The following is a 57435-nucleotide window of genomic DNA, read 5'->3' on the forward strand; positions in this document are numbered from 1 at the left end:
AATTGATTCTCGACGCTTAGCTTTTAAAACACCTTGGTACCAAGGCTTATTTAAGTGCGTCAAAAATCTGGTCAAAACAAGTTTGTCAGTGATAATTTTATCTTGACTTATTACCACATGACTCAAAACAATCTAACCGTTCCTTAGTATACCAACTTCACGATCAAAACAACAGGTTTAGATCTGATGCAGCCAGACGAAAAAAGCGCCTTGCAATAACTGCAAGACGCTCTGGATAACAAGTCGTTCGGCTTACTTGAGACCGTACTTCTTGTTGAACTTGTCGACCGCACCATCGGCCTGAGTAAACTTTTGCTTACCAGTGTAGAATGGGTGTGAGTCAGAAGTAACTTCAACCCGGATCAGTGGGTATTCGTTGCCGTCTTCCCACTTAACCGTTTCCTTTGAGGTTGCGGTTGAGCCGGAAAGAAACTTGTAACCAGTAGAAGAATCTTCGAATACTACTGGATGGTAATCTGGATGAATTCCTTGTTTCATAATTTAATACGCTCCTTTTGCCATGAATCATTGCCTGAAACATAGATAATCAACCCTAACAGGATACCACGGATTGCCGATCCGCGCAACCAGCTTAGTCAATTTTTACCGATGAATCGTCCTCGATTGCCACGTTGGCGTGCAGACGGTTCAGCTTCCAAACAATTCGGTCGTAACCGCGCAGGATGTTGCCAGCATTATTGATCACAGTCGTCCCGTCGGCCATCATTCCGGCGATCATCAGGGCTGCCCCAGCACGGATTTCGCCGGCCTCAACATTGGCGCCGTGGAGGTGGTCAGTGTGCTTAACGATAATCGTGCCGTCGTGGGCCTCAATCGCCATTCCCATCTTTTGCAGCTGGGAGACGTGCTTAGTCCGCTTCGGGTAAATCGTATCGATAATCGTGCTGTCCCCCTCTGCCATTGACAGCAACGGCGTCAATGGCTGCTGCAGGTCGGTGGCAAAGCCAGGGAACGGCATTGTCTTGATCTTAACGCCCTTCAAATGAGTCGTCTTCGGAACAAAGATCTTATCACTATCGATTTGCAGATCAACACCCATTTCAATCATCTTACTGGTGAAGGATTCCAAGTGCTCCGGAATGACGTTGTGGATCATGATCCCATCACCAAGCGCCGCCGCTAGTGACAGATAGGTCCCGGTCTCAATGCGGTCGGCAATGATGGTATGCGTGTTCATGGACTGCAGGGTGTCGACTCCAGTGATCCGAATGGTCCCGGTCCCGGCGCCCCGCACTTTGGCACCCATGTTGTTCAAGAAGGTCGCCAGGTCAATGATTTCTGGTTCCCGGGCGGCGTTTTCGATGATCGTCGTCCCCTTTGCCCGGACGGCCGCCAAAACTGCGTTAATCGTCGCCCCAACGGAGACCATGTCCAAAAAGACCCGGGCACCGTGGAGACCATTCTTCGTGGCATCTAGGTGAACCGTGCCGTGTTCCTCGCTGACTTCGGCCCCCATCGCCTTGAAGGCCTTCAAGTGTTGATCAATCGGCCGAGGTCCAATGTTGTCACCCCCGGGGAAGGTCAAAGTCGCCCGGTGAAAGCGTCCCAGGAGGGCTCCCATGAAGTAGTAGGATGCCCGCAGACTTTTAATGGCCTTGCTCGGTAGTTCTGCTTCCACAATCTGAGTCGGATCAATCTCCAAGACGCCGTGGCTAAACTTGGACTGAACGTTCATTGACTTCAAGATAATCATCAAATTGTGAACATCCAAGATATCTGGCACGGTATCAAATGATACTGGCGTGTCAGCCAAAATTGCTGCTGGAATGAGGGCAACGGTACTGTTCTTAGCACCACCGATGGTAACTTCACCCGAAAGTCGGTTTCCTCCTTGAATGATCATTCGTTTCATGTTTACTTTTCCTCGCTTAAAAGTTTTTTAGTTTTTGATTTCATTAATTGTTAATTTTATTTTTTAAACTGTTTGTGAGCATTTTACTTATAAAAACAGTCAACTGTAATGATAATGAAATGTTTACTAAATTACAACCTTTTCTAAATAATCTTAAAAAAATAAAAAGCCAACGTTCACCAAAAAGCACTTTTCAGCGAACGGTAGCTTTTATTCATGGACAGGCGAAACAATTTCCCGGGGAATTTGTTTCAGCAATTACTGGTTGTCAACGGCCGCCTTGATAAAGGCCTTGAAGAGCCCTTCTGGGTGGTTCGGCCGCGACTTGAATTCTGGGTGGTACTGAGCAGCCACGAAGAACTTCTTGTCAGGCAGCTCCACGACTTCGACCAGGTTGCGGTCCGGGTTGATCCCGGAAACGACCAGACCGTGGTCCTCCATTTCTTGGCGGTACTTGTTGTTGAACTCGTAACGGTGACGGTGACGTTCACTAATCATGGACTGGTTGTCGTAGGCAGCGGCAGCAATCGTCCCCGCCTTCAGTTTGCAAGGGTAAGCACCCAGCCGTTGGGTTCCACCCATATTTTCAACGTCTTCCTGGTCGGCCATCAGGTCAATGATGTTGTGCTTGGTATTTGGATCAAATTCAGTCGAGTTGGCATCCTTGTAACCCAGAACGTCCCGGGCAAATTCGATGCAGGCCGTCTGCATCCCCAGGCAGATTCCCAGGTACGGCACGTCGTTTTCACGGGCGTACTTGATCGCCGTGATCATCCCTTCGATTCCCCGGCTACCGAAACCACCAGGAACCAGAATTCCGTCGTAGTCCTTCAGGGTGTCGGCAACGTTGTCTTCGTTAATGTGTTCGGCATTAAAGTGGTCGATCTTGACCTTGGCGTCAACCGGGTAGCCGGCATGACGCAGCGCTTCGTTAACTGAAATGTAAGCATCCTGCAGGTCGGTGTACTTCCCAACCATGGCGATCTTGACGGTCTTCGTCAGACCGTTTTCAATGTGGTCAACCATGTTAGTCCATTCCCGCATGTCGGCAACCGGCACATCAAGACCAAAGTGGTCAACAACCAGTTGGTCCATCCCCTGCTTTTGAAGGTTCAACGGAATCTCGTAGAGGGTGTTAACGTCGAGGGATTCGATGACCGCCTTTGGATCAACGTCACAGAAAAGGGCAATCTTGTTCCGCATTTCCTCGGTGATTGGCTTTTCAGTCCGCACTACCAGGATGTTTGGTTGGATCCCCAGTCCCCGCAGCTCACGAACGGAGTGCTGGGTTGGCTTGGTCTTCATTTCACCGGCTGCCCGCAGGTATGGAATCAGGGTGGTGTGGATGTAAAGAACGTTGTCAGATCCAACCTCTTCCTTCATCTGCCGAATGGCTTCCATGAATGGCTGGGATTCGATGTCCCCCACAGTCCCACCAATTTCGGTGATGACCACTTCGGCGTCCTGACTTTCACCAGCCCGCTTGATCTTATCCTTGATGGCGTTGGTGATGTGCGGGATCACCTGGACGGTCCGACCGAGATAGTCCCCGCGCCGTTCCTTTCTCAGCACTTCGGAGTAGATCTTCCCCGTGGTGACGTTTGAGTACTTGTTTAAGTCGTTATCAATAAACCGTTCGTAGTGACCAAGGTCCAGGTCGGTTTCCGTCCCGTCATCGGTAACGAAGACTTCCCCGTGCTGGTATGGGCTCATCGTTCCGGGGTCAACGTTAATGTACGGGTCGAATTTCTGAATGGCCACCTTCAGGCCACGGTTTTTCAGCAGACGGCCCAGCGAGGCGGCAACAATACCCTTTCCTAGTGATGAAACAACCCCACCGGTTACAAAAATGTATTTCGTCATTGAACTTTCTACTCCTTTGATTAATTTTGCTGGGTAACAATAAATAAAAAAGCTCCCCATTTCCGTTGAAACAGGGAGCTTCATTATCTACGAACTTATTGGCCTGTAATACAGGCGCCCAAGAAAGATAATACAGGGTCAACGATAAATAGTCAAGCAGCCCGCCCGAATTTATTCGTCGTCCTCGTCATCATCATCGTCTTCTTCGTCCTGCAATTCAGACAGTTGGCCTTCGATGCCGTCATCCAAGTCGTCATCGTCGTCCTCAAAATCATCGTTGTCTGCATCGTAGTCGTCATCATCGTCATTATTGTCGTCATCGTCGTCGAGATCCTCATCTTCGGGATCATCGTTGTCGTAGTCGATCACGTCATCGTCGTCGTTGGAGTCTGCCAAGAAGGCATTAACCTTGCGGCGCTTCTTCTTTGGCTGGTCCTCTTCATCCTCGTTTTCACCAACCGTGGCTTCATCGATGGATTCGTATGGGTACCATGCCCGCAGGCCCCAGGTATTGTCACCAAGGGAAATAAAACTGCCGTCGATGTTCAAATCAGTGTAGAACTGGGCAAGCCGCTCACGAATTTCCTCATCACTTTTACCCAAGTACTGTTGAATTTCATTGGTTAAGTCAACAAACGCCATTGCTTCTCCGTGATCAGCTAAAATAGCGTGTGCGACCTCAATCATTGAAAGTTCTGATTTGTCTTGGCCGTCAAAAACCTTTAAATCCAAATTGGTGCACATCCCTTCAAAAAGTCTAAATTACATCATACAATATCAAGCCGTAAATTGCAATTCCAATTGATAAGTGCCAATCAACTGATCACCCGCCCGTAATTGATAGGCTGCAACGAGCCGGCCGGCCGGCGCCAGCGGATCAACTTGTCGTTCCAATTGATTAGTCACTACCTGAAGCGTCAATGTCCCGTACTCCGTCTGGTAGCGGGTAATGGTCGGGCGTTCACGATCAAAGACCAGCCGGGTCTCAGTTGCCCCCTGCCGGTGAAGGTGGACCTCCTCTTCATCAAGGCGGAACTGAACCGGGGTCACCTGATCATTTTGGTGTTCCTGGTAGCGTAAGTAGTGTTTGCCGTTTAATTCGATGAATTCGCCGGTTTCTTGAAAATTGAACTGTTCCTGCTGGCCATCCTGGCTGATAACGGTCCGCAGACTAATTTTTACCGGTACTCGTTTTTTGATGAGAATCCCTCCCGTCATCGATAGTTCATTTCTTACCCTATTTATAATACAATTAGAAACGTACAATATTCAAAGAAAAGAAGTCAAAATCAATGGAAAATTTTAACCAACAACACGTCGAATACTTTGACCAGCCTTTGAAACCGGCCAACAACCTGACCTCCTTTGCCTATACGAATGCCCTCCTGCGCTCCAGTAAGGAGATGAGTGCACCGCTTTTGCACTTCTGGTCCCTGCAAGATTCCGTGATCTTGGGGCTCAAGGATCAGCGGCTGCCATACCTGGATCGGGCCTTACGTTTTCTGACCGACCGGGGCTATCACTACTTCATGCGCAACTCCGGGGGACTGGCCGTCGTCAGTGATGCAGGCGTCCTTAATTTCTCGCTCTTTTTCCCTTGGCATCTCGAAGACCACGAATTAAAGATCGACGAGGCCTACCAGCGAATGGAATTCGTCGTTAGCCAAGCTTTCCCAGAACTAACAATTGAAACCGGTGAGATTACCCACTCATATTGCCCAGGTACCTTCGATCTCAGTGTTAACGGCCAAAAGATCGGTGGAATCTCCCAGCGGCGCAATACCAACGGCGTGGTGGTCATGCTCTATTTGAGCGTCAATGGCGACCAACTGGCCCGGGGCGAACTGATTCGCGATTTCTACAGCCGCGGACTGCAGGGTGCCGAAAACAAGTGGCACTTCCCGGACATCTGGCCGACCTCAATGGTCAACATCGAAGAACTGCTGCACCAGCCCCTGAGCATTGAAGACACCAAGCAACGCCTGCTCAACGTCTTTGCCAACCATGGCCAAGATGACTTTACTCAGCTCACCTGGTCACCGAACTTCATTCGCCTGGTCCAGGACGAAATGGACACCATGACCCGGCTGCAGGAGCGTTTGCATAAGGAGGGATAAGGTGGAATATTTCAACGAAGAAAAGCTGCCCCGCGAAAAAGTCTTTCGCGACCCGATTCACGGACAGATCATCGTCGACAATCAAATCATCATGGATTTGATTAACACCCCTGAGTTTCAACGCCTGCGCCGCATCAAGCAGCTTGGTGCTACTTCTTTTACTTTCCACGGCGCCGAGCATTCTCGCTTCGGCCACTGTCTCGGGGTCTATGAAATTGCTCGGCAAATGTGCAATAATTTTCAGCGCAACTACCCGAGTCAATCCCCTGACGACGGGCTATGGGATGACCGGGAGCGACCCGTCGCCCTCTGTGCAGCCCTCTTGCACGACCTGGGGCACGGACCCTACTCGCATACTTTTGAGCACATCTTCCACACCGACCATGAACAGATCACCCGACAAATTATCACCAGCCCGGAGACCAACATCAACCACATCTTGCGGCGGGTTTCCCCGGACTTTCCTCACAAAGTCGCTAGTGTGATCGACCACACCTATCCGAATCAACAAGTGGTCCAAATGATTTCTAGTCAGGTTGATGCCGACCGGATGGACTATCTCCAGCGAGACTCCTACTACACCGGTACCAACTACGGCAAGTTTGACCTGGACCGCGTTCTCCACGTAATGCGGCCGGTCAAGGACGGGATTGCCTTCGAGATTTCGGGAATGCACGCTGTTGAGGACTACATCATCAGCCGGCTGCAGATGTACCTCCAGGTCTACTTCCACCCGGTTTCCCGGGCGATGGAGGTCATCCTCGACCACCTGCTGATGCGGGCCAAGTACATTTACGAACACCCCAGTGAATTCGAGCCCGAGTTCACACCCCACATGCTGATGCCATTTTTCAACAAGCACTTCACCCTGGCCGACTACCTGGCCCTCGACGACGGGGTGCTGACGACCTACTTCAACCACTGGACCCACTCCCGCGACGATATTTTAAACGACCTCGCCAGCCGTTTTCTTAATCGACGGCCTTTCAAATCGGCCGTCTACGATCAGGCGACGGTTGACCTTTTACCAAAACTGCGGGAGCTTATCCGGACGGCCGGTTTTGACGAGCGCTACTACACCGCGGTTAACGACAGCTTTAAGCTTCCCTACGATACCTATAATCCGAAGGCATCTAAACCGCAAACCCAGATTGAACTGGTACAGCCCAACGGCGACTTCATCGAGCTTTCCCAGGTTAGCACCCTGGTGGCCAGCGTTTCGGGACGCGAGGCCGGTGACCAGCGTTTCTTCTTCCCCAAGGAGATGCTCGCCAAGCACGAAAACATCGAAGTCTTCGAACCCATCTACGAACAATTTCAACAATACATTCAAAATAATCACATCATTAATCCTGAGGAGATCAAAAATAATGGCAATTAAACTCATCGCAATCGATATCGACGGCACCCTGATCAACGACCACCAACAGATCACCCCCAAGACCGTAGCGGCTCTTAAAAAGGCCAGTGCCAAGGGCGTCAAGGTGGTCCTCTGCACCGGTCGGCCAATGACCGGTGTCGAGGCCTACCTCGAACAGCTCGGCCTGGATAATCAGGACCAGGAGTACGTGATCAGCTTTAACGGTGCCCTGGCCCAATCCACCAGCGGCAACGTCCTGGTCAACTACTCGTTAAGCTTCGCGGACTATGCCGACTGGGTCAACTTCTGCCTCAAGGCCGGCGTCCATTCCCAAATCGAGACCCGGGACTACATCTACACCACCGATCAAAACATCAGTCACTACACCGTCTACGAGTCCGCCCTGGTCTCTATGGACGTTCGCTACCGGACGATGGATCAGATGGCCCGCGCCCGTGATCACTACGTTGTGGCTAAGGCCATGATGGTTGACAGCAAGGAAAAGATCGACCACGCTATCACTCTCATGCCGGCCGACTTCAAGACGCGTTTTTCTATTGTCCGCAGTGAGGACTTCTACCTAGAATTCATGCACAAAAACGCCAGCAAGGGCCAAACACTGGAGCAACTCGGTAAAGAACTGAATATCAAGCAGGATGAAATGATGGCCCTTGGTAACGCTCAAAACGACAACTCAATGATCGAGTATGCTGGACTTGGAGTCGCCATGGGCAATTCGGTTCCCGAAACCTTAAAGATCGCCAACGTCACCGTGGCCGACAATAATCACGACGGGGTTGCCGAAGCTGTCGAAAAATATGTCTTGAACGCTTAAAGAATAGCAAAGAGGCTGGGAATTAACCTAGCCTCTTTGCTGTTATATAGCTTATAAATGCTACAGCGCGGTAGCTGGCTGGATCCTGAACGTTGATAAATCAACGCCCAGGACGCCTAGCCAGCCTCGCGGGGGTGGGAAGACGAACTCGCAAGCGAGTTCTTTCCCACTCCCTTTTTACTATTCAAACCGGTAAGCACTATGCGGAAACTGTCGCATCAGTTCTGGCAGGCTTTGGCTCACCAGCTGGTGGCTGTGGAGGTCATAGAAATTATAATGCCGCCCTTTCAGGTCCATAATCATTCGGTAATGAGTATAGTTGTGGGCGTGTTCAGGTACCTGGGGAACCGTCACACTTTTCAAAAAGGCCAACAGTTCATCACTGGTCGCTTGCGAATGGTGCCAGCGCCAAAGAGCCGCCTGGATGAAACGCTGAACGGAATTGCCACCATGGGGAGCGGCTTGATCCGTGGTCCCGATGGCTTGAGTTAACGTTGCCACCGTTGCGGTTTCTGGGAGATGGAGAAAGCGGGCGAGGCGCTCTAGTTGGTCATCTAGTGCCGGGGTATTGGTAAAGACGGCCAGCGGGTTTGCCCGCACCTGGAGACGATCGCCAAGGGGCTCGATAATATAGGTGCCCGTCTGATCCATCAAGAGCCAGTGAAAGGGGTAGCGCTGCTGATCGTACCAACGAGCATCAATCACTGTAATTTGCTTTAATTCGGCGGCCACCTCTGCAACTGAACTATGCCGACCGAGGGCCCACATGATGAAGTCCTGTGGGGTCAGGCCCAGAGTGCCGGGACGAACCGTATCTGGATAGGTGGCAGCCACCGGAAAGAACAATTCAGCACAGGCCAGGCCCGCGTCATTTAGACCGTCACCAACTAGGTAGTGGTCGTTCACTACCCGCATCCCGCCCAGAATGGCGTGGCGGTTGCGGATTTCATCAGTCATCCCCGCTGCGCGCCAAGAATAGTCCTGTGGCACATAGGTCAAATGCCAGGGCGTCCGCGGTGGAAAATCCATCGTCCGACCGAATAATTGCTGAGCAGCGAGCGTTACTACCGTACACATTTTCATTTACCCCCATTCAAAAAGGGAGCGTGCTTGCCATCTGGCAATCCCCGCTCCCTTTTTTATTTGCGATCATTAATCACTGCAGCTTGCTAACGGCACCCGTCTGACTGTTGTACTGGTAGATACCGATCATGCTTGCCACCGTGTTGTCCTTGTTATTTTGCCGAACTTCAAACTGGTAGACACTGCCATTCTTAGCTACTGGGATAATCTCGTAGCCCTTGGCACCATCAAAGCCCATCTTGTTGGCAAAGTTATTCACAACACTGTCACTCGTCTCGCTGCTGACAGTGGCATTCGCAGCCGGTGCGCTAGTAGTACTGCTCTTGGCAGACGCACTACTGCTTGTTGCGCTCGTACTTGCGCTTGAGTTAGAATTTGAGCTTGTCGTCGTGGTGGAGCTACCCTTCTTGGCACTAGTAATCTTATCCTGCAGCGCCGCGTAGGCATTCTTCATTGCCGGACTGGTTGACTTGAGCTCCTTTAAGTTGCCAGCTGCACCATCGTAGTCACCGTTATTGTATACTTCTTGGGCATTCAAGTAATTCTTCAGGTCCGCTTTCAGATTCTTTGTCTGAGTGGAACCATTGTTAACCGTATTTAACCGGTCGTAGGCCCCCTGATAATCATGGTTGCGGATCATCTTGTTAGCCGACCGGTAAGCCTTGGTGGATTCACTCTCCGCCGTCCGGGGCGTCGATGAAGAACTGCTGCTCGTTGACTTGGTAGCCGCGCTTTGCTGGCTGCCACACGCTGCCAGCAAGACCGACATTGTCAGGGCAGCCGTCCCGACAATTACCTTTTTAAATTTCTTGCTCATAACACAGCCCCCTAATATCTCAACCTTAGATGTTTTAACACTTATATTATACCATTATTCAACCACAACAAATAAGCGGATCCGCATTCGGGACCCGCTCATCGTAATTATTTATTTATTTCCGCACTTTGGAAGACCTGCTTGAACAGCGGACTAACTGGCCGGTTTTCATTGATCCGCTTGATCGCGTCGGCAATCAATGGAGCCACTGAAACCTGTTTAATCTTATCAATTTGCTTTTCTTCAGGCAGCTTGATGGAGTCCGTGACAACGACTTCCTTCAGCGGCGACTTAGACAAGCGCTCGATGGCTGGGCCGGAGAGCACCGCATGGGTACATGAAGCGTAAACTTCCTTGGCACCCGCGTCGATCAGTGCCTGGGCACCCAACGTAATCGTACCGGCCGTGTCAATCATGTCATCGATCATGATACACTTCTTACCCTTAACATCACCGATGATGTTCATAATCTGGGCAACATTTGCCCGTGGCCGCCGCTTGTCGATGATGGCAATCGGTGACTTCAGGAATTCAGCCAAAGCACGGGCACGAGTAACCCCACCGTGATCTGGTGAAATGACAACGGCATTATCCGCAACTCCTTGCTTGATGAAGTATTCGGCCAACAGCGGAGCGCCCATCAGGTGATCCACCGGAATGTCGAAGAAACCCTGAATCTGAGCAGCGTGCAGGTCAAGAGCAATCACCCGGTCAACCCCGGAGTTCTGCAGCATATTAGCAACCAACTTGGCCGTGATCGGTTCACGGCTTCGTGCTTTCCGGTCCTGACGTGCGTAACCATAGTATGGCATTACCACGTTAATGGTTTTGGCACTGGCCCGCCGCAGGGCGTCAACCATAATCAACAGTTCCATCAAATTATCATTGACCGGCGCCGATGTCGACTGGATAACGTAAACGTTGTCCCCCCGCACACTCTCTTCAATGTTAATTTGGATTTCACCATCGCTAAAACGATCAACGGATAATTTTCCAAGCTCTACCCCGACGTGTTTGGCAATTTTTTCTGCCAGGGGTCGGTTGGAGTTCAGAGAAAAAATCTTGAGATTAGAATCAGAATAATGCTGTGTCATTAGATCCTCCGCAAATTATTAAATAGTCGTCATCACACGGCACAAATGCCATCTAGAGAATATGTTACTATCCTTTTCTATCATATAGACCAGTTGAACAAAAAGCAAGCAAAACTCGGTCTACCATGGCAACTTCTTGGCATAGTCCTTTTTGTTAACCTGCCGGGCCCGGGCAATTGCCATGTCGTATTGCTCAACGCTGTCGGTGATGGTGGAACCAGCCGCGATGAAAGCATCTTGGGCAATGTTGACTGGGGCAACCAGGTTGGAATTAGAGCCGATGAAGGCATGATCGCCAACATTGGTGTGGTGCTTATTGGTACCGTCGTAGTTGACGAAGACAACCCCACAGCCGACGTTGATGTTCTTACCCAGCGTGGCATTACCAATGTAAGTCAGGTGACCGACCTTGGTGTTGGCACCAATGTAGGCCTTCTTGACCTCACAGAAGTTCCCGATGTGGACATTTTCACCGATCTCAGCAGCTGGCCGCAGGTGACTGTTCGGGCCAATGTCGGAGCCGTTGTGCATTTCGGCATCTTCCAGCGTCGAGGACGTGATCTTAACCGCGTCGTGAATTGTGGAGTCAATGATCCGGGAACCGGCACTGATGTAGCAATCGTTGCCGATGACGGTGTGCCCCTTAATCACGACGTTGCCTTCCAAGACGGTGTCTTTCCCCAGTTGAACGTCGGCATCGATGTAGGTCGTCTCTGGATCAATCATGGAGACCCCTTCTTGCATCCAATGACGGTTAATCCGCGCTTGCATGAGCTTATTGGCCCGTGCCAAGGCGATCCGGTCGTTAACCCCCATTGACTCGTCAAAGTCAGCCATCTTGTAGGCAGTAACGATTTCGCCGGCATTCTTTAAAATCCCGATAACGTCGGTCAGGTAGTATTCCCCCTGGGCGTTATCGTTGTTGATCTTACTAAGCGCAGCAAAAAGCTTCTTGTTGTCGAAACAGTAAACCCCGGTGTTGATCTCGTGAATAGCCTGTTCCTTGACATTGGCGTCCTTTTGCTCTACGATCCGCTCGACGATGCCGACTTCGTTTCGAACGATCCGGCCGTAGCCAGTCGGGTCCGGTGCAATTGAAGTCAGAATGGTTGCTGCCGCGTGCCGCTGTTCGTGGTATTGGAACAGTTTTTCAAAGGTTTCCGCCGTAAAGAGTGGCGTATCCCCACTGACCACGATGGTTTCGCCATCCTCATTTGCCAGAAGATCCTTGGCCTGCATGACTGCATCCCCGGTCCCCAGCTGCTGCTTTTGCAGGACGTAGTGAGTCCGGTGACCCAGCTGCTCTTCAACCGTCTTGGCCCCGAAGCCAACGACCGTGATGATATTTTCAATCTTGGCGTTCTCCAGCTGGGTTAAGACGTGATCAACCATCGTCTTCCCGCAGACTTGGTGCAGCACCTTATAAAGCTTGGAGCGCATCCGCGTCCCCTTACCAGCAGCTAAAATAATTGCGTTACGTTTTGCCATTACTAAATCTCCATTCCTAATCAAATACCGTCGCCATGAAGTTTCCGGGACGGGCCGTGATGGACTTTTCTTCGCCATCCTCAGCATCTACTTTAATCAATGCCGTGCAGTTGTCAACCAGCCGCTTGCCATTGGTGGCGTTTCCCTCGGCCAGGACGGTCATCCCGACCAGGTTAGCCCCAAACTCCTTAATCAGGGAGTGCATCCCGTTCAGGGTGCCGCCGCCCTTCATGAAGTCATCAACTACGACCACATTGGCCCCAGCTGACAGGGTCCGGCGAGACAACTCCATCTTCTTGATCCGCTGAACGGATCCAGAGACGTAGTTCACACTGACAGTCGGACCCTCGGTGATGTGGGAACTGTTGCGAACAATTACAAAGGGCTTATTCATGTACATCGCCACACTCTGGGCAATCGGGATCCCCTTCGTTTCAACCGTCATGATGACGTCGACATCTTTGTCAACGTACTGGGTTGCAATCAGCCGGCCCACCTGGCGCAGGATGTCAGGGCGTCCAATCAAATCAGACAGGTAAACGTAGCCACCGGGCAAAAGACGGGTATCATCATTGACCTCCGCCACCAGGTTATCAATGGCCTGCTTGGCGTTTTCCTTGGAGTAAAACGGCGTCAGAATCGCACCGCCACTGGCACCAGGGATGGTCTCTAAGCTACCCTCGCCCCAGGTATGAAAGGTGTGCTTAACAATGCTGAGGTCTTCACTAATTGATGACTTGGCGGAACCAAAGCGCTCGCTGAAAAACTTCAGGGACACCAAGGTACGGGGATGTTCCATCAGGTAGCGGGTCATATCAACCAGCCGATTACTACGACGTACTTTCATTATTCTTCTCTGCCTTTCAAAAATGGATTGTTTCTCGTTAATTCTAACATAAAACGTTCGGGTTTTGCGTAACAAAATAAAAAAGACCGGCAATAAAATTTGGCCGGTCCCATCACAGCAATTCAGTTGGCTTCTACAAAGTAATTTTGGTAAAGCAGTCCGGCCACGTAGACTAACACCTCGATCACGGCAATAAAGAAGCTAACCGGCCAGTTGGTCAGATAGCCTAGTAACAGCCCTAACCAGGTCCCCAGTAAGGAGAAAAGAATCGCCAAGACGATCATTTTGAAGACGCCGTGGGTGAAGTACTTGGCGCTGGCAGCCGGCAGGGTTAGCAGGATGAAAATCAAAAGTGAGCCAACGATCTGGGCGGCCACGCTGACACTCAGGGCCAAGAGCAAGAGAAAGATCACCGAGATCACGGTTTCGTTGATTCCCTGCACCCGGGCACCAATCGCATCAAAGGAGGTAAACTTCAGCTGCCGATAGATCGCCAGGGTAATCAGCAAGACAACGATTGACAGAACAATCAGTTGAACCACCTCGCTCGTGCTAATGCCAACGACACTCCCGAAGAGGATGCTGGTAGCCGAGCTGGCGGTTTGACTGCTCAGTGACAAGAAGAGGATCCCCAGGCCGATGAAGAGGGCCGAAACAGCACTGATCACGGCTTCCCGGCGTGACTCCTTGACGCTCATCTGACCAACCAGGACCGAGCTCAGCATCGTGAAGAGGATCATTCCGTCCAGAGCCGGCCAGCCAGCGAAGACGGCGAAGGAGGCTCCGGCAAAGCCAATTTCGGACAAAGTATGGGTCAGAAACGGCAACTGACGGGCCACCACGAAGACCCCGATCACCCCACTGACGATCGCAATGAAGGTGCTGGCCACGAAGGCGTGACGCATGAAGGCTAAGGTTAGCATTATTCGGTTCCCTCCTCATCTTCTTGAACGGGCAGCTCATCAATTGAGCCTTCCTCATAGCCGTTGGGCATCATATGCAGGTAACGGGTCCCGTAATGGCGGGCCAGGTCCCAGTCGTGGGTGATGAACATCACGCTCAAGCCATTTTCCTGAAACTTAGTCACCAGGTCCAGGAGTTCGTACTTCATCTCGTTATCCAGGCTGGCCGTCGATTCATCCAGGATTAACAATTCCGGATCTTGAAGCAGGGCCTGCGCCAGGTAGGCCCGCTGCTTTTCCCCACCGGAGGCTAAACCCAGCGGCCGGTCGGCAATTGCGGTCAGGTCAGTCAGACGAATAATGCGATCAACCTTAGCCCGTTCCTTCTTGCTCAGCCAAGGAATCAGGCGCGGGGGGCAATTCAATGAGACAAAGTCACGCACCGACAGTGGATATTCCTCATCGAGATTCCGGAACTGGGGAACATAACCGATTTTGGTCTGTGCCGGAATGTTAATCGCACCACTGCGGGGCTTGAGCAAACCAAGCAGGGCCCGGATCAGGGTGGTCTTTCCCACCCCGTTTTCACCGACGACTACCAGGAAGTCACCCTCGTTGACCGTGAAGCTCAGATCGTTGATCACCTGGTGGTTGCCATAGGCGACGTTTAAGTCTTCGACTGAAACAACTGCCATGCTCATTCCCCCTCTCGTTGAATTTTGGCGAGCTGCCGGTACTGACGTAGCATCCATTTCCGATAGGTCAGGCCATTGGGCTTGGATTCCGTCACTTGCAGCACCGGAACGTTGTGCTGGTGAGCCAGCTTGACCAGGTTATCAATCACCTTATCACTCGTCTGTTTATTTTCCACGAAGAACGCAATTCGGTGATTGGTAATCGCCTGTTGAAGCTCACTAATGTCCTGTGGGGACGGATCGTTGCCGTCCTCGATTGCCTTTTCAAAGTGACGGTCGGTTACCCGGTAGCCCAGTGCCTGCAGGGCGTAGTCGAAGACCGGCTCGCTGACCGCCACGTTTTTATTGCTGCCAACCTGGCTCTTAACTTTGGCAATTTCTTGGTTCAGATCGGCTAGGGACCGTTGATAAGCCCGTGCCCGCCGCCGGTAGTAGGCACGGTGGGACGGATCAATTCGTCCGTATTCAGTTACCAGGCGACTAGCGAGCCTGCTCATCGTAGTCGGCGCATACCAGACGTGCTCGTTATCACCATTGTGCTTCCTGGCCACCTGACGACCGACGTTGACCGTGGTGTAGTCATGATCGCTGGTCGACTGCGCGAGCTTGGTCAGCCAGTGGTCATAGCCCAGGCCGTTCTCAATCACCACGTTGGCCCGCTCCATCTTTTGTGCCTGGGCCGTCCCCGGCTGGTAATCGTGCGGGTCGACCGAGGCACTGTTGATTAGTGAATCGACCTGACCGTACTTCCCGGCAACCTCACTGGCCACCTCACCGTAAAAATTCAGGCTGGTGATTACCCGGATGGGCTTTTGGTCTTGGCCAAGCGTTTTCCAAGGAACAAAAGAGAGTCCCAGAATTACCAGTAAAATAGCAACCAGACCGGTAACCCCGGCTTGATATCTCTTCATTAAAATTAACAACCCCTTTTCTCAAATAGTAATGATTACTATTTACAACATTATCCATCTTAGCGAAGATCGTCCCGGAGCACAAGCCCTTTTATTAAAAAAGGGAGCGGAATTGTACTCAGGTCAATTCCCAACTCCCCAATTTTTTATAGTAGCGTTACCACATGCACGTCGCGGCAAAAGCCACAGATACTATTTTGAATCCGCCGGGCCCGGGATTCGGTATGGCAGACGGCAAAGACGGTCGGTCCCGTTCCGCTCATCTGAGCCACATCCGCTCCCAGCTTAATCATCTTGTCCTTGAGACGCCGAATCTCCGGGTGGGTCCGCATCGTGACCGGTTCTAAGACGTTGCCCATGTACTGCACCGCCGTCGCCCAATCCCCCGCTTTGAGGCTCGCAATCAGCTGCTGGTTATTGAGATGGTGCAACTGTTCATAGTTGATCTGACGTAGAATTTGCGGGGTCGAAACACTAGTCTGCTGCTTAGCGATCACCGCCCAGTAGTGGGGCTGGGCCGGCAGCAACTCGATCTTTTCCCCGTGGCCCGTCACGTGGGCAAGCTTGCCATAAACGCAGTAGGGAACATCGGAATCAATCGACAGGGCCAGGGTGGCAAGCTCCTCCAGACTCAAGTCGAGTCGCCAAATGCGATTGAGGGCCCGCAGCACCGCGGCTGCATCCGAGGAGCCACCGCCCAAGCCGGCTGCCACGGGGATATGCTTCCTGATCCTGATCGTCACGCCTTCGCGTTGGTGGAACCGATTGCGCAAGATGTGAGCCGCCTGATAGGCCAGGTTGCGTTGATCATTGGGCAAAAAGCCACTGTCCGTGTAAACCTTGATTGTCCCCGGATGCAGGTGGGTTTCGACGGTGACGTAATCCGCTAAGTCGGCCGAAACCATCACCATGTCCCAGCGTGGCGAGCCATCGAAGTAACGCATTGGCGTATCGAGACTCAAGTTTAGCTTTGCGGGGGCCTTTTCCGTAACAAGCATGTGTACCGCTCTCCTTCCCGTGAAACATCTTACGTCGATTATACTAATCGGGTTAACATGCTGGCAAGTCCCTGCTGGTGGTGAAGAGAAACAAAGAATCCACACTGTCGCGCGACCAGGTGTGAATCCTTCAATTACTGGTTATTCAAATGTTAATGCAACATTGTGCGTCAAAAGGTCAGCATAGCTATACGAAACCCGCTGAACCTTCTCTTCATCGTCACTCAAGTGGACGATGAAAATCGCCGGATAGATCTTTGCCAGCGTGCCATGCAGAGTGTTAATCCGTTTGCGTCCCGCTTGGGCATCGATCCTCACCGGTTGGCCGATTCGTTCTCGCAGCCATTCTTTAATTTCATCAATTGTCTCTGGCACCCGCCCTCACCTCGCTGTTACTTCCAGTATACGAGGTTAATAAGCAGATTTCAAAACGGTGTCTATTAAATTAGAGCAATCCCACCGCATGGAGGGCATTGGCCAGCTCGATGAATTGGGTGAGGTCCAGCCGTTCCGGACGAACCTGCTTAGGAAGTTCCAGCTGAGCCAGAACTTTTTCCAATTGAGCCTTGGTCGCCGGATCCTTGCCGACGACTCCCTGGAGATTGTTCCACAGGCTCTTGCGCCGGTGGGCAAAACAGCCCCGAATAAAGCCAAAGAGCTTTTGCTTATCAAAGGGCTGCATCGCAAGCTTTTCCCGTCGAGGCGTTAGGACCACAATCGCGGAATCAACATTCGGTGCCGGCACAAAGACCCGCCGGGAAACGTCAAAGGCAATCCGGGCATCCATCTGGTACTCAATTGCCAGAGTCAAGGCCCCATATTGCTTGGTCCCCGGCTTGGCGGTCAAACGTTGGGCAACCTCCTTTTGCATCATGACACAGATGGCGTCCCAATCGACTGGGCTAGCGAGCAGGCCCATCAGGATCGGGCTGGTAATGTAGTACGGCAGGTTAGCCACAACTTTAATCGGCCGGGTCGGATCGGTGAATTGCTGCTGAATTAACTCCGGCAGATTGGCCTTGAGGACGTCCTGATTCAGCACCGTCACGTTGTCGTACGGGGCGAGCACTTCCTTCAGGACCGGAATCAGGTCGGCGTCAATTTCCAGCGCCACAACTTGGCCTGCTGCCTGGGCCAGTTGCTCGGTCAAAGCTCCGATCCCGGGACCAATCTCGATCACGTTGTCGTTCTTTGTGATCCGGGCCGCCTCAACGATGTTCTTCAAAACGTTGAGGTCGGTCAAGAAGTTCTGGCCGAAGCTCTTCTTGGTGCGAATCCCGTACTTTTCCATGATCGCCCGGGTCCGGGTACGACTGCCAATTTCTGGTGACTGACTCATTCGTTTTCCTCCTGCTTGATCTGTGTCATTGCCTCTTCAAACTGGGCCGGGCTGATCTGAAACATGTTCAACCGGTGGGCCAGCTGTTTGCCGTTACCGTAGCCAATACCCAAAAGCTGACCGAGCCGTTCCCGGCGCTGGCGAGCGTGCGGGTTGCCCGTTAGGCCGGCTGCCTGCATGCTCTGGACGGTAAAGGTCGCCGTGGGCTCTTCCTCTTGGGTATAGAGGTGGGCCAAAGCGGCCTTAATAACTTCCGGGGCGGCATGCTCAACACCGAGACTGCCGTGGGCAACGTCGGGAACGCCCTGATCACGACGAATGAAGGCGTGCTTGACCCCCGGCACGGCGGCACTGATCATCTTGCGCAGCCGTTCCCCGTTGAAGTCGGGATCGGTGAAGACAATCAGTCCCCGTGTTTTCTGGAGCTTCTTCAAACGCTCCAAATCGGAGGCCGAAAGAGCCGAACCGTTTGTCTCGTAGGTATCGGCAGCCACCGCCTTATGAATTTGTTTGGTGTCGTCTTTACCTTCGACGACGATCACTTCTTTGATCTTAGTCATCCTGTTCGTCCTTCTTCAGAAATAGGCTCCTGGCGTTGTGGTAGGTCTGGTAGGCCACTTTTTCGGCAGCCACCTGCTTTAATTCAGCCACCGCGTCCACCACAAACTTGGTGAAAGCCGGCTCGTTTTGCTTGCCGCGGAACGGCTTGGGGGTCAGGTATGGTGCGTCGGTTTCGACCATCATCCTGTCAAGTGGCACGACCTGTACCGCGGCGTGAACATCCGTGGCGTTCTTGAAGCTGGCCACCCCGCTAAAGGAGATTGCCATCCCCAGGTTCATGAATTTCTCGGCCCACGCCGGCGAACCGTTAAAGCTGTGCATCACCCCACCAAATTCGGCAACGTGGGCGTCCCTTAAGATCGCGTAGGCATCAGCCAGGGCGTCGCGGCAGTGAATGGAAACCGGCAGATGCAGCTGGCGCGCCCAGGCAAGCTGCTTTTCGAAGAGCGCCCACTGAAGTTTGTGCGGCGAGTGCTCGTCGTTATAATAATCCAGACCAATCTCACCCACGCCAACCACCAGCGGATCCTTCAGCTGGGCTAGGAGGTGGGCCTCCTCCTCGGCATTAAAGGTCGCCAGGTCCTCGGGATGCCAGCCAATAACTGGGTGCAAGCTGGGGTAGCAATGTCCCAGCTCCACCGCCCGGTCATTGAGCAGGCAGTTGGACCCCACGATGTTCATCTCAACCACCCCGTAGTGATTTGCCCGAGCAATGAAGGCCGGGACATCGTCAAAGAACGGCGTGTCGTTGAGGTGGGTATGGGAATCATAAACTTTCCGCCACGATTTGTGCTTTGTCACGATTATTCAACGCCCATGCCTGGTACCAGGTCGTCCGGTGCGATGACTACCTTGACATCACCATCCTTTTCAGCCGAGAGCATCATCCCCTGGCTGAGCTCGCCCCGCATCTTCCGCGGCTTCAGGTTGGCCACGATCAGAACGTTCTTGCCAACCAGAACGGACGGGTCTGGGTACCACTTAGCGATGCCGGACAGGATCTGCCGGCCCTCTGGAGTCCCGTCGTCCATCTGGAACTTGAGCAGCTTGTCGGCCCCTTCGACGTGATCGGCAGCGGTAATCTTAGCCACCTTCAGTTCAACCTTGTCAAAGACGTCGATCCGAATTGGCTTCTTGCCGGTCGTTTCTTCTTCCTGCTTAGCAGCGGTCTGGGCCTGCTTCTTTGCTTCTTCCATTGCTTTTCTCCCCTTTTTCTTCTGGTTTGCGCTCATCTTGCTCTTGATAAAGTCAACTTCCTGCTTAACGTCCAGCCGTGGGAAGATCGGCGTCCCCTTGGCAACTACCTGGGCCGTGGCCGAGAAGTCATCGAACTGCAAGTCGGTCAGGGTCAGGTCGGTCCCGTCCAGGCCCAGCTGACGAACAATTTCCTTTGGTGCGTCCGGCATTGCGGGCTGCAGGAGGGCGGCGATCATCCGGAGGCTCTTTGCCAGGTGGGTCATGACGTCGGACAGTTCAGCCTTCTTGCTGTCGTCCTTGGCCAGCACCCATGGCTCGGTCTCGTCAATGTACTTGTTGGCGCGGCTGACCAGCTTCCAAACGGTGGCCAGGGCGTCGGCAAAGTGGGTGGCGTCCATTTCCTGCTTGTATTCAGCAACCACGTCGGCGGCAGTCTGCTCCAGGTCGGCATCGAAGTCGGTCGTGGCATCGTTTTGCCCGGCCAGCTTGCCGTCCTGGTACTTATTGATCATGGCAACGGTCCGGTTCAGCAGATTCCCCAGGTCGTTGGCCAGGTCGAAGTTGACCTTGTCGACAAAATCTTCTGGGCTGAAGACCCCGTCGTTGCCAAACGGTACTGCCCGCAGCAGGTAGTAGCGGGTAGCGTCGAGACCGTAGCGATCAACCAGGGTCTCTGGGTAGATGACGTTCCCCTTGGACTTAGACATCTTGCCGTCCTTCATCGTCAGCCAGCCGTGGCCGATGACGTGCTTCGGCAGCGGCAGGCCGAGGGCGTGGAGCATGATTGGCCAGTAGATGGTGTGGAAACGTACGATTTCTTTGCCGACCATGTGAATGTCAGCTGGCCAAAACTTCTTGAAGAGGCTGTCGTCATCACTGCCGTAACCGAGGGCAGTAATATAGTTGGACAGGGCGTCGATCCAGACGTAGATGACGTGCTTTGGATCGTTTGGCACCTTGACACCCCAGTTGAAGGAAGTCCGGGTGACGGCCAGGTCTTCCAGGCCCGGCTTCAAGAAGTTGTTGACCATTTCATTCATCCGGGAGTGGGGCTCGATGAAGTCCGGGTGTTCTTTGTAGTAATTCATCAGCCAGTCGGCATACTTGCTCATCTTGAAGAAGTAGGATTCTTCCTTAACCAGCTGAACCTCGTGGCCGGACGGCGCCTTCCCACCGATGACCTTGCCATTGTCGTCACGGTAGACCTCGGCCAGCTGGCTTTCGGTGAAGTACTCTTCGTCGTCAACTGAGTACCAGCCGGTGTACTCACCCTTGTAGATGTCACCCTGGTCGATGAACTTTTGGAAGATCTTCTGAACTGCCTTTTCGTGGTAGTCGTCGGTCGTCCGGATGAACTTGTCGTTGGTGATCTTCAGCGTCTTCCAGAGCTTCTTGATCCCCGCGGCCATTTGATCAACGTATTCCTGCGGCTGCATGTGCAGCTGTTCGGCCTTTTCCTCAATCTTGAGCCCGTGTTCATCGGTCCCAGTCAAGAAGAAGACGTCGTAGCCGTTGAGCCGCTTGTAGCGCGCCTCGGCGTCACAAGCAATTGTCGTGTAGGAATTACCAATGTGAAGTTTACCAGATGGATAGTAAATTGGTGTTGTGATGTAATAGGTTGGTTTTTCAGTTGCCATATGAGGCCCCTCTCTCTAATGATTTTCTAAGATTAGTTTTACAGTTTAGTATAGCATATTCCCCCGGCGTCTGACGGCCTAAAACAGGTCGAGCTGCTCGGGAGAACGCGGTGCCAGTCCGGTAAAGTGAACACCCAGCATCTTCTGCAATTTCAGTGCGTTGGGGGCGGCATCCTTGCCGGAGTTGTTGTTGAAGATCACGCAAACTTCTTGCGGCTGGGGCGTTAAATTCTCAATTGCCGTTTGAAACTGGTGCAGTTCGGCGTCCGAATAGCGATACAGCGTGCGAGTCTTGCGCCAGCTCTTATCCTGGTTAAGCCAGCCACTGGTGTTTTGGCCGTGCAGCCGCAGCATCGCTAGCTCGGGATTGGTCGTCGCCAGGTAAAAGGGCACCGAGGCGACAATGCCGTGCGGTTCATCCGCCGCCACCAGGGTAAATTTCAGGTCCCGGCAAAAGGCCACCAGGGATTTTAAGGTGCCGGGGCGGTACCAGGTCTGGTTGCGCAGCTCGATTGCCACCGGCAGTTTGCCCATCCAGGTCCGCACCAGGCGCAGATACTCAATGTCCTCGGGTGAGGCATCGAAATAGGGTGGAAACTGAAAGAGGACCGTCTTCAATTGCCCGCTCGCTACCAGCGGGGCCACAGTTTGCTTATAGTGTTCAAATAGCTCCGCCAGAGCCCCCTTGTCCTGCCCGCGCTCGTGCAGGGTCATCCCCCGATGGGCCTTGATGACAAATTGAAAGCTCGCGGGGACCTCTGCCAGCCAGTTCTGAATGGTTGTTACCTGTGGCAGGGCGTAGAAAAAGGTATCCACCTCGACCGTTGGCAGATGCTGGGCGTATTCGTTTAGGGTGACCGGCCGCTCTTGGTTATGGATCAGGGCCGGGTGCTCGGTCCAGGTGGTCAAGCCAATTGTGATTTTCATTTTGCTTGCCTCCCTTTTCAAAGCGTCACAAATGCTTAGCAAATTCTTATTCTGGCCAAAATAAATCTATATGCATCACTTGGCCGGTGCCCAGGCCAGCCCTGGTCCCGTTTATGCATTGCCGTCCTTAGGTTCGCGCAGATTATGCAAAAAGTGAGCGAACAAAGATGAGAGCACTTCTCAGAATGGGATTTTTCCTGTCAATGTCGCCAAAAAGATGTTATCTTACGGTTGAACAATTTGAAAGGGGCGATTACGATGCTGCTAAACACTAAGTTAATGTCTAACGTCAAATCCGGTTTTAAGAAGGGCGCGGGCCACGCGAAAGGTGCGGTGGCATTCCCCTTCAAGGTCGACGGAAAGGTCGTCTTCTTTAACTAAGTGACGTCAACTAAATACTACAGCTTAAAAAGAACGATTGCTCTTGTTGGCAATCGTTCTTTTATTATACATTCAGTTCAGCGAAGAACTTGGTGGCGTCGGTCTGAACCATCGTAAATTTAACTGGCAGGTCGAGTTTTTGCTGGTTGATGGCCAGCACCTGGGCCGCCGGGTTGCCGTACTGCAGGAGCCCCGCAAACGGGTAAACCTTCATTGAGGTTCCCACAATCACGATCAGGTCGGCCGTCTGCATCGCCCGGACGGAGTTGATCACGTCATCCTGCTTGATTCCCTCGTCATAGAGGACGATGTCGGGACGCAGCGGACCGCCGTCCTTGGCGTGGATCCGGCTCTTCAGGTAATCGGCCACCGGTACACTCTCCTTGCACTTTTCACAGTAGACGTGGTAGAGATTGCCGTGGAAGTCGATCAGGTGGGTTGCCCCCGCCTCTTCGTAGAGGTTGTCGATGTTCTGGGTAATCACCGTCGCCCGGTCCTGCTGGGTCAGGGCCGCCTGCTTTTCGTGGATCACGTTCGGCTTGGCATCCGGGAAGTAGAGGTTCTTCTTGCAGAAGTTGTAAAAGCCATCGGGATCGGTCGCAAAGTAGCGATGACTGAGGTAGTATTCCGCGTTCTTATCCTGGGTGTAGAGTCCGTTAGCCGAGCGAAAGTCCGGAATCCCGGAGGCCGTAGAAACCCCGGCCCCAGTCAGGAAGACAATGTGCTTGGCCTGATCAAATAAGTGTTGAATTTCCTGTTCCATAATCTTACTTCCTTACAATGTATGGAATGCTGTGCTCTTCTAAGAATTTCTGGACCGGCATGCCGTAAATTTTCTTGAAGGCTTCCGGCGTCTCCGGCTGTGGAGCGGCCATCGTAAACGAATTCTGGTGATCGTTGCGCCGCAGCCCAACGTAGGCCCGCCGGCTGGTCCCCCGCTCTTTCATGTCGGAATGGAAAATTTCGAAGACCTGGCGCATCTCCAGGCGCAATTGGCGGGCACTCAGCACCGGTGAAACGGTGGTGTACTCGTTGTTGTGCAGGGCCGGCATCCCCCATTCTTGCATCTGTTCATCAAAGAGGCCGTAAAGCCGTACAATCGTCCGTCGCATGTCAAACGGGGACTTGATCGGCTTGGCTGCGATCTCCTGATAGATCTTCTTGGCGGCTTCTAGGGCCAGTGGGTAGTTTTCCTGGAGCCGCGCCTCAAACTTCGGCAGGTCGTCCCCATAGAAGACCAGGGCGTCCAGGAGGGTCAGCAGGCGCAGGGCCCGTTCATCGTCATCCTTGGCCCTCTCATTGGTCAGGGTGTGCTCGATCCCCTTAAAGTAGAGCTCCTCGATCTGGTCATCGATCAAGCCGTGCTTGCGTTGCTCGGCCACGACCACCCGGTGCATGGCCACGTTGTAGAGGTCGGTCGACATGATCATCATCTGCTCATCGAGTTCCTTGTCGCCAAGGGAAAGCTGGAAGAAGATCTGCGGGAAACCCTGGAGCAGCATCAAGAGGTGCAGCAGTTCGTGACTGGCCGTGTAGTTCGGTGCCGTCAGGTCGGTCACAATGATGAAAAGGCCGCCGGGCAGGGTCTTCTGCGTGGCCTGGTCGTGGCGGACATAGCCGGCTTTTTCACCATGAAACTGAACAAAGACCGTCCCGTCCGGGTAGAGGGAATTGATCTCTTCCAGCAGTGCCTTGTTGGTATCGTTTAATTCAATCTTTTCTTCGGTCATTTTTGTTCCTTTCTAATCGCTTGGAGAACTTGACGCGCCCGTTCCTGGTCGACGTGGTTGCTCTTGGCCAATTTGGCCGCGACCAACGGGACCTCGGCTGGGGTGGCACCGACGCTGACCGCCAGCGAACGGTACTGCAGCTTCATGTGACCGGCCTGAATACCGGTCGTCGCCAGGGCGCGCAGGGCGGCCAGGTTCTGGGCGAGGCCGATGCTGGCGGTTACCGCCGCCAGTTCCTCGGCCGTCTGAATTGCGCTGATTTGAAAATTAAGTTTGGTCTGGGGATTGAGGCCGATTGAACCGCCGACCACCCCGACCGGCAGTGGCAAGGTCAGCTCGCCGTGCAAGCCAGTTGCTTTAACCTGCCAGGTAGACAGACCCCGGTAGTGACCGTCACGGGCGGCATAGGCGTGGGCACCGCTCTCGATGGCCCGCCAGTCATTGCCACTGCCGATCATAACGGCATCGATGCCGTTCATGATTCCCTTATTATGGGTGGCGGCCCGGTATGTATCTACCTGGGCGAGGTCGCTTAACCGGGCGATCCGCTCGGCCACCGCCTGGCCGCTCATCTTAGCCGTCGCCAACTGGGCAAAGTCGACGTCGCAGGTCACCGTCTGGAGGCTGTTGGTGGCAAAGTTGCTGAGGATCGCCACCAGTACGTGGTAGCCCTGGGCGGTCAGCTCGCGGGCCACCGCCTCGGCCATCGTATTGACGCTGTTGGCCCCCATCGCCTGGCAGACATCAATGCCGAGGTCGACACTGACGAAATCGCCTGGAGTGCGAACGGTCAGGTGATTGGCCCCGCCACCCCGGCGCTGCATCGACGGGTGGGCGGCATTGGCGACCGCCAGCAGGTGGGCGGCCTGGTCAAGGATTTTTTCTTTAGTGGCCGCAATATCGTCAACGTCGGTTAAGACGACCTGGCCGACCAACTCCCGGGATTGCTTGGGGGCATGGAAGCCACCCGACCGTGCTACCCGCTGGGCGCCGTTGGAAGCCGCCGCAATTACCGATGGTTCCTCGACCACCATTGGGACCACGTATTGTCGTCCGTTAACGATCAGGTTGAGGCCCACCCCCTCGGGCAGGGAATAGTCAGTCAGGTAGTTTTCCACCAGCTCGTTGCCCAACGCTGAACCCCCTGCGGCCAGCTGCTTGACGACGCTGTCCGGCAGGTTAAGGCCGTCTACCAGGCGTTTCCGCCGTGTTTGGGGGTCGAGCTTGTAAAAGCCGTGCTGCCAATCAGTCATGCTGTCGCTTCCTTTGGTTCACGTATTCCGTGATGATTCCTTCCCGTACGCCGCTTTCGGAAAAGATCACCCGGCCGTCGCTGTTGCGTTGCAAAAGGCTCACCAGCGGCAGCATCCCACCGACGATGATGTCGGCCCGATCAGTTTCCAGGCCCACCATCCGTTTGCGCTGGGCAAGGTTGCGGTTCAAGAGCTCCCGGTAGGTCGCAAAGACGACCCGGGACGAAATCTGGTAGCCGTGAATGGAGTGCTGACGCCGGTGCCGGTGATGATAAGCCCAGGTCATCCGGGCCAGGGTCCGGTTAGCACCGCCGAGCAGGACGATCGGCACCCGGGTCGCATAACGCAGCCAGGGGATCTTCGTCAGCCGCTCGTTCATCGCCACCTGGGCCCGAAAGAGGTCGGCCGAGCGAACGTAGCCATTCAGGTGAAACTGCTCCGACAGGGTCACTGCCCCGACCGGAATGGAAATCAGGTCCCGGGCACGCCGCTGCTGAACCAGAACCAGCTCACAGCTCGCGCCACCAACATCCAAAATTAAACAGTGGTTCAACTTCATGGTGCGAATCACACCTAGGTAGTCGTAGTAGGCTTCCTTCTTGCCCGACAGGACCTGGAGATTAATGCCGACTTCCTTTTGAACCCGATCCAGGAACTCCTGCCGGTTATGCGCCTGACGGACCGCCGCCGTCGTGATGGCGCGGACCTGGGTGTTGGGCATCCCCTCATAGATCTTCTTGAAGCGCTTGAGGGCGGCAATCGTCCGGTCCATCGCCCCTTCCTGGAGCATCTTTTCCCGGCCCATGCCCTCGGACAGACGGGTATTTTCCTTTACCCGTTTAATTTCCCGAAAACGGCCATCCGGGGCAATCTCCGTGATGGCCATCCGGGCCGAATTCGAGCCCAGGTCAACAATCGCGAGGTTTTCCACTATTTCTCACCTCCGCTTGATTAATTTATTTTCATTAAAAACATTCCCTTTAATGTTACCATGTTCCGCTCCGTGAAACACTAATAACTGTTTTAACAGAATGATTTTAAACGCCAAAGGAGACCCACCAGCATGTTTGCCGGTCCGGTCTCCCAATTGTTAGCTTGAATAAGCTTATTTTTTAGCCAAAGTAATTGATGCCGATGGCGTCACGAACTTCCTTCAAGGTCTGGTTGGCAACCTCATTGGCCTTGGCGGAGCCTTCAGTCAGGACCTGGTCAACATAGTCCAGGTTAGCCGCGTAGTGTTCGCGCCGTTCCCGGATTGGCCGCAGGATTTCTTGGAGGACGTCGTTTAAGTGACGCTTGATCTTGACGTCACCGAGACCGCCCGCTTGGTACTGTTCCTTCAGTTGGGCCACGTAGTCCTTGTCCGGATCAAAAATGTCCAGGTAGGTGAAGACGGTGTTACCCTCGACGTGACCAGGATCGGAAACCTTGATGTGGGTCGGGTCGGTGTACATCGACATGACCTTCTTTTGGATCGTGTCGGCGTCGTCGGACAGGTAGATGGCGTTACCCAGGGACTTGCTCATCTTGGCGTTGCCGTCCAGGCCCGGAATCCGGCCCTCACCCTTTGGCGGGAAGACGCCCTCGGGTTCAACCAGGATGTCCTGCTTGTAGATCCGGTTAAAGGTCCGGACAATCTCCCGGGTCTGTTCCAGCATTGGTTCCTGGTCGTCACCAACCGGCACGGTGTCCGCCTTGAAGGCCGTGATGTCGGCCGCCTGGCTAACCGGGTAGATGAAGAAGCCGGCCGGCACGCTCTCGCCGAACTTCTTCTGCTTGATCTCGGTCTTGACGGTCGGGTTCCGCTTCAGCCGGGCAACCGTAACCAGGTTGAGATAATGCATCGTCAGTTCGTTTAAGGCCGGAATCTGGGACTGAACCAGAATCGTGGACTTCTTCGGATCAATGCCGACAGCTAGGTAGTCGAGGGCCACTTGGTGGAGGCTGTGGCGGATCTTCTCGGGATCGCGAGCGTTGTCGGTCAGCGCCTGCTGGTCAGCGATCATGATGTAGGTATCATATTTGCCGGTGTTTTGCAGGGCCACCCGGTTCTTCAAGGAACCAACATAGTGTCCGATATGCAGCTTGCCAGTTGGTCGATCACCAGTTAAAATTACGTGTTTCTTTTCAGTCATTTTAATTTCCTCCTTTATAGATAAAGCGCCCCATTAGTCGAAACTAATAGGACGCTTTGCGCGCGGTGCCACCTAAATTGCAATTGCTTGCCACTCATGCCCAATTGGGCCATCTTTAGTTGTTACCAGTTCGCGCTTTGGGGACCTTTCCACCAGCTGTCCCTCGCTGTTACTCACGCTACTTTTTGATGCCTATATTTTAAGCCCTTTTAATCGCATTGACAAGCCCCTGCCAGCCCAAAAAGGCAAACACTTGTTCTAGATGCGCTTCATCAGTTATAATGGTAATAGTTTTTTCGAAAGGAGTCCGCGCCCAATGGCAACCTACCTGGCAATTGACCTCAAATCCTTCTATGCTTCGGCCGAGTGCGCCGACCTCGGCTTCGACCCGCTCAACGTGAACCTGGTGGTCGCCGACGCCACCCGCACCAGCAAGACGATCTGCCTCGCCGTCTCGCCGGCCCTTAAGCGCTTCGGGCTGCCCGGCCGGCCGCGGCTGTTCGAGGTCGAGCAGCGAGTGGCCGAACTCAACCGGGAGCGGGCCAAGCAAGCGCCCGATCACCGGCTGGCCCCCTGGGGATCGATCTACCGGGACGATCTCCTGGCCAATCCGACTTTCAAGATCGAATACAAGGTGGTGGCCCCACGAATGGCCTTTTACCTGCAGCGCAGCGCCGAGGTTTACGAGATCTACCTCCGCTACCTCCCACCGGCCAAAATTCACCCCTATTCAATCGACGAGGTGATGATGGACGTTACCGACTACCTCCAGACCCACCACGTCACCGCCCATGACCTTGCCAAGGAGATCATCCAGGTGATCCAGGCCGAGACCCACATCACGGCCACTGCTGGCATCGGTGACAACCTCTACCTGGCCAAGGTGGCGATGGACATCGTGGCCAAACGGATCCCGGCCGATGAAGACGGCGTCCGGATCGCCGAGATGGATGAGCAAAAGTACCGGCATTACCTGTGGGCCCACGAACCACTCACCGACTTTTGGCGGGTCGGCCGGGGCTATGCCAAGCGGCTGGCAAAACTTGGCTTGCACACGATGGGTGACATCGTCCGCTGCTCCCTCGGTAAGTTGTCCGATCCCCAAAACGAGGAGACCCTCTACCAAGAATTTGGCAAGAACGCCGAGCTCCTAATTGACCATGCCTGGGGCTACGAATCCGCCACAATCGACGACATCAAGAATTACCGGTCCAACAACCACGGGATCTATTCCAGCATCGTCCTTCCCCGCCCCTACCGGTTTAGCGAGGGTCGCATCGTGGTTTCGGAAATGGTCAACATGCTCTGCCTGCAGATGGTCAAGCGAGACCTGGTCGCTACCGACTTTTCCCTGGCCGTCGACTATGACGTCGAGAGCCTGCACACCGGCAACAACTACCACGGCGCGATCACCAAGGACTTTTACGGCCGAGACGTCCCCCACCCAGAGCACCGGGCCTTTTCCTTTGCGGTGCCGACCGCTTCGACGACCGAACTGACCAAGCACTTCCTGGAGGCCTACGACCAGCACTTTAATCGTCAGCTGCTGAGCCGCCGGGTGACGGTGACCGCCAACCACCTGCTCACCCGCAAGAAGGCCCAGGAACAGACCTATGCCGAGCAGCTCGACCTCTTCAGCGACCCGTACCAGGTTGTCAAGGAGGCCCGAGAAAAGCAGGCAATCCGCGACCAGGACTACCGGCTGCAAAAGCTGATTCTCAAGATGCACCAGGACTTCGGAAAGAATTCGATCATCCGCGCGGCCGATCTCAAGGACGGGGCCGTCGCCAAGAAACGCAACAAGGAGATTGGGGGCCACAAGGCATAATGGACAAGAAACAATGGCAGGCCGAACAGGCCCAGTTTAATGACACTTCCCGCTACAATGACATCATGGACGCCCCCCGCCACGTTTCGCGCGCTCACCTGCCGATGACCGGGCGGGACCGGGCCGGCCAATTCGCGCCCTTTGCGGCCCTGACCGGCTACCACGAGCTGTTGGCCAAGACAGCTGAACGTTATGCTAATAAAATTTACCCGACCGAAGAGCAGGTTCAGGCGGTCTTCGACTTTTTCCACTCATGTTCGTCCGGCGAGCGGGTCAGCCTGACCTACTTCAACGGGCAAAGCGGCTACTACGACCAGTACCAGGGCCAGCTAAACCACGTTAATTGGGATAAGCAGGAGGCCTTTTTTGCGGACGGGCACCACATTCCGTTGCTCAACATTCGGGAAGCAGGAAGGGAGGAGCAAAATGGCAACCAAACCGGAAATTCAGGCAGCGATTAAGAATGGCAATGAGGTCGTCGCCGACTTCCAGGAGCACTCAACAGGGCGGCTGAATCTCTGGACGTCAATCGTCGACCTCAGCCAGAACTACGTGATCACCGCCGAGGCCCAGAAGCGGGTTGGCACCGGGATCACCACCGCGATCATCTGCCACCTCCCCTTCGCTCATTTTGACTATGACGACTACGTCCAGGTTTTAATGGGCCTGCAGCAGCGCTGGGACGTGCCGGTGCTCTGCCACGCCTTCCCCCGCCAAAAACTTAACAATTTGCGCCGCGAATACGGCAGCCGGATCATCCGGGATGATATCGTTCGCCGCTATCGCTAATAAAAGCCCTGCTCGATTTTCTTGAGCAGGGCTTTTAATATGTGCGATGAATTTAGTTTAAGCTTCCTTGACCACGAAGAGGTGGGCGCTGAAGTCGGACGGATCCTTCTCCGGCTTGGTCCGGTCCATGATCCGTGGGACAAAGTAGCCGACGTGCATCAATTCGGCCCCAGAGAACTTCTCCTTGCCGCCGTTGACGGTGTAGGTCTTGTCCGGGTCGAGGCCCTGGAAGTAGAAGCGGATGTAAGCTGGGTTGGCACCGTTCAAGATCTGGAAGCGAGCCGCAACGGCTTCCGTCTTGTCGGCACTGACAACCTGCCAGCCGTAAACGTTCTGACTGGCGGTATCCGGATTCTCCAGCCGGTAGAAGGTCCCCTGCTGGAAGAGGTGCCGGTACTGCTTGTAGAAGGCCACCTGCTTCTTAATCGTTGCCAACTGGTCGGCCGGCAACTTGGTGATGTCGAGTTCGTAACCAAAGTCACCGAAGTAGGCCACGGCCGCCCGGGTTTCGATCGAGGTCAACCGGCCCACCTGGTCATTCGGCACGGCGGAAACGTGGGCACCCCACATCGATGGCGTGTAGCCGTAGGAGGTCCCATCCTGGATCTTGATCCGCTCCACGGCATCGGTGTCGTCACTGCACCAGGCCTGTGGTGCATAGTACATCATTCCCAGGTCAAAACGGCCACCACCGGAAGCACAGGATTCAAAGAGCACCTTTGGGAAGGCATTGGTCAGGCGGCTGTAAAGCTGGTAAACGCCCAGAATGTAACGGTGGGCAAACTCCAGCTGCCGGTCCGCACCCAGCTTGCTGCCGTACATCTCCGTGATGTTCCGGTTCATGTCCCACTTGATGTAGTCGAGCTTGGTCTGCTTAATAATTGCACTGATGTGGTCCACCAGGTAGTCCACTACTTCCGGCCGGGTCATGTCGAGAACGTACTGGTTCCGTGCCGGCGTGCTCTGCCGACCCGGCGTGGAGATCATCCAGTCAGGGTGCTTTTCGTAGAGCTTGCTGTCGATGGAAATCATTTCCGGTTCGAACCAGAGGCCAAACTTTAGTCCTTGTTCATGAACCTTCTTGGCAAAACCGCTGATCCCGTTGGTGAACTTCTTTTGATCGACGAACCAGTCGCCGAGGCTGGACCGGTCGTTGTCCCGGTGACCAAACCAGCCGTCATCCAGGACAAACATTTCGATGCCGAGTTCGTGTGCCTTCTTGACGATTGGCATCAGCTTGGCCTCGTTGAAGTCCATGAAGGTGGCCTCCCAGTTGTTGATCAGGATTGGCCGCTCCTCGTGGGCAAAGTGCGGATTGATCAGGTGGTCGGCGTAAAAGCTGCCGAGCTGCTGACTGAGCTGGTTGAGTCCCTGGTCCGTGTAGGTCATCACTGCTTCCGGCGTCTGGAAGCTATCGCCATTGTCTAGGCGCCAGCCGAACTCGTCCGGGTTAATTCCCACCAGGACCCGGGTGGTGTCGAACTGGTCGACCTCGACCGAATCCAGGAAGTTGCCGGAATAGATGAAGTTGAAGCCGAATGCCGCCCCCTGGTTGTTGTCGGTGTGGGGACGCGCCAGGATGAAGAACGGGTTCTGCTGGTGGCTAGAGGCGTCCCGCAGGCTGCTGATGCTTTGGACGCCGGAACGCAGGTGGGTACGAATCAGGTGCCGTTCCCGGGCCCAGGTTCCCGAGAACTGCAGCAGGTCGTAGTCACTGTCCGGCAGGTCCAGCTGGGCGCTCAGGGCCCGGTTCAACGTAATTGGCTCGCCGTGGTTGGTGAAGGTGGCGCTGCGGACGATCACGTCTTCTTTTTCAAAGACGGTGTAGTGCAGGTCGAGCCGGACGTTAGCAAGTTCGTCCTTGAACCGTACCGTCAGTGTCTGGGCATCGTCGCCCCGGTCATCGAAGGTGGACGGCAGATCACCGAGACGCTTCTTTCCCTTCGCCAGCTTATAACCCGTGTAGGCAAACTCACTGATTCGGGAACCGTTCGGGTAGGTAATCTGGTAGGCCGGGTAGCGGTAGTCGCCCTTGCCTAGGCCGGCGTATTCCTGCTTAATCAGCTCCAGTTGGAAGTCGCCCTGGTCCACGGTCAGGGTGTTGGTGCAGTCGTGTTCCTCACGGCTGGCCAGGTTCTGGTAGTCCTTTTTGACCGGAATCTTTGGGCCGTAGTAGAGTTGCCCGGCCTGACCGTTTTCCAAGATCTTGAAAATGTAACTGGTCTTGGCCGTCTGGAGATGAAAAAGCTGCTGTTCTTCATTGACATGAATACCCATTTTGAATAACCCCTTTGTCATTTTGTAAACATTTACATTTTAATTATATTACTGATGAGACATGACTACTAGTCTACCTGTATCCGCTTACAAGTTTCTTAACTTCATTATATTGAACGAAGCCCGTTTCTTCCATGGCAGTTTGCGCTCGGAACATGCCAGATCGCTAGTTAAACAAATTGACATCTCACGGACAAAGCAATGGTATAATCAGCAAAGCAACAACATTAAGTGCAAACAAATAACCATTAAAGAACTGGAAGGTGACATTTTATGGATGGTGAATATCGAAGCCTAACGGGCACCAGCTTTGAAAGCAAGATTCTTTTCATCGGCCAGGAGAACTGCCCGCCGAACTACTTTTTTCGCGGCAATAACGTCCGCGACAACTACGTGATCCACTATATTTTGGACGGCCAGGGAACCTTTTCCTCCGCCAACCGGTCGGCCGTTACCCTGAAGAAGGGCGACACTTTCCTGCTCCCCAAGGGCGTTCCCTGCTTTTATCAGGCCGACGGGACGAATCCCTGGAAGTATTTCTGGATCGGCCTGTCCGGCACCAAGATCAAGACAATGCTGGAAGGATCGCAGCTGCTGGACAGGCGCTACCTGCGGCAAGTCCAGGGCAGTCAATTCTATGCCAGTCTCACCCAGCTCTTTGCCGCCCTTAAAAATCAGAGCTCGCTGGCCAACGACATCCTGGTCGAGTCCCTGACCTACCAAATGTTTTACCACCTGGTGACGGAATACCCAACCAAGGCCGCCAAGTCAAGCGGCAGGGCTGCCGATCGGTTAAAGCTGGCAGTTTACTACCTGCAAGAAAACTATCATGACAGCAACTGCAACGTGGAAAGCCTCTGTCACCACCTTGGGCTTTCACGAAGCTACCTCTACACCCTCTTTAAGAAGAACATGAACGTTTCCGCGCAGCGCTACCTCACCCACCTGCGAATGGAAGGGGCGATCCAGCTCCTTAAGGCCACCGACAAAACGGTCCAGGAAATTGCCCATCAGGTTGGCTACCGCGACGAATTTACCTTTTCCAAGGCCTTCAAACGTTACAACGGCTTCAGTCCCTCGGCCTTTCGCAAAAACAGCAAATAACCACCAAGGCATAAAATCTGTCTTGGTGGTTATTTGCTGTTTTTCCTAAGGTTTATTTTTATTAGTCCGGCTGGTCGAACTTAAACTCTGGGAACCAGATATGAATTTCCTTAGTGGCACTAGCTGGTTCGTCGGAAGTGTGGACGATGTTCCGAAGGTTGCCATCTGGCCATTCACGGCCATAGTCACCACGAATCGTTCCCCATTCGGCTTCAACCGGGTTGGTGGCACCGGCCATGTTGTGGATAGCCTTGATAACGTTGGTCCCAGAGACCACGATCCCCACGATTGGGCCTTCAGTCATGTATTCCAACAGGTCCGGGAAGAATGGCTTGTTAACTTTGTCGGCATAGTGTTGACGCAACAGTTCCTCAGTTGGCTGGATCATCTTCAGGGCTTCGATCTTGTAGCCCTTGCGTTCAATCCGGGTGATAATTTCACCGATGTGACGGGTCTTGACCCCATCCGGCTTTACTAAAACTAATGTGTATTCGTCTCTAACCATAACGAATGTCTCCTTTACAAATCACTAGTTCTAGATTATCATATCCCCTTTATGAATGAAAGCACTTTCAATGACTTTGTTTTACAATTTTACGTTCAATTACCAGTTCTTGACGTGCCTGCTCATTGACAACCGGGCTGACTGGCCCCTGGCTGAGCAGGACTAAGTGATGCATTGCCCGCGTCGCCATTGTGTAGATCATTCCGACAGCATCGGTGTGGGCTAGGTTGGCGGCCGAGATGTCGGCGGCCACCACGGCATCAAACTCCAGTCCTTTAGCAAGGTAGATCGGCAGGACCAGCACCCCGGTTGGCAGGGCGCTATCCCCTTCGTCCAGTAGGTGTAGGTCACTCACCTTCGCCCGGTGGAGATTTTGGTAGATCTCCTGGGCCTGTTGCTTGTTCTTGGTCAGCACCGCCACCGTCTCGTTGGCCTGCCGCAACTGGGTAATCGCATCCAGCAGCGCTCCCTGCATACCGGCATCGTCTGCGGTAATCACCAGCTTTGGATGCTCCCCATGCCGGGTAAAGGAAATCACCCGGTCGCCATCCGGCAAAAGGGCCTTGGCAAAGTCGGTAATCTCCTTGGTCGACCGGTAGCTTCGCCGCAGGGCAATCAGGTTGGGGCGCTTGGCCGCCAGGACTGTGCTGAGCTCTTCCAGCATCTCCTCCGGCAGCTGCAGAGGCTTAAAGAGTGCCTGCTCGCTGTCGCCCAGGACCGTAAACTTGGCCCGCGGGAAGGCGTGGCGCAGGTAGATCATCATTGCCAGCGAATAGTCCTGCATTTCATCGATGAAGACGTACTGGAAGGCCTGATTCTGGCCGCCACCGGTAATCAGATCCCGCAGGTACATCAGCGGGGCCGCATGCATCAGCTCCAGGCGGTGAAATTCGATCTCGTCGCGGTAGGTCAGGATCATCGTCTGCCAGTCGCGTTGACTAAGGTCCTGAGGCAAACGGACCTGACCCAGGAAACGATCGTATTGATTGTAAAAGTCGATGAAGTAGTTGTTGTAGATGGCGTCGGCAATGATCCGCAGCCGCCGCTTAATGTAGCGGCGGGCAAGGTAGGCAAATTGAGTGTCCTCGTCCTTGAAATCATCGACCGTCTTCTTACCGTACAGGCTGTGAAGCTGTTGAACGTCAAGATCGCTCAGTTCCTTAGCCACCCAATCCTTCTTCGCCTCCTCACGCACCCGGTGCTGAAGTTCCCTGATCAGCTTATTCTTCAGTTGGATAAGTCGATCGGCCGGGGCCATGGCCGCCGGGGTTGCCCGGTAGAGCCGCTTGATGTGGGCCGCGCTAAAGAAAACCTGACCGTTGAAACGAAGGTCCGCAAACTGCAAATCCGCATCACTCAGGTGGTCAACATAGTCGCGGACCTGACTCATCACCGCGGTCCCCTCCACAAAGTCGGCCAGTGGATGCCCCAGAGTTGGCTGATTTTGCCGGCTTTCATAGCGGTCAAAGAGGCTCTCAACCTTCAGGCCCTCAAAGCGCCGCCGAATAAAGCCGGCCAGGGTTACCTGGCGCATGTTCCGTTCCCCCAAGCTTGGCAGGACCTCTGAAATGTAGTGGCTGAAGAGATTGTTGGGACTGAAGAGGACGATCTGGTCGGCATTCAGCTCGGCCCGGCTGTGGTAAAGCAGGTAGGCAATCCGCTGCAGAATCGCCGAGGTTTTCCCCGAACCGGCCACCCCTTGCACCAGCAGGAGGTCGCTTCGGGTATCCCGAATGATGTCGTTTTGTTCCTTTTGGATCGTGGCGACGATGTTGTGCATGTACTGGTCGTTCTGCTCACCAAGGGCCGCCTGAAGCAATTCGTCACCGACCGTCTCGTTGGTGTCGAACATGTTAGTGATCCGGCCGTCCTTGATGGTAAACTGGCGCTTCTTGACCAGCTTGGTGTGCTGGATCCCTGCTGGCGTCTCGTAGCTGACATTGCCAAGAGTCCCGTTGTAGTAAACTCCAGCGATCGGGGCCCGCCAATCATAAATCAGGAAGTCCGTCCGGTCAGCGTTCATCAGCGAGGCAGTCCCGATATAGAGCGATTCCGGCGCCTGTTCGCCGGGATCGACGATGTCGATCCGGCCGAAGTGAGGCGAACCCTGGAGATTTTGAAGTGTCTTCAGCTGGTGCTTAAGAATTGTTTCACTCTCGGCCGCCCGGGAAACTAGTTGCCGCTGCTGTTCGATCATCGCCCGTGATTCGGCAATGTCATCGACTTCGTAACGGTTGATCGAGGCGTTTTCGCTGTAGTTGCGTTCCACCGCCCGGGTTTCCTTGTGGGCCGCGGCCACCGCCTGCTTGGTCTCCGTAATCTGGCGTTTGATCTCCGTGGTGACCCGGTCGACCCGTACTTGTTCCTGTTCTTTTTCCGCTCGTTCTCCCATGCTTACCCTCTTTTCTCGTAATTGCATTATAGTATTGTAGCATTTTATGGTTGCGGCGTCGCTGCTGACGGCTTCTGGTCACGGTTTTAAATATTGTTTCGTGCATTTGCCACTTTTTTACGTCTATATTAAGTGAGGGGGGTTTACTCCCATCTTAAAGTTAAGAAGGTGTCCTGATGTCTTTAACAACCGACAAGCAATTAATCGCCAAGCGCTGGGAGGCGGCAACTTTGACCGACGACTTTGTTTTCAGCAAGGCCCTGCTGGAACCACGGATCAGCCTGCAGATCATCAAACGCGTCTTTCCCGCCCGGCAGATTAACAGTATCCAGCTGCTAAACCCCCAACAGGAAATGGGGGCCACTTACGATGCCAAGAGTGTCCGCTTCGACATTTACGCAATTGACGACCGCGGCAGCCGCTATGACCTGGAGATGCAGCAGCTCGACCGCCACAATCTCCCCTATCGCAACCGCTACTATCAATCGACGCTTGCCAATGACTGTTACCTCAAGGGCGAGGACTACAACCAAGCGGATAACGCCAACGTTGTTTTCTTCTGTTGCTTTGACCCCTTTGGAATTGGGACGCAACGATACGACTCGCCGCGTTCGTTGACTGGCTTCCCGACCTATCCCTATCGCGACGGCGAATCGACCACCTATTTCGACATTAATAGCCTGCAGCACACGGTTGGCCCGGGGCTCCAAAACCTCTTCGACCTAATGGCGGGCCGATCGGTTGATGAAAGCGATGCACTTATCATACAATTAAGGCAACGAATTCAGTTTGTAAAACAAAACCGGAAATGGAGGGCGGATTTCATGCTTAAATCACTCTACGAAATGGACCTGGAACACGACCGGGCAGTTGCAGTTAAGGAGGGCCGTGAGCAGGGAATCAAACAGGGAATTGAACAAGGGATTGAACAAGGGATTGAACAGGGAATTGAACAAGGCCACAAGCAAGGGATTGAACAAGGAATTAAGCAAGGACAGCAAAGCCAGCAGCTGACCATGGTCAAAAACCTGATCAAAAACGGCCAAACCCAAGAACAAATCATTAATTTCCTGACGCAACTGCAGGGAATGTCACCGCATGCAGCCAAGGCCCTCTACCAGGCCGCAAAACATTCATAAGGATGCAAAGAGGCAGCAAACCGCAATCAACGATTTGCTGCCTCTTTCTTATTCTTCATGGGCTACCTTCAAGGCGTGCTTGAGCATAAACGGTGCGATTACCGTTGCCAAGATGATGACCGTGATCACGTCGGAGTAATACATCTCCGACATCAGATGGGCCTCATAACCAATCTGGGCGGTGATCAGGGCCATCTCCCCCCGGGCGACCATTCCGCTCCCGACAACGTAGGAACTCGGCATGCTGAAGCCGGAAAGCTTGGCCCCGGCGCCACAACCCAGCAGCTTCGTCAGGCAGGCCAGTAGCGTCATCACGATCACGAAGACCAGTGAGCGCTGGATGTGATCAAAGCGCATGTTCAAGCCGACGCTGACAAAGAAGAGCGGGATAAAAAGTGCGTAACCGATCGGAATAAAGCTTCGGTCGATCGTCTCCTTGCGGTGGGTATTGGCGACCGCGATTCCGGCAAAGAAGGAACCCACGGCCCCGCTCAACCCCACGTAATCGGCCAGGGCCGCCATCCCCAGACAGATAATCATTGCCATCACGGACGGGGCCGCCACTGTCAGCAGGTGCTCGCTTAAATGCATTAGATACGGGGCCAGCCAGCGGACAACCAGGTAGGTTCCCCCGAAGAAGAGCACCTGTAAGAGGAGAGCCATTCCCAACGGCATGCTGGTATGGCCGCCCTTGCTGCCGTTGATCATGCTGATCATGATGCTCAGCATGATGACACCGATGATGTCATCGGCCACGGCCGCCCCAAGAATGGTCGCCCCCTCACGGCTATCCAGGCGTTTGAACTCCCGCAGAACCGCCACGGAGATGCTGACCGAGGTGGCCGAGAAGATCACCCCGATGAAGAGGGCCTCCAGCTTGGTGAAGCCAAAGAGGTAGCTGGTGCCGCCCATCACCAGCACCGGCACGATGACCCCGATCACGGCCACAATCACGGCCGGCCGCAGGTATTTTTTCAAAAGCGACAGGTCACTCTCGAGTCCGGCGATGAACATTAGGATGATGACCCCAATCTCCTGAAACTCGTTCATCATGCTGTCGAGGTGTACCCAGTTCAGCAGCGCCGGGCCCACGATAATCCCCACCAGAATCTGACCGATCACCTCGGGGATTTCAACCCGGCGGCAAAAATGGGCCACGATTTGGGTTGCCAGCAACAGTCCGGCGAGTTCCGCAATAAACTCCATGAAATTCCTCCAATATTTGATTCGCGTGCACAAAAAACTAAGATTGTCCTAATTTTACCATAGCTAGGGTCCGGGCTAAAATGCTATGATCAAGGCGAAACTTTGTTTTAAGGAGGCTCTGGTTTTGGCTACTAACCAGCACAGCATCAAACGGTCCCGCGACGTTTTGAGACCCGCACCCGTCACCTCATTTTTCAGCCTGGTCGTCAGCGGCAGCATAGTCGGCGCGATCACCGGCCTAATCGTCAGCATTTTTCGGTGGATTATCGACCACGCAATGAAGGCTCTAATGGTCATCTATCCCCAGATGGCCCAGCATCCCCTCTACCTAATCCCCTACATCATCCTCACGGTAGTCATCATTTGGCTGCTCAACAAGATTATGCAGGCGGAACCAATTGACTTAGTCGGTTCCGGGGTCCCTCAGATCCAGGAGATCCTCCGCGGACAACACCGAATGAATGCCAAGGATGTTCTGTGGCGGCGCTTCGTTGGTGGCCTTCTGGCAATCTGTCCGGGACTTTTTCTCGGCCGCGAGGGCCCCTGCATCCAAATGGGCGCCTGTGTCGGCCAAATTCTCGGCGAGGGCTTCCATCTAAGCACCAAGCAAAAGCGCTTTTTGATGGAGAGCGGCATTGCGGCCGGCTTATCGGCGGCCTTCTCTGCCCCCCTGGCCGGCGTGATCTTTTTAGTGGAGGAAATCACCTTTAAGTTTCGCCCACGCAAGTGCATGGCCGCCCTCGCCGCGGCCATCAGTGCCGACTTGGTAACGGTGGCCTTCTTCGGCGTCCACCCCTGCCTCTACCTGCCGCTGCAGGCCGACTTGCCAGCGTCTGCTTACAGCTGGCTGATTCTGGTTGGGGTCATCATTGGGGTTCTGGCCTTTTGCTACCAGTACACCCTGCTTAACCTGCACTGGTGGTTCAGCAAATTACCCCTGCCTCAAAAATACCACAAGGCAATCCCGCTCCTGCTGGTCATTCCGATCGGCCTGTGGAACGCCCGGGTGCTTGGTGGCAGCCATGGCTTCATCCTCTACCTTACCAAGCTGCCTGCCACCGTGCCGCTAAGCAACCTGCTCGTCATCTTCCTCATCTTTCTCGCACTGCGCTTTGTCTTTTCAATGATTAGCTACGGTTCCACCGTGCCGGGTGGGATCTTCATGCCCCTGCTGGTTCTCGGTGCCCTGATCGGTGGAATCATCGGCATCGTGATGATCAACCATCACCTAATTCCGGCCACCTGCTTCTTGAACCTGATCGTCATCACGATGGCCGCCTACTTCGGCGCGGTTGAGGGCACTCCCTTCACCGCCCTAACCCTCTTAACAGAAATGGTGGGGTCGATCGAACAGATCCTGCCGATGGTCTTACTCACCTTCATCGCCTATCTGACCTGCAACGTGCTGGGCGGACGGCCAATCCATGCGGCCCTGCGCGAGGAAATGACCTTTGAAGGGGCGTAGTTTAGGACTATAATAAATTTAACTGATAATTCACTAGGGGTGCTTTTTTGGCTGAGATTATACCCTTGAACCTGAACAGGATAATACCTGCGCGAGGAAACGTGTCTAACATTGATCTTGAAAAGGCTCCCTTTGTTTTATCATCAAAACGAAAGGAGCCCTTTTACATGGTTAAATTTTCAGAACAGGTCCACCGCGATACTAAAAAGCTGTGGCAAAAAAGCTTCGACCACCCCTTCATCAAGGAAATGGTCACCGGTGAGCTACCAGAAGACAAGTTTAAGTTCTACGTGATCCAGGATTACCACTATCTCAAGGTCTTCGATCAGCTGCACTTAAAGCTCGCCCAGCAGCTCCCCGGTCCACAGCGTCAGGTTGTCGAGGATTACATGCAAAACCTGACCGTCGACGAACTCGAGGCCCGCAACCACACCTTCCAAAAGCTCGGCATCAGCCAGGACGAGTGGGCGCAGACCCCGCTGGCCCCAGCAAACTACAACTACCTCAACCACATGCGCCATAGTCTGGCAACCTCACCCGCCGTGGGCCTGGCCTCGTTTCTCCCCTGCCCCTGGCTGTACGTTGAACTCGCGACCCACTGGCAGCACGCTAACAGCCCGGTCGAAGTCTACGATGACTTTTTCCAAACCTACGAGGAGGCGGCACAAGATAAAAGCACGGTCCCGATGATTGAACTGATGGACCAGCTGGCTACCCAAGCTGACCTTAAGGAAAGGGCCACGATGGCGCGGGCCTTTGTGCGCAGTTCATACTACGAGCTGCAGTTTTGGCAAATGGCTTACCACCAGCAGCAGTGGTAATAATTGATGAAAGCACTGATGGGAATTCCACCAGTGCTTCTTTTATTATGAACAAGAAAAGCAGCGCTTCCCCAAGTCAGCACTGCTTAATAACTATTCGGCCGCCAGCGTATCGGCAACCACAATCCAGATTCCCACAACCATCAAAATGAATGCCAGCACAAACTGGCCGGTGATTGCTTCATGAAGAAAGATCAAAGACAGGATGACCGAAACAAACGGGCTGATGGCATAGTACGCACTCGTTTTGGCAGCGCCAAGGTAACGCTGAGCAAGAACGTACATCAGAATACTCAGCCCAAAGGCAAAGAAACCCAGAATCAAACAGGTCAGGATAACGCTGCCGCTCGTCACAGCCCGCTCACCCGCAACCAGAGCGACCAGGTAACTGCCGCAGCCAACGCCGAGGCCCTTAACGATCACCACCTGAATGGGATTTTTGACCGAAAGCTTTTTTGTAAAGTTGTTTTCAAGCCCCCACAGAACGGTTGCTAAGAGCCCCCATACGATTCCCCACGAAACTTTGAGGTGGCTGGCGTCAAAAGATAAGACGATGCTGGCGATCAAAATGATCACAATGCCGCCCCAGAGACGCCGGGAGATCCGTTCGCCGAAAAAGAGGGCAATAATTGAAGTCGCAACAATTTCGAAGTTGCCAACCAATGACATTGATACTGCCGAAGAAAGCTTAATTCCCAGATTCAGCAAGATCCCCGCGCCAACATTGAGAACAATGACAATTGCAAGGTCGAAGATGTCCGCAGAATCAATGCTCTTTTCGTTTTGCTCAAAGCGACGTTTAAATAACAGGTACAAAATGCCCAGGCCAATCCCTGAGCCCAGATATAAATAGGCCGTCAAATACGCTGGCGGGCAGCTAATTCCTAAGACTTTAGCTGCCGGGGTGTAGACCGCGTACAACAGGGCCGAAAGAAGTGCGTAACCAATTGCTAATCTTTTCAAAATAAACTGCTCCAAACTATGGAATAAAGTTAAAATCCATTTCCTGTAACGTGTTCATATTTGTCAAAATGGCCTTGATTCCATCGAGCCATGGCAAAATCATCATGGCGCCGCTGCCCTCACCAATGCACATCTGGATATCAATATACGGCCGCAGCTTGAGGGCGTCGAGCACGATCCGCGAGCCTTGTTCATTGGACTTATGGGTTGGAATCATGTAGGCGGTGATTCCTGGACAAATGGTGTTTGCCAATAAGGCGGCCGAATAAGACAAGAAGCCGTCCAGCAAGACCGGCTTGCCCATGGCCCCCGCCGAAAGCATTGCGCCCGCCATGGCACCTAATTCCAGTGCGCCGACCTCACTCAAGACCTTGAGTGCATCCGTGGTTTGGTGGCCGAAGAAGCCGGCCCGCTGCAGGCTCGCATCAACCACTTCGACCTTATGCTTGAGCCGCTCATCGGAAATGTTTGAGCCCCGACCGACAACCTCTTCACCGCTCTTCCCCAGAATCGCGGCAATAATTGCCGAGGCCGCCGTGGTGTTGCCCATACCGAGCTCACCCGTCGCCAGCACCTGGTAGCCATCTTCAAAGGCTTCAATTCCCTTGTTAAAGCCGTACTGCACTGCTTCTTTGGCTTCAGTCATTGTCATTGCCGGTTCAACCAGCATGTCGCCCGTTTCGTGCCGAATTTTGCGGACTTTGACCAGCGGCGAGTGCAGTTCGGTCTTAATTCCAATGTCATAAACCTGAATTGCACAGTCATAGGCCTTGGCCAGGGCCGCCACCGTCGTATGCCCCTTCATCATGTTTACCGCTTGAATTGCCGTAATTTTTTGCGGACTGGCGGAAACTCCTTCGTGCACTACCCCGCTGTCGGCCGCGAAGACCAGGCATTTCCGTGGTTTCACGTTAAAGTCGGTTGTCCGATAGATCCCTGCCAAGTGGTCGGCAAGTTCCTCGAGCCGGCCGAGGCCTTTGACTGGCTTGGCTAGATTATCCAGGCGTTCCTGCATTTCTGCCATCTTCTGCTGATCAAGGGGTTGAAGTTGAACGTCACTATATTTCATTTTAATGATCCCTTTCGTATTTCCACAGGTTGTCTAAGACATTGTCGAGTACCTTTTGCTTGCTGTCGGGAAAAATCACTTTTAACCCCTTTTTCTGCAGATACTCCCCAGTGCTCTTTCCCAAGACATAGTAGTTAATGTCGCGATAACTGCTGCTATCGACCTTCGTCATTACTTCATACATCCGATCAAAGTTAGAGGGACTGGTGACGAGGGCACTGGTGATGTGTTGCTTCATAAAGATCTTCAGCGCCTTACCAGCATGTGCTTGATCCCAAGTGTTGCGATAAATTACCAATTTTTCGCCAATGAAGTCGGCATAGTACTTGTTTGCCAGGTCACCGATTAGCCAGCAAACGTCGGTGATCCCGTCATGTTTCAATTCCGTCAAGAGCGCCTGCCGATTTTCCCCGGCAGCGACCTTAATCGGGTTAGCAACGTTTGCCGCCAGGAGATCCCGTGCCTTGGCACTCAAGACATAAATCGTGGCCGTTGGATTGAGCTTTTTCAAGTGATCACAATAGGTTTGCGCGCCGAATAAACTCGTAATTGCCAGGGTATTACTCTCCCGCAAGCGCGCTTTCTCCGCCGCATTGAGCTTAACCGCTTTCAAAATCCGAAACGGAAAATAGATCACATCATCTTTTTGCTCCAATTTCATTCGCCAATAAATTGGAACCTTATTTTTCGGGTACGTAATTAAAATTGCCAAAATTTTTCCTCCTACAAATTGAGCTGCCAACGTTGGACCTTGCCCGCTTGCAGCTCCAGCGCGCTATAACACGCTGCCTTAAAATCAAGTGAATAAAAATCGGCGCTTGGATCCACCAATTCTTGATAGATCAAGCGAATTGTCCCCAGGTGGGCAACCACCATCACGGTATCTTCATCCGTGGAGTGCGCCAAAAGCCAGTTGAGCCCCCGCAAAACCCGCGTCCGGAATTCAGGAAAGGGCTCAACCGTCGGCGGTGCATAGGTCAATGGTGCCTGTAGCCAGCGCTGCCACTCCTGCGGATAGCGCGCTTCGATCTCGTCGGCATCCAGTCCTTCCCAATCACCAAAGCCCTTTTCCGCGAGGTTTGGAATGGTGATTGTGGGCACGGCTGGCAAGGCCTTTTGCAGAGGACGCAGCGTTTCCTGTGTCCGGCGTAGATTTGTTTTTACCAAAATCGTTGGTGCTTCTTTTTGGACCTTTGCCGCGAGCTTCAAGGCTTGCTGGCGGCCATGCTCATCTAAGGGCACATCGGCCTGCCCGTAGAATTTGCGCTGTTTATTATATTCGGTTTCCCCGTGCCGGGCTAAAAGTAATCTCATCAGCCCAGCCTCATCAAAATAGTCAGTGCAAGCAAAAAGATCAGCGGGGAAAGGGAAGCAAAGGCACCCAGGGTATCGCCGGGGGTTCCGCCGAGGACTTTGGTGACCTTGCGCCGGTAAAAGTAAGCGGCGAGTGGGATCATCAGGTAGCTAATCAACCCCTGCCAGGAAAAGCAAAGGGTCACCACCACTAAGGCAAAAACTTGGGCTACTACAATCCGCCACGGTTGAATGCCCAGCCAAATGTTGGAAAGCCCCTTCTTGTTCCCCGGATAGACCATGTGGTAAAAGAGCAAGGACAGACCGGCCTTGGTCAGCATGGTCAGACACACCGTTAAAAGAACCATGTGCAAGCGGTCAAAATGAGAACTGATAATCATTCCTAAACCGCCAACCAGGCAGTAGTAATAGATGAGTGCCAGGCTGCCCATCGTCCCGAGCCGACTATCCTTCATGATCTTAAAAATCTTGTCGGGCGTCCGCGACGAAAATAAGCCGTCCGCCATATCCGCCAGGGCGTCCAAATGAAAGCCCCCCGTTAACAGCCCATCCGTGATCCAGTACAGGAGCCAGGCAAACCAAAGGGGAAAAAGCGCGGTGTAGCCCCAAAAGAGCAATCCCTCAACGCAGCCGAGCAAAAAGCCAAACAGGGTAATGTATTGAATACTCGTCTTAAATTTATTAGTTGCGTCGTCAATCGGAACCGGGATATTAAGCTTTGTAAAAAATTGACCAAATAAAATTAATGCTTTGCCCATTTCATCACCTACTTAATTTTTTGTGCAATGCCACTGACAACAAAATAGACTGAGTCAGCCTGCTTGGCGATGAGCTGATTAACTTCCCCATAGAGGTCGCGCAGAATCCGCGTCTGTTTCGTGGCCGGGACAACTCCCAAACCGACTTCATCACTGACAATCACCATTGACTGCTGATTGGCGCGCTGAGCCTGCAGGATTTTTTGCCAGTTATCCATAATCAGCTGGCGGATTGCAGCCAAGTCATCAGCCGTGGTCGCTTCCAAATACTCATCAATTTTATCCGCCGTGGTTTGCTTCAGGACGCAATCGTAAAAGAGGTTGGTCACCAGCATGATCGCGTCATCAAGCAAATAGCCATCAAGGTGGCGCTGAGCGATCAACTGCTCAATTCCCCGATACTGTTCAGCGGTCTCCCAGTTGGCGGACCGCCGTGCCTGATGCCGGCGGATTCGCAGCTGCATTTCACCGTCGGGGTTCTTCACGACCCCCGTTGCAATGTAGCAGACGTGCTGGTCGCGGGAATACAAATTTTCGGCAAATTCAGACTTGCCGCTCTTGGCGCCCCCAATGACAAAGGTAAGTCCCTTCTTTTCCATTATCTTTTCACCTTCCAAAAAGGGGCCGTGACAAATCACTGTCACAGCCCCTTAATCTTAATTAATTGGTTGCTGCCTTAAATGCGGCATCAAATGCTGCAATTGTCTTTTCAATGTCCTCGTCGGTGTGCTTCGTTGAGATAAAGTTCGTCTCAAATTGAGATGGTGCGACGTAGACACCATTCTCAAGCAGCTTCCAGAAGCACTTTTCAAAGAGCTGCTGGTCGCAAGCCTTGACGTCATCGAAGTTATTGATCGGATTGCTGTTGTAGAAGTAGCTCCACATAGTCCCAACGTGGTGAACAGTCATTGGAACCCCGTACTTGTCAGCCGCAGCCTTAATACCAGCGGTCAGGGTGGCCACCTTCTTTTCCATCTGGTCATAGTCTTCTGGCGTCAGTTGTTCCAGCGTGCTGATTCCACCGGTCATGGCCAATGGGTTCCCGGAAAGCGTCCCCGCGTGATAAATGCTACCAGCTGGGGTGATGTTTTCCATGATTTCGCGCCGGCCACCAAATGCACCAACCGGCAGGCCACCGCCGATGACCTTCCCCAGCGTGGTCAGGTCAGGAGTGATGTTAACCAGACTCTGCACACCGTGGAAGGCAGCCCGGAAGCCGGACATTACTTCGTCAAAGATCAAGAGGGCACCGTGTTCCTTGGTCACATCCCGCAGCGTCTGCAGGAATTCTTGGGTTCCTGGAATAACACCCATGTTCCCAGCAACTGGTTCCACGATCGCACAAGCAATCTCATCCCCATGACTGGCAAACAGCTTCTTAACCCCTTCAACGTCATTGTAGGCCACCGTCAGCGTATCATAGGCCAGGTCATCAGGAACACCTGGCGACGTGTTAATGCCAAAGGTTGCCAGCCCTGAACCGGCATCAACCAGCAGTGAGTCGCTGTGACCGTGGTAATTGCCGACAAACTTGACGATCTTGTCCCGGTGAGTGTAGCCCCGGGCCAACCGAATCGCACTCATCGTTGCTTCCGTTCCGGAAGAAACCATCCGAATCATTTCGATTGAAGGCATGATCCGGTTGACGATCTTGGCCAACTCGGTTTCTTGCAGAGTTGGAGCACCGTAGCTGGTTCCCTTGGCAACCGCCTTGTCCAGTTCGGCAACCACGTGATCATCGGCGTGCCCCAGGATTAATGGTCCCCAGGACAGGACATAGTCGATGTACTTGTTGCCATCAATGTCATAGATGTATTCATTCTTGCCGTGATCGATAAACAGGGGATCACCGCCGACATTCTTGAAGGCCCGAACAGGACTGTTCACCCCACCCGGCATGTATTGCTGCGCTTCCTTAAACGCAGCCTTGGATTTTGTTGTATCTAACTTAGTCAAAAGTAAAACCACCTATCAAAATTAAAGCTTCTTGGCAACGTCCTTGGCAAAGTAGGTAATGATCAGGTCAGCACCGGCACGCTTCATCCCCATTAAGACTTCGTAAACGATCTGGTCTTCGTTGATCCAGCCCTTGGCGGCCGTTGCCTTGATCATTGCGTATTCACCGGAAACGTTGTAGGCAACCAGTGGCAGGTTCGTGTGGTCACGAACTTCGCGCATGATATCCAGGAAGGCCATCGATGGCTTGACCATCACAAAGTCGGCGCCTTCCTTTTCATCGCTGGCAACTTCCCGCAGCGCTTCACGCCGGTTGGCCGGGTCCATCTGGTAGGTCTTCCGATCTTTTGGTCCTTCCTTGGGTGCCCCATCGGCAGCATCACGGAATGGGCCGTAAAATGAGGAAGCAAACTTAACTGCGTAGGACATGATTGGCGTATCCAAGTAGCCCGCTTCATCTAAGCCCTGCCGAATTGCTGCAACGTAACCATCCATCGCGTTGGAAGGGGCAATGATGTCGGCGCCGGCCTTAACCTGGCTGACGGCGGTCTTCGTCAGGTACTTCAGTGATTCATCGTTGACAACCACACCGTCCCGCAGGATTCCACAGTGACCAGTATCGGTGTATTCACACAGACAGGTGTCGGCAATCACGATCAAGTCAGGATAGTTCTTCTTGATCAGGCGAATTGCCTGCTGAACAATCCCGTCATCTTCCCAAGCACCGGTCCCAAATTCATCTTTCTTTTCAGGAATTCCGAAGACAATCACTGACTTGATGCCTAGATCAACGATCTCCTTAATTTCATCAAGGATTGAGTTAATACTATAACGGTAGATTCCCGGCATCGATGCGATTTCTTCCCGATCTTGAATAGTCGCGTCCACGAAGACCGGCATAATCAAATCATCCTTAGTTAAATGCGTTTCCCTTACCAGATCACGCATTGCAGCACTAGTCCGTAAACGACGGTGACGATCAAATTGCAACATGATTTCTAATCTCCTTCAATAATTCCATATTTATCCCTTGCCAATAACTGATCGGCAACCTGCTTGCCAACTCCAGGATTATCGGCAGGAATCTTTTCTTCTTTCAACACGTGTTCACCATTTGGTGAGGCGATTAAGCCGTCGAAGAACAGCTGACCAAACTGGGCATAGGCATGCCCACCAATTGGGAAGTTACAGCTGCCGCCAAGTTCCCGCATAAATTCACGTTCAATCTGAATGCACTTTGCCGACTGCGGGTCATTAATCTGGTCAAGCATCTGCCGAATCGGCGCATCGTCTTTCCGACATTCAATTGCGAGACAACCCTGCCCAACAGCTGGCACAATGACATTCTTGAGCTGCAAAACGTGGTAAGCACTCAGGTCGACTTGGAGCCGCTTTAGCCCCGCTTCGGCCAAAATCACACCATCCAGGTGCTCAGTGTCAATTTTCTTCAGCCTAGTATCTATATTACCTCTGATCGGCACAATTTTTAAGTCTGGGCGGGCATTTAATAACTGCCCCTGCCGGCGCAAACTATTGGTTCCAACCCGGGCTCCCTGTGGCAGATCCGCGATACTGGAAAAGGCCTGCCGGCTGACTAAACAGTCAAAGGGCGAGACCCGTTTCGGGAAGGCTCCTAAAATCAGGTCAGCGGGCAAAACCGGCATCACGTCCTTGAGGCTGTGAACCGCAAAGTCGATTGTGCCGTTCTGCAGTTCCTCTTCGATTTCCTTAACGAAGACCCCCTTGCCACCAATTTTAGATAGGCTGGCCTGCTGATTACGGTCGCCTTCCGTGATAACATTCTTAATCTCAAAGTCGGTTGTCGGGAAAAGTTTTTGCAAGGCCGCAATGACCAGCTTTGTCTGGGCCATTGCCAGCTTACTCTTGCGGCTTCCTACAATTACCTTATTTGTCATTTTGCTGATTCTCCACCTTTAAATTATCCATTCCAAAGATCTTGCAGAAGAAGTCGATGTCAGCCGTTGCTCCCGGTGTAATCGACAATTCCTTGATCTCCTTGATTGGTCCCTTGATCATCTGATTGATGATGCTCTTCATGTGCTTGCTAATGACCTTGCGCTCATGAGCATCCAGTTCCGGGAGCTTCCGCAGCAAACTATCATAAGCCGTTGCCTCAATTTTTAAGGAGTGCTCACGAAGGCCTCTGATTACCGGCACAATGTGAAGCTGCTTTTCCCAGACATAGAAATCATGAACCTCGTTGGGCACTTCTGCGGCAATTTTAGCCAGCATCTGCTTCTTCTTTTCATCGTTGGCATCGAGGATCGAGTGCAAGTTATCAATGTCGTAGTAGTCGACATCACTCTTGGGGTCAACTGCCACATTGCGCGGAACTCCCAGATCAACGATAATCGTTTCGGTGTCCGCTTTGGCCTTATAAAGTGGCTGCTTGACTGAAGCGGCAAAGACAGCCGCGTCAGCCTCGGCAACGGCATCGTCGAGCTGGTCAAAGGGGCGCGACTCCACAACCCCTTGCAGCTTGTCCGCAATCGCTTCGGCCTTACTGTTGGTCCGATTGAGCAGCGTTACCTTGCTAAAGCCCATGTTGCTGGCGTTGTAGGCAGTGTGCTTGCCAATCTGGCCCATTCCGATCACGGCCAAGGTTTTCCCGCTGAGTGAACCAAAATCGGTCTTGATCTGGTGCAGCCCCGCTTGTCCCGAAGATTGGGCCAGCTCACTCACCCGGTACTTGGTGTGCATTTTCTTGGAGAAGGTGATTGCCTGCCGGAAGAGGTGATTCAAAATGGCCCCCGTTGTGCCTTGCTCGTCGGCAACTTGGAAGGCGTTCTTCATCTGCCCCAAAATCTGCGGTTCGCCTTTAATAAGCGAATCGAGCCCGGTAATGACCCGAAAAAGATGCTCGGCGGTTTCTTCCCGCGTATTAATTGTCACATACTGGCTAAAGTCGTCGACCGTGTAGTGGAACCATTCCGCCAGAAAACGCTTGATATAGTAGCGCCCTGTATGAATTTGATCGACCACCGCGTAGACTTCGGTCCGGTTGCAGGTCGAAATCAATAAATTTTCCAGGATACTCTTTTCGCTGTTCAGCAATTGGTCGGCTTTCGGTACTTCTTCAGCCGAAAACGAAAATTTCTCCCGTAGTTCAATTGGTAATTGATGATAATTCAAGCTCACACACATCAAATACATTCTTACTCAAACTCCTTATGAAACTTCTGATTAATCCAGTCCTTGATCTCATTCTTGAACTTTTTGGCCGCACTTGGTGATTTGCCAAGCGTCGAAACGCTAATAAACATATCATCCGCATTCAGCGTTGCCAGATTGTAAAAGTCAGAATTGTTTTTGTCGCTGGTGTTATTAACTAGTTGAAAATGAGTGGCCTCGGCCTTGACCTGGTCGTTGACGGCCCGGTCATCCGTACAGGCAATAATCATATCCATTTCTTCAACATACTTGCGTTGGTAGGTATCTTGAATCCAGTCAATCTTGGTCTGATCGATTCCTTCCGTTAGGACCGGACTGATTACCGTGGGTTTGACGCCCGCTCCGATCAATTTTTTGATCTTTCGCCGGGCCACCTTTCCGCCGCCAATGACAGCCACCCGTTTTTCCGTCAGATTTAAGATAATTGGGTATGGTGCCTTCATCATTATAATCATCCCTCATTTTTCTGATTCCTGCAGAATTTGCTTCAGTTTTTCCATGTCAACGTTTTCCGCAAATAGTCGGGCCAGGCGTTCATACTGCTGGTCTTTGTATTCACTGATTGAGACGTTTGTGTTCACCAGTGGAGCCAATCCCTTAGCAGTCCGAATCTTGTTGAGCAGGTGCCGGGTCCAGTACGGGTTGTCAAAGATCCCGTGAAGGTAGGTCCCGATAACGGTCCCGTCGTTATTCACGGCACCGTCTTCGCGCCGTTCCGGTTGACCGTTCGTTTCTTGGATTTCCGCAAAGGGGGTGGCGTTTAAGCCCAGTTTCGTTGTTCCCATGTGGATTTCATAACCCTTAAGTTCATAATTTTTCCGCTTGGCAACCGCCTGAGTCGTCGTCTTTTGTTCGTTAAAGATGGTTTCAGTATCCAGCAGTCCCAGACCGGCCTGTTCTTTAATCGGGGATTCAATTCCCTCTGGATCATGCAGCATCCGACCAAGAATCTGGTAGCCGCCACAGATGCCAACCACGATACTGCCATCCTCGTGGGCATGAATGATTGCGTCGGCCAAGCCATTCTTCTTCAGCGCGGCCAAGTCCTCATTTGTGTTCTTGCTTCCCGGCAGGATCAATAAGTCGGGATTCCCCAGCTCCTCTGCCTTTAAAACGTAACGGACCGAAACGTCCGGCTGAATCTTGAGGCTGTGAATATCGGTGAAATTGGAAATCTTGTCAAGGTCAATCACGGCCACATCAATTGCTTTGGAAGTGTTCTTCTGGCGCGGCTTGCGCGTCAGGGAAACGCTGTCCTCCTCGTCGATATCGATGTCACTCATCGGCAGAACCCCGATGACGGGAACCCCGGTGAGCTTTTCAATCATCTTGTTACCGGGTTCCAAAAGGGTCTTGTCGCCACGGAACTTGTTGATGATGATCCCCTTGATCCGTTGCTGATCTTCCTTTGGCATCAGCTTGATCGTCCCGTAAATCGAGGCGAAGACGCCACCCTTATCAATATCCGCGACCAGAATCACCGGAGCATCCGCCATTTTGGCCATCCCCATGTTGACGATGTCATTCTCGTTCAGGTTGATCTCGGCCGGGCTGCCGGCCCCTTCCAGCACCATCACGTCGTTTTCCGCCGCCAGGGTCTGGTAGGCCTGCATAATCTGCGGAATGAGCTGAGGCTTGAACTTGTAGTAACTGGCCGCATCCATATCGGCCAGGACCTTGCCCATCACAATTACCTGGGAGTCCTTGTCGGTGGAAGGCTTTAAGAGGATCGGGTTCATGCGAACGTCCGGGTTAATCCGCGCCGCCTCGGCCTGATAGACCTGAGCGCGTCCCATCTCGTCCCCCTTATCAGTGATAAAGGAATTCAGCGCCATGTTTTGGGATTTAAATGGTGCAACTTTCTTTCCCTGGTTGGCTAAGATCCGGCAGACCGCGGCCGCTAACCAACTTTTACCAGCATCGGATGCCGTTCCTTGAAACATCACTGATTGTACTCCCATGACTATTCCTCCAATTGCTAATTATTATCAATATGTACAACAACAAGGGCGCACTGCGTCCCTGTCGTTAATGGCTTTAAGCCTTAATTATGTTTGCGTCCTTCGTTAGCAAACAGCTCCTGTTCGCTATCATAGAGCGGTAAGCCGAGCTTTTGGTGAATTTTCACCAACCACGGCTGCTCCAGTTTATTTTCCTTTAACAGCTGCTCGTCGTTAAAGACTTCCCGTTTACCACCCTGGGCCAAAATTTTGCCATCGCCAAGCAGGTAGAGATAATCGCAAACCTCATACATGAAATCCATGTCGTGGCTCGACAAAATAATGTGCTGACCGTTAGCAACCAGCTTTTGAATCAACATTTTCATCCGTAGCCGTCCATCTGGATCAAGGCCCGACGTCGGCTCATCAAGCAGGATCCATTCCGAGCCAATCACCATGATGCCGGCAATTGCCACCCGCTTTTTCTGCCCCCCACTCAGGTACTGAATTGGACGGTCCTTGAGCGGCAAAATATCCAGTTCTTTGAGGACCCGTTCGACCTTGGCCTGAATCTCATCAGCCGGAACCTTCAGATTATGCAGGGCAAAGGCAACGTCATCCTTCACAATTGAATAGAAGATCTGCTGATCCGAATTCTGAAAGACGATCCCGATTTTTCTGCGCAGGGCCCGCAAACCCTTCTTAGAATACTCGACCGGTTGGCCATCAACAAGAATTTCCCCGCCGGTTGGTTTCAGCTCACCAACCAGGTTCAAAAACAGTGTCGACTTTCCGGCCCCGTTGTGCCCCATGATGCCGATCACCTTGTGACTGTCGGCACCGATCTTTAATGAAATATCATCTAGGATCTGGTGCTTGTCATCATAACTAAAACTGAGATGCTTTAACTCTATCACACATATCCCTCCTAGATGTAAAATTCGCCATCGTACAACTTCGCATCGAGCGCCTTGGTCATCATCTCATAATTGATGATGACCTGCTCAAATAGCATTTTGGCCAGAATCCCCGAAGAATGAATCATGAGGCTAAAGGAGTCGTAGCCAAAACGCAACTTTTGCGCCCGATGGATTTGTTCAAAGGCATCCACGAAGATGAAGATGAACCGATACATCAGCATCGTCACTTCAATCATCATTCGTGGAAAATGAGCGGCCTTTAAGACCTGTAAAATCTGGGTAAAGGGGGTCGTCAAAGCAAACCAGTAGGTGCAGACAATTGCCGCCATGCACTGCAGCGCCATCCGGCCGGCCCGTGGCATCATCACCTTGGCCATTCCCAGGTAAACGCTGCCGAGCTTAATCGGCCAAATCAGTGTTGATTTTTGACTGGAAATCGTCACGACAATCCCGATAATACTGAGTAGAACAAAGGGAATGATTGCATAAAACCAACTGATATAACGCTTCACGGAAACCTTGGTGACATAAATCGTAATGATTGCAACAACCACGAGGACGACTGCTTTAAGCCATAGCAAGGGCTGAAAGGCAAGTACGATCCCCGCCAGCCACAAGAGTGCTTTGAGTTTCGGTGACCAATCAACGATTCGGTTTTCATAAGCGTATTTATCAATACTTAACACGAATAGTCACCACTTTCTTCGCTACTTTTCTGTTTTTGGTTCGGCCTCTTGCTTACTCTTAGCTTCAAGAGCCTTCTTCTTACCGTGGGCTGAACCAATAAAGTAGCAGATAACCCCCGTTCCAAGTGAACCCTGGACCGTAAAGAGCAGACTTTCGATTTCACCCGACGGTGGCGTCCAAACTGGGTGGGCCCAAACCTTGTAACTTGGATCGTACTTTTTGATCTGTTCCGTCCCTTGGTCGTCACTACCACCGTAGGATCCCTTAACAAAGATGAACGGGATCAGAACCAGCAGGATTACGCAGATCAATAGAATGATATTGATTTTCGTCCGTTTTTTCATTGCAGAGCAGACTCCTTCCACAGATCGTTACTAATTACTAAGTTGTAAACAATCACAGTTAACAGCCCTTCAGCAATTGCCAGCGGAATTTGGGTAACGGCATAGATTCCTAAGAACTTAATCAGGGCCGCACCAACCCCCCCGTTTGGATCAGGGAAGACGATCGCAAGCTGGAACGCAGTAGTAACGTAGGTCGACCAGTCGGCAAACATAGCACAGAGGAAGAGGGAGACAGACCGGTTAACCTTTAGTGCCCGGCACAGCTTCCAAACTGCAAACCCAACGATGGGGCCAACAATTGTCATTGAGAATTCGTTGGCGCCCAGCGTGGTCAAACCACCGTGTGCCAATAAGAGGGCCTGGAATAAGAGCACAATGACCCCTAAGACGGCCATAACTCCAGGGCCGAACATCACAGTCCCCAGGCCGACACCAGTTGGGTGTGAACAAGAACCCGTTACTGATGGCAGCTTCAAAGATGACAGGACAAAGACAAAGGCCCCACAGAGTGCCAGCATCACCTTCGCGTTCGGCACACCGGAGTTCACAATCTTGTACATCCGGTATAGCCCATAGATAAAGAATGGCGTGGCTACTGCAAACCAAAAGATACACCATTTCGGTGGCAACATTCCTTCCATGATATGCATCGCGTGTGCCGTCGTTGGGTAGGCCAGCGCGTATGCAAAACCAATGGCCAGGAACATTAAAAATTTACGGTATTTTTTAACTAATTCCATCACTATTTTCCTTCTCTTTTCTTTAATAATGCGGTCGTGAAGTATGGCAGCTGATCATCTGCCGAGTAATCTGACAATTTTTTGACCCGTTGCGTCGGCATCGATGCATTTTCGACCACAATTGTCTTCTCTAACAAGTTTCTTGCTTGCAAAATCTGGAAAACTTTTTTAAAATTAGTGGCGATCTTCATAATGACAACGTTATCATTAAGGTCAATTATTTTAGCTAACTTTTCTTCGTCAGCGGTTGCGGGCACGATTTCCAGCGATTCCTCATCAAGCATCAGCGGAATCGACTGACTGGCTGCAATTTGGCTGAAGGAAGAAATCCCAGCAATCGTCTGCACGTCAATTTCCTGCATTAACATGTCGGCGATATAGCTAAAGGTGCTATAAACGGATGGATCACCGAGGGTCAGGAAGCCAACATTTTGGCCGTCCTGAACATCGTTCTTGATCTCCGCAGCAATTTCACGCCAACTTTTCATTTTGGTATCCCAATCGTTTACCATTGGAAAGTGGCGTTTTTTTATTGTCAAATCAGCTGGCAGGTAAGGCGCCGCGATCTTTTCAGCAACACTCTTGCTCCCCCGGTGTGCCTGGGGAGTGTAGAGAATGTCGAGCTTCTTAATCGTTTCAACGGCCTTCACCGTCAGCAGTTCGCTATCTCCGGGGCCAACCCCAATTCCATAAAAACTAGCCATCAATTTCACCTCCTTTCAATGTTGTTGTCAGCTTTTCAACAAACATCTGCTGAATCTCGGGATATTCGCCCAGGCCCTTCAAGACCGGATGCGCAACGATCCCGTGATCCTTTAAGATGCTCTTCCACGAATCCGGCTCGTCGGATGCCATGTCATTATGGGCATGGTTACCGGCCACCATCATCAGTGGCTGCATGAAGACCTTGCTGATGCCGGCGTGTTCAAGGCGCTTGAGCTCGTCCTCGATATCAGGATAGCTCTCGACCGCGCCGACGTAGCTCTTGGTGCCCATCAGCATGTGGTCAAGGCAGGCATAGGTCGTAAAGGCACTGTGGGCGGTCCCGTGACCCATCCACAAGATGGCCTTGCCGGACGGCAGGTAGGCGCTCTGCTTCTTGAGGAAATCCGTCATTTGTTGAAAGTCCTCGAAGGTATCCAGCAGCGGCTGCGTGCATTGCAGAAGCTTGAACTGATCCTGGTAGTCCGCCACGACCTGCTTGACAATTCCGTATTCAATCCCGGGAATAATGTGGAGGGATTGGACAACCACCTCTTCGTAACCTTGAGCGGCCAGCTTTTTCAGCGCGGTGGCGGGATCGTCAATCGTTAGATTCTCTTTTTCCTGAATCCGCCGTCGAACAATCTTGGACGTAAAGGCCCGAAAAACGTCATAGTCGGGAAAGGCCTTACCCAGGGCTTTTTCGGTCGCGCCGATGGTCTTTTCCCGGGTTTCCGGATAGGTGGTCCCGAAACTTACTGCTAAAATTGCTTTTTTAGTCAACCGTAAACTCCTCCTCAATTCTTTGAACCGTGGCCGCAACTTTCGGCCGGCAGTCAATTACCTTTTGGAAACCAGCTTCCTGGGCGGCCTGCTTAATTGTCGGTCCCATCACGAATGCTTTTAGTCCCGCTAATTCGCCGCGCTGCGTTGCGCTCAAAGCGTTCAGAAAATCATGCAGGCTATCCGTACTTGGGAAGACCACCGCGCTGAACTCGGCCAAATCAAACGGCAGGGAAATTTTCTGCGGCTGTTTTTGGTAGAGATCCAAGAAGGTCCCGCCGGCAACCACCGCCTGCCCACTGCCAATTTCGACAAAATTATCAGGCAACTTCACATTCGGCAGGACTCCATCGACGATTAGGCCCGCCGCCCGCAGATGACGGGCAACTACCCGGTTGGCAGCCAGAATCTTCTTATCAGCCAGGCAACGCAGATCCTTGTCCGCGGCCACCAAGAGCTGAACAAATTGGCGATACGCCGCGATGCTGTCAACAAGCA

General features: G+C 52.9%; 58 protein-coding genes and 1 riboswitch (1 of these 59 only partly in view). Of the genes, 10 read left to right on the top strand and 48 right to left on the bottom strand.

Annotation, left to right across the window (positions count from 1 at the left end):
• Positions 1-252 precede the first annotated feature (252 nt).
• The 5 genes from OCT58_RS01270 to OCT58_RS01290 all read right to left on the bottom strand — a co-directional run bounded on the left by OCT58_RS01270 (position 253) and on the right by OCT58_RS01290 (position 4954).
• Positions 253-498, bottom strand: a complete 246-nt coding sequence (locus tag OCT58_RS01270; protein ID WP_104689009.1) for a type B 50S ribosomal protein L31 — start codon at positions 496-498, stop codon at positions 253-255.
• A 94-nt stretch (positions 499-592) separates the two neighbouring features.
• Positions 593-1873, bottom strand: coding sequence for a UDP-N-acetylglucosamine 1-carboxyvinyltransferase (murA, locus tag OCT58_RS01275; protein ID WP_267201018.1), 1281 nt, complete (start codon positions 1871-1873; stop codon positions 593-595).
• Positions 1874-2131: 258 nt separating this feature from the next.
• Positions 2132-3736, bottom strand: coding sequence for a CTP synthase (gene pyrG, locus OCT58_RS01280; protein WP_267201019.1), 1605 nt, complete (start codon positions 3734-3736; stop codon positions 2132-2134).
• 171 nt (positions 3737-3907) lie between these two features.
• Complete coding sequence (gene rpoE, locus OCT58_RS01285; RefSeq protein ID WP_267201020.1) at positions 3908-4468, bottom strand: DNA-directed RNA polymerase subunit delta; 561 nt, start codon at positions 4466-4468, stop codon at positions 3908-3910.
• Positions 4469-4513: 45 nt separating this feature from the next.
• Positions 4514-4954, bottom strand: coding sequence for a YwiB family protein (locus tag OCT58_RS01290; RefSeq protein WP_267201021.1), 441 nt, complete (start codon positions 4952-4954; stop codon positions 4514-4516).
• A gap of 74 nt (positions 4955-5028) precedes the next feature.
• Here OCT58_RS01290 and OCT58_RS01295 point away from each other — a divergent pair, with 74 nt between their 5' ends.
• Genes OCT58_RS01295 through yidA form a run of 3 tightly spaced genes read left to right on the top strand, consistent with a single transcriptional unit; the run spans position 5029 to position 8048 of the window.
• The gene (locus OCT58_RS01295) at positions 5029-5853 is read left to right on the top strand and encodes a lipoate--protein ligase family protein (RefSeq protein ID WP_267201022.1); all 825 of its coding nucleotides are present in this window, start codon (positions 5029-5031) and stop codon (positions 5851-5853) included.
• Between the two features lies 1 nt (position 5854).
• Positions 5855-7234 (top strand): HD domain-containing protein, encoded by a 1380-nt coding sequence (locus OCT58_RS01300; RefSeq protein ID WP_267201023.1) that lies wholly within the window; start codon positions 5855-5857, stop codon positions 7232-7234.
• Positions 7224-8048: a sugar-phosphatase gene (yidA, locus tag OCT58_RS01305; RefSeq protein ID WP_267201024.1), complete on the top strand. Its 825-nt coding sequence runs from the start codon at positions 7224-7226 to the stop codon at positions 8046-8048. The genes OCT58_RS01300 and yidA overlap by 11 nt, the downstream gene beginning before the upstream one ends.
• 180 nt (positions 8049-8228) lie before the next feature.
• Here yidA and OCT58_RS01310 read toward each other — a convergent pair whose 3' ends face one another.
• The 20 genes from OCT58_RS01310 to trpS form a co-directional block, all read right to left on the bottom strand.
• Positions 8229-9125, bottom strand: a complete 897-nt coding sequence (locus OCT58_RS01310; protein ID WP_267201025.1) for a linear amide C-N hydrolase — start codon at positions 9123-9125, stop codon at positions 8229-8231.
• A gap of 79 nt (positions 9126-9204) precedes the next feature.
• The gene (locus OCT58_RS01315; protein ID WP_267201027.1) at positions 9205-9948 is read right to left on the bottom strand and encodes a hypothetical protein; all 744 of its coding nucleotides are present in this window, start codon (positions 9946-9948) and stop codon (positions 9205-9207) included.
• Positions 9949-10055: 107 nt separating this feature from the next.
• Positions 10056-11042 (bottom strand): ribose-phosphate diphosphokinase, encoded by a 987-nt coding sequence (locus tag OCT58_RS01320; RefSeq protein WP_267201028.1) that lies wholly within the window; start codon positions 11040-11042, stop codon positions 10056-10058.
• A gap of 120 nt (positions 11043-11162) precedes the next feature.
• Positions 11163-12530: a bifunctional UDP-N-acetylglucosamine diphosphorylase/glucosamine-1-phosphate N-acetyltransferase GlmU gene (glmU, locus tag OCT58_RS01325; protein ID WP_267201029.1), complete on the bottom strand. Its 1368-nt coding sequence runs from the start codon at positions 12528-12530 to the stop codon at positions 11163-11165.
• 16 nt (positions 12531-12546) lie between these two features.
• Positions 12547-13377, bottom strand: coding sequence for a pur operon repressor (purR, locus tag OCT58_RS01330; protein ID WP_267201030.1), 831 nt, complete (start codon positions 13375-13377; stop codon positions 12547-12549).
• A 122-nt stretch (positions 13378-13499) separates the two neighbouring features.
• On the bottom strand, positions 13500-14300 hold the full coding sequence (locus tag OCT58_RS01335; RefSeq protein ID WP_267201031.1) for a metal ABC transporter permease: 801 nt from the start codon (positions 14298-14300) through the stop codon (positions 13500-13502).
• Positions 14300-14974, bottom strand: coding sequence for an ABC transporter ATP-binding protein (locus tag OCT58_RS01340; protein WP_267201032.1), 675 nt, complete (start codon positions 14972-14974; stop codon positions 14300-14302). Before OCT58_RS01340 ends, OCT58_RS01335 begins: the two co-directional genes overlap by 1 nt.
• Before the next feature lie 2 nt (positions 14975-14976).
• Complete coding sequence (locus OCT58_RS01345) at positions 14977-15885, bottom strand: metal ABC transporter solute-binding protein, Zn/Mn family (protein ID WP_267201033.1); 909 nt, start codon at positions 15883-15885, stop codon at positions 14977-14979.
• Positions 15886-16031: 146 nt separating this feature from the next.
• Positions 16032-16883 (bottom strand): 4-(cytidine 5'-diphospho)-2-C-methyl-D-erythritol kinase, encoded by an 852-nt coding sequence (ispE, locus tag OCT58_RS01350; RefSeq protein WP_267201034.1) that lies wholly within the window; start codon positions 16881-16883, stop codon positions 16032-16034.
• A gap of 141 nt (positions 16884-17024) precedes the next feature.
• A complete protein-coding gene (locus OCT58_RS01355; RefSeq protein WP_267201035.1) occupies positions 17025-17258 on the bottom strand; it encodes a Veg family protein in 234 nt (77 codons plus the stop codon).
• A gap of 70 nt (positions 17259-17328) precedes the next feature.
• Positions 17329-18222, bottom strand: coding sequence for a 16S rRNA (adenine(1518)-N(6)/adenine(1519)-N(6))-dimethyltransferase RsmA (rsmA, locus tag OCT58_RS01360; RefSeq protein ID WP_267201036.1), 894 nt, complete (start codon positions 18220-18222; stop codon positions 17329-17331).
• Positions 18219-18782: a ribonuclease M5 gene (rnmV, locus tag OCT58_RS01365; RefSeq protein WP_267201037.1), complete on the bottom strand. Its 564-nt coding sequence runs from the start codon at positions 18780-18782 to the stop codon at positions 18219-18221. Before rnmV ends, rsmA begins: the two co-directional genes overlap by 4 nt.
• Complete coding sequence (locus OCT58_RS01370) at positions 18775-19584, bottom strand: TatD family hydrolase (protein WP_438361101.1); 810 nt, start codon at positions 19582-19584, stop codon at positions 18775-18777. Before OCT58_RS01370 ends, rnmV begins: the two co-directional genes overlap by 8 nt.
• Before the next feature lie 2 nt (positions 19585-19586).
• Positions 19587-21617 (bottom strand): methionine--tRNA ligase, encoded by a 2031-nt coding sequence (metG, locus tag OCT58_RS01375; protein ID WP_267201039.1) that lies wholly within the window; start codon positions 21615-21617, stop codon positions 19587-19589.
• Positions 21618-21695: 78 nt separating this feature from the next.
• Complete coding sequence (locus tag OCT58_RS01380; protein WP_267201040.1) at positions 21696-22544, bottom strand: DUF72 domain-containing protein; 849 nt, start codon at positions 22542-22544, stop codon at positions 21696-21698.
• 445 nt (positions 22545-22989) lie between these two features.
• Complete coding sequence (locus tag OCT58_RS01385; RefSeq protein WP_267201041.1) at positions 22990-23688, bottom strand: NAD-dependent protein deacylase; 699 nt, start codon at positions 23686-23688, stop codon at positions 22990-22992.
• 4 nt (positions 23689-23692) lie between these two features.
• Positions 23693-24655 (bottom strand): IpaB/EvcA family protein, encoded by a 963-nt coding sequence (locus OCT58_RS01390; RefSeq protein WP_267201042.1) that lies wholly within the window; start codon positions 24653-24655, stop codon positions 23693-23695.
• Positions 24652-25908 (bottom strand): hydroxymethylglutaryl-CoA reductase, degradative, encoded by a 1257-nt coding sequence (locus tag OCT58_RS01395; protein ID WP_267201043.1) that lies wholly within the window; start codon positions 25906-25908, stop codon positions 24652-24654. Before OCT58_RS01395 ends, OCT58_RS01390 begins: the two co-directional genes overlap by 4 nt.
• Positions 25901-26839 carry a Ppx/GppA phosphatase family protein gene (locus OCT58_RS01400; protein ID WP_267201044.1) on the bottom strand — a complete coding sequence of 313 codons (939 nt, stop codon included), beginning with the start codon at positions 26837-26839 and terminating at the stop codon, positions 25901-25903. The genes OCT58_RS01395 and OCT58_RS01400 overlap by 8 nt, the downstream gene beginning before the upstream one ends.
• 181 nt (positions 26840-27020) lie before the next feature.
• Positions 27021-28043: a tryptophan--tRNA ligase gene (gene trpS, locus OCT58_RS01405; protein WP_267201045.1), complete on the bottom strand. Its 1023-nt coding sequence runs from the start codon at positions 28041-28043 to the stop codon at positions 27021-27023.
• 316 nt (positions 28044-28359) lie between these two features.
• Between trpS and OCT58_RS01410 the strand changes: the two genes are divergently transcribed.
• Genes OCT58_RS01410 through OCT58_RS01420 form a run of 3 tightly spaced genes read left to right on the top strand, consistent with a single transcriptional unit; the run spans position 28360 to position 30660 of the window.
• Positions 28360-29871, top strand: coding sequence for a Y-family DNA polymerase (locus OCT58_RS01410; RefSeq protein WP_267201046.1), 1512 nt, complete (start codon positions 28360-28362; stop codon positions 29869-29871).
• Positions 29871-30332, top strand: a complete 462-nt coding sequence (locus tag OCT58_RS01415) for a hypothetical protein (protein ID WP_267201047.1) — start codon at positions 29871-29873, stop codon at positions 30330-30332. Before OCT58_RS01410 ends, OCT58_RS01415 begins: the two co-directional genes overlap by 1 nt.
• Positions 30298-30660 (top strand): transposase, encoded by a 363-nt coding sequence (locus tag OCT58_RS01420; protein ID WP_267201048.1) that lies wholly within the window; start codon positions 30298-30300, stop codon positions 30658-30660. Before OCT58_RS01415 ends, OCT58_RS01420 begins: the two co-directional genes overlap by 35 nt.
• 57 nt (positions 30661-30717) lie before the next feature.
• On the opposite strand, the gene OCT58_RS01425 is transcribed toward OCT58_RS01420, so the two are convergent.
• The gene (locus OCT58_RS01425; protein WP_267201049.1) at positions 30718-32937 is read right to left on the bottom strand and encodes an alpha-galactosidase; all 2220 of its coding nucleotides are present in this window, start codon (positions 32935-32937) and stop codon (positions 30718-30720) included.
• A 273-nt stretch (positions 32938-33210) separates the two neighbouring features.
• Here OCT58_RS01425 and OCT58_RS01430 point away from each other — a divergent pair, with 273 nt between their 5' ends.
• A complete protein-coding gene (locus OCT58_RS01430) occupies positions 33211-34041 on the top strand; it encodes an AraC family transcriptional regulator (RefSeq protein WP_267201050.1) in 831 nt (276 codons plus the stop codon).
• A 61-nt stretch (positions 34042-34102) separates the two neighbouring features.
• Here OCT58_RS01430 and ndk read toward each other — a convergent pair whose 3' ends face one another.
• Together ndk and helD are read right to left on the bottom strand one after the other, a co-directional pair.
• Complete coding sequence (gene ndk, locus OCT58_RS01435; protein WP_267201051.1) at positions 34103-34546, bottom strand: nucleoside-diphosphate kinase; 444 nt, start codon at positions 34544-34546, stop codon at positions 34103-34105.
• Positions 34547-34613: 67 nt separating this feature from the next.
• On the bottom strand, positions 34614-36938 hold the full coding sequence (gene helD, locus OCT58_RS01440) for an RNA polymerase recycling motor HelD (protein WP_267201052.1): 2325 nt from the start codon (positions 36936-36938) through the stop codon (positions 34614-34616).
• A 176-nt stretch (positions 36939-37114) separates the two neighbouring features.
• Here helD and OCT58_RS01445 point away from each other — a divergent pair, with 176 nt between their 5' ends.
• Positions 37115-38077 (top strand): PD-(D/E)XK nuclease family transposase, encoded by a 963-nt coding sequence (locus OCT58_RS01445; protein WP_267201053.1) that lies wholly within the window; start codon positions 37115-37117, stop codon positions 38075-38077.
• 48 nt (positions 38078-38125) lie between these two features.
• Here OCT58_RS01445 and OCT58_RS01450 read toward each other — a convergent pair whose 3' ends face one another.
• Positions 38126-39283 (bottom strand): cation:proton antiporter, encoded by a 1158-nt coding sequence (locus tag OCT58_RS01450; protein ID WP_267201054.1) that lies wholly within the window; start codon positions 39281-39283, stop codon positions 38126-38128.
• An 85-nt stretch (positions 39284-39368) separates the two neighbouring features.
• Here OCT58_RS01450 and OCT58_RS01455 point away from each other — a divergent pair, with 85 nt between their 5' ends.
• Together OCT58_RS01455 and tenA are read left to right on the top strand one after the other, a co-directional pair.
• Positions 39369-40748, top strand: coding sequence for a ClC family H(+)/Cl(-) exchange transporter (locus OCT58_RS01455; RefSeq protein WP_438361102.1), 1380 nt, complete (start codon positions 39369-39371; stop codon positions 40746-40748).
• 25 nt (positions 40749-40773) lie between these two features.
• Positions 40774-40865: riboswitch (TPP riboswitch) on the top strand.
• A gap of 50 nt (positions 40866-40915) precedes the next feature.
• On the top strand, positions 40916-41569 hold the full coding sequence (tenA, locus tag OCT58_RS01460) for a thiaminase II (RefSeq protein WP_267201056.1): 654 nt from the start codon (positions 40916-40918) through the stop codon (positions 41567-41569).
• 93 nt (positions 41570-41662) lie between these two features.
• Here tenA and OCT58_RS01465 read toward each other — a convergent pair whose 3' ends face one another.
• The 19 genes from OCT58_RS01465 to cobA form a co-directional block, all read right to left on the bottom strand.
• Complete coding sequence (locus OCT58_RS01465; RefSeq protein ID WP_267201057.1) at positions 41663-42532, bottom strand: DMT family transporter; 870 nt, start codon at positions 42530-42532, stop codon at positions 41663-41665.
• 16 nt (positions 42533-42548) lie between these two features.
• Positions 42549-43601, bottom strand: a complete 1053-nt coding sequence (cobT, locus tag OCT58_RS01470; RefSeq protein ID WP_267201058.1) for a nicotinate-nucleotide--dimethylbenzimidazole phosphoribosyltransferase — start codon at positions 43599-43601, stop codon at positions 42549-42551.
• A 1-nt stretch (position 43602) separates the two neighbouring features.
• Positions 43603-44313, bottom strand: coding sequence for a uroporphyrinogen-III synthase (locus OCT58_RS01475; RefSeq protein WP_267201059.1), 711 nt, complete (start codon positions 44311-44313; stop codon positions 43603-43605).
• A gap of 11 nt (positions 44314-44324) precedes the next feature.
• On the bottom strand, positions 44325-44915 hold the full coding sequence (locus tag OCT58_RS01480; RefSeq protein ID WP_267201060.1) for a histidine phosphatase family protein: 591 nt from the start codon (positions 44913-44915) through the stop codon (positions 44325-44327).
• Complete coding sequence (locus OCT58_RS01485) at positions 44915-45673, bottom strand: adenosylcobinamide-GDP ribazoletransferase (protein ID WP_267201061.1); 759 nt, start codon at positions 45671-45673, stop codon at positions 44915-44917. Before OCT58_RS01485 ends, OCT58_RS01480 begins: the two co-directional genes overlap by 1 nt.
• A gap of 8 nt (positions 45674-45681) precedes the next feature.
• Complete coding sequence (locus OCT58_RS01490; RefSeq protein ID WP_267201062.1) at positions 45682-46272, bottom strand: bifunctional adenosylcobinamide kinase/adenosylcobinamide-phosphate guanylyltransferase; 591 nt, start codon at positions 46270-46272, stop codon at positions 45682-45684.
• A gap of 61 nt (positions 46273-46333) precedes the next feature.
• Positions 46334-47629, bottom strand: coding sequence for a glutamate-1-semialdehyde 2,1-aminomutase (gene hemL, locus OCT58_RS01495; protein ID WP_438361103.1), 1296 nt, complete (start codon positions 47627-47629; stop codon positions 46334-46336).
• A gap of 21 nt (positions 47630-47650) precedes the next feature.
• Positions 47651-48622: a porphobilinogen synthase gene (gene hemB, locus OCT58_RS01500; protein WP_267201063.1), complete on the bottom strand. Its 972-nt coding sequence runs from the start codon at positions 48620-48622 to the stop codon at positions 47651-47653.
• A 5-nt stretch (positions 48623-48627) separates the two neighbouring features.
• The gene (hemC, locus tag OCT58_RS01505; protein ID WP_267201064.1) at positions 48628-49545 is read right to left on the bottom strand and encodes a hydroxymethylbilane synthase; all 918 of its coding nucleotides are present in this window, start codon (positions 49543-49545) and stop codon (positions 48628-48630) included.
• A complete protein-coding gene (gene hemA / locus OCT58_RS01510) occupies positions 49535-50803 on the bottom strand; it encodes a glutamyl-tRNA reductase (RefSeq protein ID WP_267201065.1) in 1269 nt (422 codons plus the stop codon). The genes hemC and hemA overlap by 11 nt, the downstream gene beginning before the upstream one ends.
• 2 nt (positions 50804-50805) lie before the next feature.
• On the bottom strand, positions 50806-51264 hold the full coding sequence (locus tag OCT58_RS01515; protein WP_438361104.1) for a precorrin-2 dehydrogenase/sirohydrochlorin ferrochelatase family protein: 459 nt from the start codon (positions 51262-51264) through the stop codon (positions 50806-50808).
• Between the two features lie 15 nt (positions 51265-51279).
• Positions 51280-52782, bottom strand: coding sequence for a cobyric acid synthase (locus OCT58_RS01520; protein ID WP_267201068.1), 1503 nt, complete (start codon positions 52780-52782; stop codon positions 51280-51282).
• Positions 52783-52865: 83 nt separating this feature from the next.
• Positions 52866-53678 carry an energy-coupling factor ABC transporter ATP-binding protein gene (locus OCT58_RS01525; RefSeq protein WP_267201069.1) on the bottom strand — a complete coding sequence of 271 codons (813 nt, stop codon included), beginning with the start codon at positions 53676-53678 and terminating at the stop codon, positions 52866-52868.
• 11 nt (positions 53679-53689) lie between these two features.
• Complete coding sequence (gene cbiQ / locus OCT58_RS01530) at positions 53690-54367, bottom strand: cobalt ECF transporter T component CbiQ (RefSeq protein ID WP_267201070.1); 678 nt, start codon at positions 54365-54367, stop codon at positions 53690-53692.
• Between the two features lie 21 nt (positions 54368-54388).
• On the bottom strand, positions 54389-54712 hold the full coding sequence (locus tag OCT58_RS01535; protein WP_267201071.1) for an energy-coupling factor ABC transporter substrate-binding protein: 324 nt from the start codon (positions 54710-54712) through the stop codon (positions 54389-54391).
• Positions 54709-55452 carry an energy-coupling factor ABC transporter permease gene (locus OCT58_RS01540; protein WP_305069052.1) on the bottom strand — a complete coding sequence of 248 codons (744 nt, stop codon included), beginning with the start codon at positions 55450-55452 and terminating at the stop codon, positions 54709-54711. Before OCT58_RS01540 ends, OCT58_RS01535 begins: the two co-directional genes overlap by 4 nt.
• A gap of 2 nt (positions 55453-55454) precedes the next feature.
• Positions 55455-56156 carry a cobalt-factor II C(20)-methyltransferase gene (locus OCT58_RS01545; RefSeq protein WP_267201073.1) on the bottom strand — a complete coding sequence of 234 codons (702 nt, stop codon included), beginning with the start codon at positions 56154-56156 and terminating at the stop codon, positions 55455-55457.
• Positions 56149-56937 (bottom strand): sirohydrochlorin cobaltochelatase, encoded by a 789-nt coding sequence (locus tag OCT58_RS01550; RefSeq protein ID WP_267201074.1) that lies wholly within the window; start codon positions 56935-56937, stop codon positions 56149-56151. The genes OCT58_RS01545 and OCT58_RS01550 overlap by 8 nt, the downstream gene beginning before the upstream one ends.
• Positions 56930-57435, bottom strand: partial view of a uroporphyrinogen-III C-methyltransferase gene (gene cobA / locus OCT58_RS01555; RefSeq protein ID WP_267201075.1) — the end only. 892 nt of this gene lie beyond the right edge of the window; the window shows 506 of its 1398 coding nt (coding positions 893-1398); its start codon lies beyond the right edge, outside the window; it ends in the stop codon at positions 56930-56932. The genes OCT58_RS01550 and cobA overlap by 8 nt, the downstream gene beginning before the upstream one ends.

The sequence above is a fragment of the Limosilactobacillus kribbianus genome (genome assembly GCF_026413145.1).
Classification (GTDB): domain Bacteria; phylum Bacillota; class Bacilli; order Lactobacillales; family Lactobacillaceae; genus Limosilactobacillus; species Limosilactobacillus kribbianus.

What these genes read in the sequence shown, in the direction of transcription:
- yidA (WP_267201024.1), top strand. Translation starts at nt 7,224, where the DNA reads ATGGCAATTAAACTCATCGCAATCGATATCGACGGCACCCTGATCAAC.
- OCT58_RS01430 (WP_267201050.1), top strand. Translation starts at nt 33,211, where the DNA reads ATGGATGGTGAATATCGAAGCCTAACGGGCACCAGCTTTGAAAGCAAG.
- hemB (WP_267201063.1), bottom strand. Translation starts at nt 48,622, where the DNA reads ATGTTGCAATTTGATCGTCACCGTCGTTTACGGACTAGTGCTGCAATG.
- OCT58_RS01320 (WP_267201028.1), bottom strand. Translation starts at nt 11,042, where the DNA reads ATGACACAGCATTATTCTGATTCTAATCTCAAGATTTTTTCTCTGAAC.
- murA (WP_267201018.1), bottom strand. Translation starts at nt 1,873, where the DNA reads ATGAAACGAATGATCATTCAAGGAGGAAACCGACTTTCGGGTGAAGTT.
- OCT58_RS01385 (WP_267201041.1), bottom strand. Translation starts at nt 23,688, where the DNA reads ATGGAACAGGAAATTCAACACTTATTTGATCAGGCCAAGCACATTGTC.
- OCT58_RS01450 (WP_267201054.1), bottom strand. Translation starts at nt 39,283, where the DNA reads ATGGAGTTTATTGCGGAACTCGCCGGACTGTTGCTGGCAACCCAAATC.
- OCT58_RS01295 (WP_267201022.1), top strand. Translation starts at nt 5,029, where the DNA reads ATGGAAAATTTTAACCAACAACACGTCGAATACTTTGACCAGCCTTTG.
- OCT58_RS01515 (WP_438361104.1), bottom strand. Translation starts at nt 51,264, where the DNA reads ATGAAGGCACCATACCCAATTATCTTAAATCTGACGGAAAAACGGGTG.
- hemA (WP_267201065.1), bottom strand. Translation starts at nt 50,803, where the DNA reads ATGTATTTGATGTGTGTGAGCTTGAATTATCATCAATTACCAATTGAA.
- metG (WP_267201039.1), bottom strand. Translation starts at nt 21,617, where the DNA reads ATGGCAACTGAAAAACCAACCTATTACATCACAACACCAATTTACTAT.
- OCT58_RS01290 (WP_267201021.1), bottom strand. Translation starts at nt 4,954, where the DNA reads ATGACGGGAGGGATTCTCATCAAAAAACGAGTACCGGTAAAAATTAGT.
- OCT58_RS01390 (WP_267201042.1), bottom strand. Translation starts at nt 24,655, where the DNA reads ATGACCGAAGAAAAGATTGAATTAAACGATACCAACAAGGCACTGCTG.
- OCT58_RS01485 (WP_267201061.1), bottom strand. Translation starts at nt 45,673, where the DNA reads ATGGGCAAAGCATTAATTTTATTTGGTCAATTTTTTACAAAGCTTAAT.
- rnmV (WP_267201037.1), bottom strand. Translation starts at nt 18,782, where the DNA reads ATGACTAAGATCAAAGAAGTGATCGTCGTCGAAGGTAAAGACGACACC.
- OCT58_RS01445 (WP_267201053.1), top strand. Translation starts at nt 37,115, where the DNA reads ATGTCTTTAACAACCGACAAGCAATTAATCGCCAAGCGCTGGGAGGCG.
- OCT58_RS01380 (WP_267201040.1), bottom strand. Translation starts at nt 22,544, where the DNA reads ATGAAAATCACAATTGGCTTGACCACCTGGACCGAGCACCCGGCCCTG.
- OCT58_RS01410 (WP_267201046.1), top strand. Translation starts at nt 28,360, where the DNA reads ATGGCAACCTACCTGGCAATTGACCTCAAATCCTTCTATGCTTCGGCC.
- OCT58_RS01315 (WP_267201027.1), bottom strand. Translation starts at nt 9,948, where the DNA reads ATGAGCAAGAAATTTAAAAAGGTAATTGTCGGGACGGCTGCCCTGACA.
- hemC (WP_267201064.1), bottom strand. Translation starts at nt 49,545, where the DNA reads ATGACAAATAAGGTAATTGTAGGAAGCCGCAAGAGTAAGCTGGCAATG.
- purR (WP_267201030.1), bottom strand. Translation starts at nt 13,377, where the DNA reads ATGAAAGTACGTCGTAGTAATCGGCTGGTTGATATGACCCGCTACCTG.
- OCT58_RS01340 (WP_267201032.1), bottom strand. Translation starts at nt 14,974, where the DNA reads ATGGCAGTTGTTTCAGTCGAAGACTTAAACGTCGCCTATGGCAACCAC.
- trpS (WP_267201045.1), bottom strand. Translation starts at nt 28,043, where the DNA reads ATGACTGAAAAGAAACACGTAATTTTAACTGGTGATCGACCAACTGGC.
- OCT58_RS01310 (WP_267201025.1), bottom strand. Translation starts at nt 9,125, where the DNA reads ATGTGTACGGTAGTAACGCTCGCTGCTCAGCAATTATTCGGTCGGACG.
- pyrG (WP_267201019.1), bottom strand. Translation starts at nt 3,736, where the DNA reads ATGACGAAATACATTTTTGTAACCGGTGGGGTTGTTTCATCACTAGGA.
- ispE (WP_267201034.1), bottom strand. Translation starts at nt 16,883, where the DNA reads ATGCTTGTTACGGAAAAGGCCCCCGCAAAGCTAAACTTGAGTCTCGAT.
- OCT58_RS01415 (WP_267201047.1), top strand. Translation starts at nt 29,871, where the DNA reads ATGGACAAGAAACAATGGCAGGCCGAACAGGCCCAGTTTAATGACACT.
- OCT58_RS01425 (WP_267201049.1), bottom strand. Translation starts at nt 32,937, where the DNA reads ATGGGTATTCATGTCAATGAAGAACAGCAGCTTTTTCATCTCCAGACG.
- OCT58_RS01545 (WP_267201073.1), bottom strand. Translation starts at nt 56,156, where the DNA reads ATGGCTAGTTTTTATGGAATTGGGGTTGGCCCCGGAGATAGCGAACTG.
- OCT58_RS01490 (WP_267201062.1), bottom strand. Translation starts at nt 46,272, where the DNA reads ATGGAAAAGAAGGGACTTACCTTTGTCATTGGGGGCGCCAAGAGCGGC.
- OCT58_RS01270 (WP_104689009.1), bottom strand. Translation starts at nt 498, where the DNA reads ATGAAACAAGGAATTCATCCAGATTACCATCCAGTAGTATTCGAAGAT.
- OCT58_RS01480 (WP_267201060.1), bottom strand. Translation starts at nt 44,915, where the DNA reads ATGAGATTACTTTTAGCCCGGCACGGGGAAACCGAATATAATAAACAG.
- glmU (WP_267201029.1), bottom strand. Translation starts at nt 12,530, where the DNA reads ATGGCAAAACGTAACGCAATTATTTTAGCTGCTGGTAAGGGGACGCGG.
- OCT58_RS01335 (WP_267201031.1), bottom strand. Translation starts at nt 14,300, where the DNA reads ATGCTAACCTTAGCCTTCATGCGTCACGCCTTCGTGGCCAGCACCTTC.
- OCT58_RS01345 (WP_267201033.1), bottom strand. Translation starts at nt 15,885, where the DNA reads ATGAAGAGATATCAAGCCGGGGTTACCGGTCTGGTTGCTATTTTACTG.
- cobT (WP_267201058.1), bottom strand. Translation starts at nt 43,601, where the DNA reads ATGAAATATAGTGACGTTCAACTTCAACCCCTTGATCAGCAGAAGATG.
- ndk (WP_267201051.1), bottom strand. Translation starts at nt 34,546, where the DNA reads ATGGTTAGAGACGAATACACATTAGTTTTAGTAAAGCCGGATGGGGTC.
- OCT58_RS01420 (WP_267201048.1), top strand. Translation starts at nt 30,298, where the DNA reads ATGGCAACCAAACCGGAAATTCAGGCAGCGATTAAGAATGGCAATGAG.
- rsmA (WP_267201036.1), bottom strand. Translation starts at nt 18,222, where the DNA reads ATGAGTCAGTCACCAGAAATTGGCAGTCGTACCCGGACCCGGGCGATC.
- tenA (WP_267201056.1), top strand. Translation starts at nt 40,916, where the DNA reads ATGGTTAAATTTTCAGAACAGGTCCACCGCGATACTAAAAAGCTGTGG.
- OCT58_RS01535 (WP_267201071.1), bottom strand. Translation starts at nt 54,712, where the DNA reads ATGAAAAAACGGACGAAAATCAATATCATTCTATTGATCTGCGTAATC.
- OCT58_RS01395 (WP_267201043.1), bottom strand. Translation starts at nt 25,908, where the DNA reads ATGACTGATTGGCAGCACGGCTTTTACAAGCTCGACCCCCAAACACGG.
- OCT58_RS01520 (WP_267201068.1), bottom strand. Translation starts at nt 52,782, where the DNA reads ATGGGAGTACAATCAGTGATGTTTCAAGGAACGGCATCCGATGCTGGT.
- OCT58_RS01455 (WP_438361102.1), top strand. Translation starts at nt 39,369, where the DNA reads ATGATCAAGGCGAAACTTTGTTTTAAGGAGGCTCTGGTTTTGGCTACT.
- helD (WP_267201052.1), bottom strand. Translation starts at nt 36,938, where the DNA reads ATGGGAGAACGAGCGGAAAAAGAACAGGAACAAGTACGGGTCGACCGG.
- OCT58_RS01540 (WP_305069052.1), bottom strand. Translation starts at nt 55,452, where the DNA reads ATGGAATTAGTTAAAAAATACCGTAAATTTTTAATGTTCCTGGCCATT.